General features: G+C 57.9%; 52 protein-coding genes (2 of these 52 cut by a window edge). 34 read left to right on the forward strand and 18 right to left on the reverse strand.

All coding sequences use genetic code 11. The annotated features are described in order from the left end of the window. Nucleotides 1-884, reverse strand: the 5' portion of a protein-coding gene (locus SIC19_RS10750; protein ID WP_127401981.1) for an ATP-binding protein. Its footprint begins 2497 nt before the window's first position; only the first 884 of its 3381 coding nucleotides appear in the window; the start codon lies at nt 882-884; its stop codon lies off the left edge, out of view. Nucleotides 885-1266: 382 nt separating this feature from the next. Between SIC19_RS10750 and urtA the strand changes: the two genes are divergently transcribed. From urtA to SIC19_RS10815, 13 genes are all read left to right on the forward strand, one after another. Continuing rightward, nucleotides 1267-2466: an urea ABC transporter substrate-binding protein gene (urtA, locus tag SIC19_RS10755; protein WP_007153045.1), complete on the forward strand. Its 1200-nt coding sequence runs from the start codon at nt 1267-1269 to the stop codon at nt 2464-2466. Nucleotides 2467-2548: 82 nt separating this feature from the next. Next, nucleotides 2549-3475: an urea ABC transporter permease subunit UrtB gene (gene urtB / locus SIC19_RS10760; protein ID WP_007153046.1), complete on the forward strand. Its 927-nt coding sequence runs from the start codon at nt 2549-2551 to the stop codon at nt 3473-3475. A 9-nt stretch (nt 3476-3484) separates the two neighbouring features. Beyond that, nucleotides 3485-4684, forward strand: coding sequence for an urea ABC transporter permease subunit UrtC (gene urtC, locus SIC19_RS10765; protein WP_127401980.1), 1200 nt, complete (start codon nt 3485-3487; stop codon nt 4682-4684). Beyond that, the gene (gene urtD / locus SIC19_RS10770) at nt 4684-5442 is read left to right on the forward strand and encodes an urea ABC transporter ATP-binding protein UrtD (protein WP_007153048.1); all 759 of its coding nucleotides are present in this window, start codon (nt 4684-4686) and stop codon (nt 5440-5442) included. Before urtC ends, urtD begins: the two co-directional genes overlap by 1 nt. Nucleotides 5443-5444: 2 nt before the next feature. Next, nucleotides 5445-6134, forward strand: coding sequence for an urea ABC transporter ATP-binding subunit UrtE (urtE, locus tag SIC19_RS10775; RefSeq protein WP_127401979.1), 690 nt, complete (start codon nt 5445-5447; stop codon nt 6132-6134). A 14-nt stretch (nt 6135-6148) separates the two neighbouring features. Next, nucleotides 6149-7195, forward strand: a complete 1047-nt coding sequence (locus tag SIC19_RS10780) for an aliphatic amidase (RefSeq protein ID WP_127401978.1) — start codon at nt 6149-6151, stop codon at nt 7193-7195. Between the two features lie 15 nt (nt 7196-7210). After that, nucleotides 7211-8254, forward strand: a complete 1044-nt coding sequence (locus SIC19_RS10785; protein WP_127401977.1) for an AAA family ATPase — start codon at nt 7211-7213, stop codon at nt 8252-8254. 101 nt (nt 8255-8355) lie between these two features. Beyond that, nucleotides 8356-9588, forward strand: a complete 1233-nt coding sequence (gene fmdA / locus SIC19_RS10790; RefSeq protein WP_127401976.1) for a formamidase — start codon at nt 8356-8358, stop codon at nt 9586-9588. Nucleotides 9589-9593: 5 nt separating this feature from the next. Then, on the forward strand, nt 9594-9947 hold the full coding sequence (locus tag SIC19_RS10795; RefSeq protein ID WP_127401975.1) for a zinc ribbon domain-containing protein: 354 nt from the start codon (nt 9594-9596) through the stop codon (nt 9945-9947). Nucleotides 9948-10314: 367 nt separating this feature from the next. Next, nucleotides 10315-12462, forward strand: a complete 2148-nt coding sequence (locus SIC19_RS10800) for a methyl-accepting chemotaxis protein (RefSeq protein WP_127401974.1) — start codon at nt 10315-10317, stop codon at nt 12460-12462. Nucleotides 12463-12731: 269 nt separating this feature from the next. Further along, nucleotides 12732-13349: a flavin reductase family protein gene (locus SIC19_RS10805; RefSeq protein WP_127401973.1), complete on the forward strand. Its 618-nt coding sequence runs from the start codon at nt 12732-12734 to the stop codon at nt 13347-13349. Between the two features lie 169 nt (nt 13350-13518). Continuing rightward, nucleotides 13519-15045: a flavin-containing monooxygenase gene (locus SIC19_RS10810; protein WP_091644023.1), complete on the forward strand. Its 1527-nt coding sequence runs from the start codon at nt 13519-13521 to the stop codon at nt 15043-15045. A gap of 94 nt (nt 15046-15139) precedes the next feature. Continuing rightward, entirely contained in the window at nt 15140-16060 is a 921-nt protein-coding gene (locus SIC19_RS10815) for a lysophospholipid acyltransferase family protein (RefSeq protein WP_127401972.1), read from the forward strand. Between the two features lie 21 nt (nt 16061-16081). Here SIC19_RS10815 and SIC19_RS10820 read toward each other — a convergent pair whose 3' ends face one another. After that, complete coding sequence (locus SIC19_RS10820) at nt 16082-17149, reverse strand: transporter substrate-binding domain-containing protein (RefSeq protein WP_127401971.1); 1068 nt, start codon at nt 17147-17149, stop codon at nt 16082-16084. 24 nt (nt 17150-17173) lie between these two features. Next, on the reverse strand, nt 17174-18550 hold the full coding sequence (gene mltF / locus SIC19_RS10825) for a membrane-bound lytic murein transglycosylase MltF (protein ID WP_127401970.1): 1377 nt from the start codon (nt 18548-18550) through the stop codon (nt 17174-17176). A 146-nt stretch (nt 18551-18696) separates the two neighbouring features. On the opposite strand from mltF, the gene SIC19_RS10830 reads away from it, so the two are divergent. Continuing rightward, nucleotides 18697-19152: a DUF302 domain-containing protein gene (locus SIC19_RS10830; RefSeq protein WP_127401969.1), complete on the forward strand. Its 456-nt coding sequence runs from the start codon at nt 18697-18699 to the stop codon at nt 19150-19152. Between the two features lie 43 nt (nt 19153-19195). On the opposite strand, the gene SIC19_RS10835 is transcribed toward SIC19_RS10830, so the two are convergent. The 4 genes from SIC19_RS10835 to SIC19_RS10850 form a co-directional block, all read right to left on the reverse strand. After that, complete coding sequence (locus SIC19_RS10835) at nt 19196-20512, reverse strand: tetratricopeptide repeat protein (RefSeq protein ID WP_127401968.1); 1317 nt, start codon at nt 20510-20512, stop codon at nt 19196-19198. Nucleotides 20513-20614: 102 nt separating this feature from the next. Then, nucleotides 20615-21079: a hypothetical protein gene (locus SIC19_RS10840; protein ID WP_127401967.1), complete on the reverse strand. Its 465-nt coding sequence runs from the start codon at nt 21077-21079 to the stop codon at nt 20615-20617. Beyond that, nucleotides 21076-21762, reverse strand: a complete 687-nt coding sequence (locus SIC19_RS10845) for an anti-sigma factor family protein (RefSeq protein WP_127401966.1) — start codon at nt 21760-21762, stop codon at nt 21076-21078. Before SIC19_RS10845 ends, SIC19_RS10840 begins: the two co-directional genes overlap by 4 nt. 13 nt (nt 21763-21775) lie before the next feature. Further along, entirely contained in the window at nt 21776-22354 is a 579-nt protein-coding gene (locus SIC19_RS10850; protein ID WP_075194718.1) for an RNA polymerase sigma factor, read from the reverse strand. A 283-nt stretch (nt 22355-22637) separates the two neighbouring features. Here SIC19_RS10850 and SIC19_RS10855 point away from each other — a divergent pair, with 283 nt between their 5' ends. The 4 genes from SIC19_RS10855 (at nt 22638) to SIC19_RS10870 (ending at nt 30673) form a co-directional block, all read left to right on the forward strand. Then, nucleotides 22638-25613: a hypothetical protein gene (locus tag SIC19_RS10855; protein WP_127401965.1), complete on the forward strand. Its 2976-nt coding sequence runs from the start codon at nt 22638-22640 to the stop codon at nt 25611-25613. A 130-nt stretch (nt 25614-25743) separates the two neighbouring features. Further along, nucleotides 25744-27633 (forward strand): DUF1302 domain-containing protein, encoded by a 1890-nt coding sequence (locus SIC19_RS10860; protein ID WP_127401964.1) that lies wholly within the window; start codon nt 25744-25746, stop codon nt 27631-27633. Between the two features lie 29 nt (nt 27634-27662). Beyond that, a complete protein-coding gene (locus tag SIC19_RS10865; RefSeq protein ID WP_127401963.1) occupies nt 27663-29024 on the forward strand; it encodes a DUF1329 domain-containing protein in 1362 nt (453 codons plus the stop codon). Between the two features lie 323 nt (nt 29025-29347). Continuing rightward, the gene (locus tag SIC19_RS10870) at nt 29348-30673 is read left to right on the forward strand and encodes a DEAD/DEAH box helicase (protein WP_036211594.1); all 1326 of its coding nucleotides are present in this window, start codon (nt 29348-29350) and stop codon (nt 30671-30673) included. A 53-nt stretch (nt 30674-30726) separates the two neighbouring features. On the opposite strand, the gene SIC19_RS10875 is transcribed toward SIC19_RS10870, so the two are convergent. Beyond that, complete coding sequence (locus tag SIC19_RS10875; RefSeq protein ID WP_127401962.1) at nt 30727-31215, reverse strand: winged helix-turn-helix transcriptional regulator; 489 nt, start codon at nt 31213-31215, stop codon at nt 30727-30729. 62 nt (nt 31216-31277) lie between these two features. Between SIC19_RS10875 and SIC19_RS10880 the strand changes: the two genes are divergently transcribed. The 5 genes from SIC19_RS10880 to SIC19_RS10900 all read left to right on the forward strand — a co-directional run bounded on the left by SIC19_RS10880 (nt 31278) and on the right by SIC19_RS10900 (nt 35264). Continuing rightward, a complete protein-coding gene (locus SIC19_RS10880; protein WP_127401961.1) occupies nt 31278-32390 on the forward strand; it encodes an NADH:flavin oxidoreductase in 1113 nt (370 codons plus the stop codon). A gap of 129 nt (nt 32391-32519) precedes the next feature. Next, nucleotides 32520-32831, forward strand: a complete 312-nt coding sequence (gene bamE / locus SIC19_RS10885) for an outer membrane protein assembly factor BamE (RefSeq protein WP_041332932.1) — start codon at nt 32520-32522, stop codon at nt 32829-32831. A gap of 25 nt (nt 32832-32856) precedes the next feature. Then, nucleotides 32857-33450 (forward strand): exopolysaccharide biosynthesis protein, encoded by a 594-nt coding sequence (locus SIC19_RS10890; RefSeq protein WP_075194639.1) that lies wholly within the window; start codon nt 32857-32859, stop codon nt 33448-33450. A gap of 88 nt (nt 33451-33538) precedes the next feature. After that, nucleotides 33539-34081, forward strand: a complete 543-nt coding sequence (locus SIC19_RS10895; RefSeq protein ID WP_075194640.1) for a hypothetical protein — start codon at nt 33539-33541, stop codon at nt 34079-34081. Between the two features lie 31 nt (nt 34082-34112). After that, nucleotides 34113-35264 (forward strand): patatin-like phospholipase family protein, encoded by a 1152-nt coding sequence (locus tag SIC19_RS10900; protein ID WP_036211581.1) that lies wholly within the window; start codon nt 34113-34115, stop codon nt 35262-35264. Here SIC19_RS10900 and pntB read toward each other — a convergent pair. The 3 genes from pntB to SIC19_RS10915 all read right to left on the reverse strand — a co-directional run bounded on the left by pntB (nt 35253) and on the right by SIC19_RS10915 (nt 39011). Beyond that, nucleotides 35253-36644, reverse strand: a complete 1392-nt coding sequence (pntB, locus tag SIC19_RS10905) for a Re/Si-specific NAD(P)(+) transhydrogenase subunit beta (RefSeq protein ID WP_075194641.1) — start codon at nt 36642-36644, stop codon at nt 35253-35255. The two genes, SIC19_RS10900 and pntB, sit on opposite strands and share 12 nt — an antisense overlap. Nucleotides 36645-36656: 12 nt before the next feature. Beyond that, the gene (locus SIC19_RS10910) at nt 36657-38234 is read right to left on the reverse strand and encodes a Re/Si-specific NAD(P)(+) transhydrogenase subunit alpha (RefSeq protein WP_075194642.1); all 1578 of its coding nucleotides are present in this window, start codon (nt 38232-38234) and stop codon (nt 36657-36659) included. Between the two features lie 144 nt (nt 38235-38378). Next, on the reverse strand, nt 38379-39011 hold the full coding sequence (locus SIC19_RS10915; RefSeq protein WP_041332933.1) for a TetR family transcriptional regulator: 633 nt from the start codon (nt 39009-39011) through the stop codon (nt 38379-38381). Between the two features lie 319 nt (nt 39012-39330). Between SIC19_RS10915 and SIC19_RS10920 the strand changes: the two genes are divergently transcribed. After that, nucleotides 39331-40905: a flavin-containing monooxygenase gene (locus SIC19_RS10920; protein ID WP_075194719.1), complete on the forward strand. Its 1575-nt coding sequence runs from the start codon at nt 39331-39333 to the stop codon at nt 40903-40905. Between the two features lie 55 nt (nt 40906-40960). Continuing rightward, nucleotides 40961-41926 (forward strand): threonine/serine dehydratase, encoded by a 966-nt coding sequence (locus SIC19_RS10925; RefSeq protein WP_127401960.1) that lies wholly within the window; start codon nt 40961-40963, stop codon nt 41924-41926. 18 nt (nt 41927-41944) lie between these two features. Here the strand turns inward: SIC19_RS10925 and SIC19_RS10930 are convergent, their stop codons facing one another. The 5 genes from SIC19_RS10930 to SIC19_RS10950 form a co-directional block, all read right to left on the reverse strand. Beyond that, nucleotides 41945-42718, reverse strand: a complete 774-nt coding sequence (locus SIC19_RS10930; protein ID WP_075194645.1) for an SDR family oxidoreductase — start codon at nt 42716-42718, stop codon at nt 41945-41947. 29 nt (nt 42719-42747) lie between these two features. Continuing rightward, nucleotides 42748-43896, reverse strand: coding sequence for an acyl-CoA dehydrogenase family protein (locus SIC19_RS10935; RefSeq protein WP_075194646.1), 1149 nt, complete (start codon nt 43894-43896; stop codon nt 42748-42750). Between the two features lie 13 nt (nt 43897-43909). After that, nucleotides 43910-45097 (reverse strand): acyl-CoA dehydrogenase family protein, encoded by a 1188-nt coding sequence (locus tag SIC19_RS10940; protein ID WP_075194647.1) that lies wholly within the window; start codon nt 45095-45097, stop codon nt 43910-43912. 462 nt (nt 45098-45559) lie between these two features. Continuing rightward, complete coding sequence (locus SIC19_RS10945) at nt 45560-46741, reverse strand: acetyl-CoA C-acyltransferase (RefSeq protein WP_127401959.1); 1182 nt, start codon at nt 46739-46741, stop codon at nt 45560-45562. Between the two features lie 72 nt (nt 46742-46813). Then, nucleotides 46814-48910: a 3-hydroxyacyl-CoA dehydrogenase NAD-binding domain-containing protein gene (locus SIC19_RS10950; RefSeq protein ID WP_127401958.1), complete on the reverse strand. Its 2097-nt coding sequence runs from the start codon at nt 48908-48910 to the stop codon at nt 46814-46816. Nucleotides 48911-49100: 190 nt separating this feature from the next. Between SIC19_RS10950 and SIC19_RS10955 the strand changes: the two genes are divergently transcribed. Both SIC19_RS10955 and SIC19_RS10960 read left to right on the forward strand, forming a co-directional pair. Beyond that, complete coding sequence (locus SIC19_RS10955) at nt 49101-49721, forward strand: TetR/AcrR family transcriptional regulator (protein ID WP_075194650.1); 621 nt, start codon at nt 49101-49103, stop codon at nt 49719-49721. Next, a complete protein-coding gene (locus SIC19_RS10960) occupies nt 49711-50529 on the forward strand; it encodes a hypothetical protein (RefSeq protein WP_226909990.1) in 819 nt (272 codons plus the stop codon). Before SIC19_RS10955 ends, SIC19_RS10960 begins: the two co-directional genes overlap by 11 nt. Nucleotides 50530-50533: 4 nt before the next feature. On the opposite strand, the gene SIC19_RS10965 is transcribed toward SIC19_RS10960, so the two are convergent. Next, nucleotides 50534-51406: an alpha/beta fold hydrolase gene (locus tag SIC19_RS10965; protein WP_075194651.1), complete on the reverse strand. Its 873-nt coding sequence runs from the start codon at nt 51404-51406 to the stop codon at nt 50534-50536. 66 nt (nt 51407-51472) lie between these two features. Beyond that, nucleotides 51473-52381 (reverse strand): alpha/beta hydrolase, encoded by a 909-nt coding sequence (locus SIC19_RS10970; protein WP_075194652.1) that lies wholly within the window; start codon nt 52379-52381, stop codon nt 51473-51475. A gap of 110 nt (nt 52382-52491) precedes the next feature. Between SIC19_RS10970 and SIC19_RS10975 the strand changes: the two genes are divergently transcribed. The 7 genes from SIC19_RS10975 to SIC19_RS11005 all read left to right on the forward strand — a co-directional run. Beyond that, complete coding sequence (locus tag SIC19_RS10975) at nt 52492-53496, forward strand: GlxA family transcriptional regulator (RefSeq protein ID WP_075194653.1); 1005 nt, start codon at nt 52492-52494, stop codon at nt 53494-53496. A 35-nt stretch (nt 53497-53531) separates the two neighbouring features. After that, entirely contained in the window at nt 53532-54488 is a 957-nt protein-coding gene (rluF, locus tag SIC19_RS10980; protein WP_075194654.1) for a 23S rRNA pseudouridine(2604) synthase RluF, read from the forward strand. A 79-nt stretch (nt 54489-54567) separates the two neighbouring features. After that, nucleotides 54568-55200, forward strand: coding sequence for a MarC family protein (locus SIC19_RS10985; protein WP_036211528.1), 633 nt, complete (start codon nt 54568-54570; stop codon nt 55198-55200). Further along, the gene (locus tag SIC19_RS10990; RefSeq protein ID WP_036211525.1) at nt 55200-55754 is read left to right on the forward strand and encodes a gamma-glutamylcyclotransferase; all 555 of its coding nucleotides are present in this window, start codon (nt 55200-55202) and stop codon (nt 55752-55754) included. Before SIC19_RS10985 ends, SIC19_RS10990 begins: the two co-directional genes overlap by 1 nt. 183 nt (nt 55755-55937) lie before the next feature. Beyond that, nucleotides 55938-56372, forward strand: coding sequence for a hypothetical protein (locus SIC19_RS10995; RefSeq protein ID WP_075194655.1), 435 nt, complete (start codon nt 55938-55940; stop codon nt 56370-56372). 602 nt (nt 56373-56974) lie between these two features. Beyond that, nucleotides 56975-57325 carry a hypothetical protein gene (locus SIC19_RS11000; protein ID WP_075194656.1) on the forward strand — a complete coding sequence of 117 codons (351 nt, stop codon included), beginning with the start codon at nt 56975-56977 and terminating at the stop codon, nt 57323-57325. Nucleotides 57326-57428: 103 nt separating this feature from the next. Next, nucleotides 57429-57671, forward strand: the 5' portion of a protein-coding gene (locus tag SIC19_RS11005) for a hypothetical protein (protein ID WP_075194657.1). The gene runs 231 nt beyond the window's last position; the window shows 243 of its 474 coding nt (coding positions 1-243); the start codon lies at nt 57429-57431; its stop codon lies beyond the right edge, outside the window.

Consider the following 57671-nt stretch of genomic DNA (forward strand, 5'->3'; position numbering starts at 1 on the left):
AGTGCCGACACGCCATGGTTCAGGGCCAGTACAGCCAGGAACGAGCCCGCCAGGATTTTCAACGCACCAATGACGATCCATCCAGGCCCACCGGCCATCACCGCCGTCCACCACCGCAAACGCTGCCCTTGCTCAGACTCAGGCACAAAACGCAGGAAATCGACCTGTTCGCCAATCTGTGCAATCAACGAGAACACCACGGCCGACGCTGCCCCAAAAAGCAGCAGGTTGAACTCGCCGCCCTGATTGGGGGCAGTGCCCTCAAACTGCGTCCAGTCTGACACCGAGCCGGCGTCCATGTAGATGATGAAAACAAACGGCAGCAGCTGCAGCACAATCCACGCCGGTTGGGTCCAGAGCTGGAACTTGCTGATGGCGGTTATGCCGTGGGTGACCAGGGGGATAATCACCACCGAACAAATGAGATAACCGATTACCAACGGTATATCCAGCAGCAGCTCCAGCGCCATGGCCATGATCGCCGCTTCGATTGCGAAAAAGATAAACGTAAATGAGGCGTAGATCAGCGAGGTGATGGTGGAGCCGATGTAGCCGAAGCCGGCGCCTCGAGTAAGCAGGTCTATATCAACACCATAGCGAGCGGCGTAGTAGCTGATGGGTATAGCGGTCAGAAAGATGATCAGCGCTACGGCGCAGATGGCCGCGACTGCGTTGTTGAATCCGTAGTGGATAGTGATGGCCCCACCGATGGCTTCCAGCGCCAGAAAGGAAATCGCTCCCAGAGCCGTATTAGTAACGCGGGCGGCGGACCAGCGCCGGGCACTCTTTGCGGTAAACCGCAAGGCGTAGTCTTCGAGCGTCTGGTTAGCCACCCACTGATTGTAATTGCGCCTTACACGGAAAATGCTTTGTCGTGCGGCCATCGTTGTGTTGCCTGTGTCGCTGGATAAGGAGTGCCCGAAAATAAGTGCGGTTGCGTGGCGCGGTGCACCGGACCTGAAAACACCAACAATTTTCGTGCCATGGACAGGAACGCAAGAAAAAGCGGACACATTTAAATCGTGTACCCGCGTTTTAGCCTGTATTGCCGGAATCAGGAATGCGTCAAATGACGTAGTGTGCTGGGGTGATTGCCGAATGGGCTCCCTTAAAGGGCGCAAGCAGAATGTTTGATGTGGACGCTGTGCTTTCGATGAAAAGCGCGGTACCGGATTTCAAACACTGCGAGGAATCACCATGGGTACGACAGATAAAAACGCCAGCATACGATCGCCTGGCAAGAGGCCAGGGTTTAGAAAAAGTCTGATGACACTGGCGGCGTCCGTTATGCTGGCTACCTCCGCGCAAGCGGCGACACCCAGTACGGCAGAAGTCAATACAACCGATCTGGCGGTGACGGATGACACCGTTACGGTTGGCATACTGCACTCTATCACCGGCACCATGGCAATCAGTGAGATTGGCTCGGTGCAGGCGGAAAAGCTGGCGATTGAACAGATAAATGCGTCTGGTGGTGTTCTGGGTCGCCAGATAGAGTTTGTTCAGGAAGACGGCGCCAGCGACTGGCCAACGTTTGCCGAAAAGTCCCGCAAGCTTCTGCGTCAGGATAATGTGGCCGCGATCTTTGGCGCGTGGACCTCCGCGTCACGCAAGGCCATCCTGCCGGTGATCGAACAGTACAACGGCATGCTGTATTACCCTACCTTCTATGAAGGTCTTGAGCAGTCCCCGAACGTGGTTTACACCGGCCAGGAAGCTACCCAGCAGATTCTTGCGGGTATCGACTGGGCGGTAAAGGAAAAGGGCGCCAAGAGCTTTTACCTGCTCGGATCCGACTACATCTGGCCGCGAACCTCCAACAAGATCGCCCGCAAGCACATCGATAAGCTGGGCCTGAAAGTTGTGGGTGAAGAGTATTACCCTCTGGGCCACACCCAGTTCAACTCGGTGATCAACAAGATCAAGCTCAAGAAGCCCGACGTGATTTTCGCTTCCGTGGTGGGCGGTTCCAACGTGGCCTTCTACAAGCAGATGAAAGCCGCCGGTGTTGATTTCACCGACGAGAAACCGCTGCTGCTGACGATCTCCGTAACCGAGGACGAAATCCGCGGTATCGGCGGCGACAACGTGGAAGGTATCTACGCCTCCATGAAGTACTTCCAGAGCCTGGACAACCCCAACAACAAGGAGTTTGTTGCGGCCTTCAAGGAAACCTACGGCGATGACATGGTGATCGGCGACGTTACCCAGGCCGCGTATCTCGGTCCCTGGTTGTGGAAAGCGGCGGTTGAAAAGGCCGGCTCTTTCGACATCGACAAGATTCGCGAAGAGTTCGCAGGCATCGAATTCACCAAGGCGCCGGAAGGTTACGTACGCATCCACGAAAACCATCACCTGTGGTCCAAGACCCGGATTGGCCAGGCCCAGCTTGATGGTCAGTACAAGGTGGTTCACGAAACAGAAGAGCTGATGGAGCCAGACCCGTTCCCGGAAGGTTACCAGTAAAACGGAATGGCCGGCGCCACCGCGCGCCGGCCTTCATCGCCTCCGCAACGCAAAGCATGTTGGTTTGAAGGGGAGAAGGGTCATGTTCGATGGCTACACCAGCAGTGAATTGATGTCGATATTTGCCATGCAGGGGTTTGCCGGGCTCTCCCTGTTTTCAGTGTTCGTACTGATGGCAATGGGCCTGGCCATCATTTTTGGTCAGATGGGCGTGATCAACATGGCCCATGGGGAATTCATGATCCTCGGTGCCTACACCACCTACCTGACGTCGAGTTTTTTCCAGTCCTACCTGCCCGGACTGTTTGGCGGTTACTTCTTCTTCGCCATCATCCTGGCCTTTTTGATATGCGCTGCCTTGGGAGCACTCGTTGAGTGGCTGATGATACGGCATCTCTACCACCGGCCACTCGATACCTTGCTGGCCACCTGGGGGTTGAGCCTGATCATGCAGCAGGCCTACCGCTCCATCTTTGGTGCCCGCGAAGTGGGCGTTGATCTTCCTGAATGGATGATGGGCGCCTTCCAGGTGACCGATTTGGTGGAACTGCCGATCAACGGCTTGTTCGTGATGATCATCGCGCTCTCCATTGCAGTCGCCGTTTACCTGCTCATGTACCGCTCCGGCTGGGGCAAGAACGTGCGGGCTGTGGTTCAGAACCGTCCTATGGCTGAGGCTGTTGGTATCAACAGTGCTGGTATCGACCGCGCAACCTTTGCCCTCGGCTGCGGTATCGCCGGGATTGCTGGCGCCGCGTTCACCATGATCGGTTCCACCGGGCCGTCGTCCGGGCAGGCCTACATTGTCGATACCTTCCTGGTGGTGGTCTTCGGCGGCGCCCAAAGCCTGATTGGCACCATTATTTCCGCCTTCGGCATTTCCCAGGCCCAGTCCACCATGGAGTTTTTCCTGAGTGGTTCCATGGCCAAGGTTCTCACCCTGCTGGTTGTCGTCGGCATTCTGATGCTGCGTCCAGAAGGACTCATGGCCCTCAAGGTCCGTCGCTAGGAGATTGTCATGAAGAGTTCATCCCCCCTGAAATGGTTCGGCTCCCGCGAGGGCCTGTATTACCTGGCGCTGGCGTGTCTGCTGGTTGTCATCCTGCCGCTGGCTCTGGACCCGTTCCGGCTGAACATGGTGGGTAAGTACCTGACATACGCCTTCGTGGCGATCGGACTGGTGATGTGCTGGGGTAAAGCCGGCATCCTCAGCCTGGGCCAGGGCGTGTTCTTCGGCCTGGGCGGATACTGCATGGCGATGTTCCTGAAGCTGGAAGCCTCCACGCCAGAGGCGACGGCGATCCAGTCCACCCCGGGCATTCCGGATTTCATGGACTGGAACCAGCTCACCGAGCTGCCGTGGTTCTGGGAACCGTTCCATAGCTTCTCGTTCACGTTGATCGCGGTTATTGGCGTGCCCGTTCTGCTGGCTTTCGTGATCGGTTTTGCAATGTTCACCCGCCGTGTAGGTGGCGTGTACTTTGCCATCATCACCCAGGCCATTGCCGCAATCCTGACCATCCTGATTATCGGACAACAGGGGTACACCGGTGGCGTAAACGGCATTACCGATCTGCAGACCCTGAAGGACTGGGATATCCGCACCGATGAGGCACGGACCGCCCTGTACTTCGTCTGTGTCGGAATGCTGTTCCTTTGCCTGTTCGTGGCACGGCTTGTCCAGAACCGGAAACTGGGCCGCATTCTCGTGGCGATGAATGCCCAGGAAATGCGGGTGCGCTTTTCAGGCTATGACGTGGCTGCCTTCAAGATTTTCGTGTTCTGCCTGGCGGCGGCCTTCGCTGGTATCGGCGGCGCAATGTTCACCCTGATTGTTGGCTTCATGTCGCCGTCCTTCATCGGCATTGTTGCCTCCATCGAGATGGTCATCTTCTGTGCGCTTGGAGGCCGGTTGTCCATTCTCGGAGCGGTTTACGGTGCCTTGTTGGTGAATGCCGCCAAAAGTGGCTTTTCCGAATCCTTCCCGGAACTCTGGCCTTTTGCCATGGGGGCTCTGTTTATTGGTGTGGTGCTGGCATTCCCGAACGGCCTGGCAGGACTTTACCGCAGCTATGTCATGCCCCTGGAAGAGCGCTTGTTCAAACGCAAAGCGCCTGTGGCTAACGCCACCGCCGAGCCTTCGGCCACCAAGCCTGGTGCTGAAAAGGCTGACGATTATGATCCGATGATCAATACCTACAGCCCGGAGAAATCCTGATGAGTGCAGCCAAAAGCAAAGGCACGGATTTTCTGCTGGCGGTTGAGGGCCTGACCGTATCATTCGACGGCTTCAAGGCCGTGGATGACCTGTCTTTCTACCTCGACCCCAAGGAAATCCGGGTCATTATCGGCCCCAATGGTGCTGGCAAAACCACCGTTCTCGATCTGATCTGCGGCAAAACCAAGGCGACTGCCGGTTCGATCAAGTTTGCCGGCAAGGAGCTGACCAAACTCAAGGAACACCAGATCGTTCATTCCGGTGTGGGCCGGAAGTTTCAGACACCATCGGTGTTTGAAGATCTGACTGTGTTTGAAAACCTCGAGGTGTCCTACCCGCAGGGCCACAGCGTGATGGGGGCGCTGGCCTTCAAGCGGGACCGGGCGGTAGTTGAGGCTGTGGAAGAGGTGGCAGAAACCATCTTCCTGACGGACGCCCTGAACGAACCGGCGGCCTCGCTCAGCCACGGTCAGAAACAGTGGCTGGAGATCGGCATGCTGCTGATCCAGAAGCCGGATCTGCTGATGCTGGATGAGCCGGTGGCCGGAATGTCGGTGGCCGAGCGCAAGAAAACCGCCGAACTGCTCCGGGTGATCACCCGGGACCATACGGTACTGGTGATCGAGCATGACATGCAGTTCGTTGGTGACATCGCCGACCGGGTGACCGTGATGCACCAGGGCAAGGTTCTTTCGGAAGGGTCCATTGAGCACGTGAAGTCGGACCCGAAAGTCATCGAAGTCTATCTGGGGCACTGAGCATGCTGAGCGTCAAACATCATTCGGTGGCCTATGGCCAAAGCACCATCATCGGGGACCTGAACCTTGAGGTGGGAAAAAACGAGATTGTGGCCGTGGTGGGCCGCAACGGCATGGGCAAGACCACGCTGATGAAATCCCTGGTAGGCATGACCCCCACCAAAGGCGGTGAGGTCAGCCTGGATGGTTCCAACATTTCCAACCTGAAGAGCTTCCAGCGGGTAAGGGCTGGCATTGGTTTTGTGCCTCAGGGCCGGATGATTTTTCCAACCCTTACGGTAAGGGAAAACATTGAAACGGCCCTGTCCGCCGTGGGTGAAAAGAAGGTACCGGAGGATCTGTACGAGATGTTTCCGGTACTGAAGGAAATGCAGAACAGGCGCGGCGGTAATCTGTCTGGTGGTCAGCAGCAACAGCTCGCCATTGCCCGCGCACTGGCCACGCGGCCCAAGGTGCTGCTGCTTGACGAACCCACCGAAGGCATTCAGCCCAATATCATCAAAGAGATCGCTCAGACACTACGGCGTATCCGCGATGAGCGCGGTTTGTCGATAGTTGTCTCTGAGCAGGTCCTGAGCTTTGTGATGGACGCGGCGGACCGGATTCTGGTGATCGAGAAGGGAGCCATTGTGCACGAAGAGAACAGGGCTGAAGCAGACCAGGAAAAGATTGCCAGTTATCTGGCGGTTTAACGAGGAGCGAATTAATGAGACACGGTGATATTTCCAGCAGTAACGACACCGTCGGTGTGGCGGTGGTGAACTACAAGATGCCCCGGTTGCATACCAAAGCCGAGGTATTGGACAACGCCCGCCAGATTGCCGACATGATCAAGGGTATGAAAGTGGGCCTGCCCGGCATGGACCTCGTGGTGTTTCCGGAATACAGCACCATGGGCATCATGTACGACAATGACGAGATGATGGAGACGGCTGCCACGATTCCCGGCGACGAAACCGCCATCTTCTCTGCCGCCTGCCGTGAGGCTAATACCTGGGGTATCTTCTCACTAACCGGCGAACGGCATGAGGATCACCCCAATAAGGCACCCTATAACACCCTGATTCTCATCAACAATGAAGGTGAGATCGTCCAGAAATACCGCAAATGTATTCCCTGGTGCCCGATTGAAGGCTGGTATCCGGGGGACACCACTTACGTCAGCGAAGGCCCCAAGGGTATGAAGATCAGCCTGATCATCTGCGATGACGGCAACTACCCGGAAATATGGCGGGACTGTGCAATGAAAGGTGCCGAGCTGATCGTTCGCTGCCAGGGCTATATGTATCCGGCCAAGGAGCAGCAGGTGATGATGTCCAAGAGCATGGCGTGGGCCAACAACTGTTATGTGGCCGTGGCCAACGCCTCCGGTTTTGATGGGGTGTATTCCTACTTCGGCCACTCCGCCATTATCGGCTTTGATGGCCGCACTCTCGGAGAGTGTGGCGAGGAAGATATGGGAATTCAGTATGCCCAGCTTTCGATCAGTCAGATCCGCGACGCACGCCAGAATGACCAGTCACAAAACCACCTGTTCAAACTGCTGCACCGGGGCTACACCGGTGTTCACAACTCCGGCGATGGCGACAAAGGCGTAGCCGACTGCCCGTTTGAGTTCTATCGCACCTGGGTGATGGACGCTCAAAAGGCACAGGAAAACGTTGAAGCAATGACTCGCAAAACCTTGGGCACCGCTGAATGTCCGGTGGGTGAGCTGCCATTCGACGGTAAAGAAAAATCTGCAGGCGCTTAATGCCGGGAGTTGCTGATGCCGTTTATCAACGAACGGCTGGAAGCCAACCGGGAGTCCATAGAACAAAACCGGGCTGCCTCAGGCCCGGTTCGTGCTTCCCGGTTTCGCTTTGAGCCAGATGCCGTCATGTCCCGCCTGCGGGAGAGCATCGTTGGCCAGGACGATGCCCTGACAGCCATGGAATCCATGCTGGTGCGAGTGAAAGCCGACATCGGCGAAGAAAACCGGCCACTCGCGGTGCATCTGTTCCTTGGGCCCACAGGTGTGGGTAAAACCGAAACCGTTCGGCTGATTGCAGAAGCCATTCATGGCAGCCGGGATGGCCTGTGCCGCATCGATATGAACACCCTGGCTCAGGAGCACTATACCGCCGCTCTTACCGGCGCGCCGCCGGGCTACGTGGGCAGTAAGGAAGGCCACAGCCTGTTTGATCTAGACAAAGTACAGGGCTCGTTCAGCAAGCCCGGCATTGTGTTGTTTGATGAAATCGAGAAAGCCAGCCGGGAAGTCGTCCGCGCCCTGTTGAACGTTCTGGACACCGGCCGGCTGATGTTTCCCTCCGGTAACCGGGAAATCGATTTCAGCAACACTCTGATATTCATGACCAGTAATGCCGGAGCTCTGGATGCTGAGGCGCACCAACAGCGTTATCAGAGAGGTTGGCGCCGCTGGCTCGGGTTATCGGCCGGTGAGGGCGGATACTTGCTAGATGTTGCTCTGCGTCGGCATTTCGACCCTGAATTTCTGAACCGAATTGATCAGATCCTTACCTTCAACAGCCTTGCTGATAACTGGCTCGAAGCACTGTTGGACATCGAGTTAGTGGGGCTCAACCGGCGGCTGGTCAAAAAACATGCAGTGCTGTCACTGTCAACTAAGCTTAGGGGCGAACTGTGCTGTGGCTACGATGCCCGTTATGGAGCCCGGGAGATGTTGCGGGCTTTTCGCCAGCGTCTGGAGCCCGCGGTAGCCAGAGCACTGTTGGCGCATCCTGACTGTCAGCGGTTTGAGGCCGATGCGCAGAATGGGGCGGTCACCGTGCACCAATACGTCGAATGACGTAGGTGTGGGGGGCATTTCGCGAATACCTCCGGGGCGCGGGATCTCGGATAGTAAAACCGTTACCTAATTGTACAAGCCAACACCAAGGAGCGCCCGTTATGGCTGAAACCATTATCAAGATTGATCTGAACAAGTCGGCTTACGAGAACGACAAAATCCACAACCGCTGGCACCCGGATATTCCGCTGGTGGCCACCGTTAAACCCGGTGACGACTTCATCGTGGAATGCTATGACTGGACCGGTGGCCAGATCAAAAATGACGACAGCGCAGACGATGTGCGCGATGTAGACCTCAGCCAGGTGCACTTCCTGTCTGGCCCGATCGGGGTGGAAGGCGCCGAGCCGGGTGACCTGCTGGAAGTGGATATTCTCGACATCGGCACCTTTGAAGAAAGCCAGTGGGGGTTCAACGGCTTCTTCTCCAAGCAGAACGGCGGAGGCTTCCTGACCGAACACTTTCCGGACGCCCAGAAGAGCATCTGGGATTTCAATGGAATGTTCACCAAATCGCGCCATATTCCCAACGTGGAATTTGCCGGCCTGATTCACCCGGGGCTGATAGGTTGCCTGCCCTCTAAAGACCTGCTGGATACCTGGAACAAACGTGAAGCAGGACTGGTAGCGACAGACCCGGAGCGGGTGCCGGAACTGGCCACCTTGCCCAACGGCGATACCGCCCACATGGGCCAGCTGAAAGGAGACGCCGCCAAAGCGGCCGGCGCTGAGGGCGCTCGCACCGTACCGCCCCGGGAACATGGCGGTAACTGCGATATCAAAGATCTCTCCCGCGGCTCCAAGGTTTACTTCCCGGTCTACGTGGATGGTGCGGGCCTGTCGGTTGGCGACCTGCACTTCAGCCAGGGCGATGGTGAAATCACCTTCTGTGGTGCCATCGAAATGGCTGGATGGATTCACCTGCGGGTGAACCTGATCAAGGATGGCGTTAAGAAATACGGCATCAAGAACCCGGTGTTCAAACCCAGCCCGATCAAGCCCCGTTACGACGATTACGTGATCTTTGAAGGGATCTCGGTTGATGAAGACGGTGGCCAGCATTACCTGGACGTGCATGTGGCCTATCGCCAGGCCTGCCTGAATGCCATCGAATACATGACCAAGTTCGGCTACACCAAGGCCCAGGCCTACGCGATTCTTGGTTGCGCACCGGTAGAGGGCCACATCAGTGGCGTGGTGGATATTCCAAACGCCTGCGCCACACTCTGGCTGCCCACAGGTATCTTTGATTTCGACATCAATCCATCCGCAGAGGGTCCGAAGAAAATGACCAGTGGCGGAATGGACGTACCTCTGTCGAAAGACAAGGAGTAGTCACCATGCCCGTATACGACTACAAATGCCGGGAACACGGTTTGTTCCACACTCTGGCAACGATGGAAGACAGCGCAAAACCGATGGCATGTCCCACTTGCCAGGTGCTTTCGCCACGAGTGATTGTGCTACCCCCGGAAATCGCAAACATGGACCCTGCCAGGCGCACTGCCCAGGACCGAAACGAAAAGTCCCGCCACGAACCGGTGTTCTCCACCGCCGATCGCCGGGAGCAGGACCCTGAGCACGGCCGCAGTTGCGGCTGTGGCTTGCCAAAACCCGGAAAGTCGATGCTGTTCTATACCGCTGACGGGAAGAAAATGTTCCCCTCCATGCGGCCTTGGATGATCAGCCACTAAGGCTGTGCCAAACCGACAGTCACTGTCACGTGTTTGCCCCCACTTCGGGGGCTTTTTTATAGCCGTTCAACCCAGCGGACTACGAACGCCGGCGACCCCTTGGCCTAGAATGTGTGGCCGCCGTTCAGCGCCCCAAAACGGTGCATGCCTTGTCCTGTGATTGATCGTCGTGCGTTCGCAGGGCGCAATTCTGTGATTTTCCCATTTCCAACTCTATCTTCCGAGTCCAGGCATTCAGCGGAATAATTGGTTTCCTAGCGCCATCAGGTTGATTCGGCCTGAACCTTGCTACAAGCCCTTGTGTTCCGGATTGGCTGCACCGGCATTGTGCCTTGCGGTCCTGGTGTACGGATTGGAGGAGGCGTAAATGACCCTGAAAAGCGAAACTATGAAACTGACCGGTGCAGAGCGAAGCTGGTTACCGGTTTGGGGCGCAACGGGCAAGCTTGCCATGGGCTGGTCCTGTTTTCTGAACAGGAATATGTATGACACCAATGAACAGATTTTCGAGAGTATCGCCCGAACACGGCGTGATGCTCTGATTGCCTGGGCGGATAACAAGTGGTCCTTTCTAGAAACACTGGCAGCCCGGCTTGACGGGCAGGCTGATGAGGGCGTCAGGGAGTTGCTCCAGGCCTCGTCCGGCAGACTCCGGGAGATCTCTGAACTCTTCGTGGTGAACGCGGACGGTGCCGTGCTGGAGTCCTCCGCAACGGGGCGCCGCGGAAAACGGGACCTTCCCCAGAAAGCGGTTGAGGCCGGGGTCCGGTCGCGTTTTCTCCATGGCCCCCACAAGGACCCTGTTACCCTGGCTCTCGGGGCTACGACCTCTCGCTTCCATGATGCCGTGACTCTGATGTTCTACCAGCCCGTGACGTTGAAAGAGGGGCGTCAGGCGGCCATCTGTGCACGTATTCCCAATGACGTGATGAGCGACCTTATTCAGCGCGAAGCAGGGCACGTGTTTGAGGAATCGGGTGACAACTACCTGTTCATGATTGACAGCAAGTTCGACAACACCATCCTGACCGGGACTGCGCTTTCACGGTCCCGCTTCGAAGACGCCACGTTCAGCCACGGTGACAACCTGAAAGATGGCATTCGCACGGGGTTCGGCACGGTGGGTGTACGTGAACACACCGAATTCGAAATTCGCTTCACCGACCCCGCCACGGGGCAACTGCATCCCGGTGTTCGGGAAACCATCGCCAGGGGCGAGAATCTCTACGTGAAGTACCCGGGCTACTCGGATTATCGCCATATTCCAGTAATCGGCAAGGGCGTGACGGTTCAGATGCCTGGCTCACCGGATCGGTGGGGCATGATGTGCGAGGGAGATCTCGAAGAGGTCTACCGTCGGCGTTCTATCTCCTGGAGCCTGACAGCGCGCCTGACCATCTTCATGGGGCTGCTCTGGTCTATCAATTTTGGGCTCGCCTGGAGTGGCGTTCCCCTATGGTTGGAAGGCACCGTGAATGCATTGGCCGCCTTGGTCACGGTGATGCTGTTTCGGGCATCTTCGGCTAAACCTCTCTCGGAAAAGTTGGGCACTATGGCGGATGTGATCAGAAACATTGCAGAAGGGGGAGGCAACCTGCGCCAGCGTATGGACCTGTCCCGTATGCGTCGGGACGAGACCGGGGATCTGGCCCGCTGGATTAACAGTTTCATCGACAGCCTTGATGGCATGGTTGGTCAGGTGCTTTCCCTGGCTGCGGACTCCCGCCAGGCCAGCGATCAATTGATGAACCAGAACCAACTGGCCGACGAGCGGATTCGTGAAGTACTGACGCACATCGAAGATATGGTGCGTGGTGCCACTGAACAGGAGAACGAGATCAAAAATGCTTCTACCACGGCGCAGGAAATGCGCTCGGGAATGGAGGATGTGGTGGAGCGGGCGCGGGAGCAGTTTGCCCTGGTTAGCAAGGAAACCCAGAGTATTCGGGACGTTATCAATCGTTCGGCGGAATGTATTCGGGCGGCCAACGATCGCACAGAGGAAATCAGCAAGACAGCGCTGGTGATCAATGACATCGCGGCTCAGACCAATCTTCTGGCGCTGAACGCCGCCATCGAGGCCGCCCGTGCGGGAGAATCTGGCAGGGGCTTTGCTGTGGTTGCCGATGAGGTCCGACAGCTGGCGAGCCGAACCGCCCAGGCCACCAAAGACATTGGCGAGCGGTTGGACAATGTGCAGGAGGAAACCCGTCGGGCTGTGGTGACGATGGAGGGTGGCATGTCGGAGATGGAGGAGCGACTTCGCAAGGTTGAGGCCGCAGCGGACGATAACTCGGCGCTGCACGACATGGTGGAAAAGCTGTTCCGAGCCATTTCGGGCATTGAGGACACCAATCATCAACAAAGTAGCCAAACGGCGGGTGTGGCTGAAAGTGCAGCCATCATGAATGGGGTTGTCGAGCAGTTGATGCTCAGCTCCGAGCGCACCCAAGCCTCAGCCACCAAGCTGCAAAGACTGACTGGGCAATTTCAGGTGTCGGCCGAGGTGGCCTGACGGGTCAGTTGATGGCCGCGACAAATAATTCTAAGAACCAGGCGCTGGGAAGGGCTTGAGATCTCTCGCATCCTTTTATAGGCTTCCCAAGTGCTGCCCTCAAATACCAGTGATCTCATTCATCTGCGCATCATTGGTGTGTATTCTTGGCCACGGCTGTGAGTTTCGCGCTATCCAGCGCGGCGTGTCACTTTGAGAGGCTCATGCCTAATACATTGCTCATTCGGTAGGCCCCTTTCCCTGCTTTTCACTGCATGAAGGAAACACGAATGCTTATAGACCTTGAGTCGATCGAGGCACAGCACATCCACCCAATCCTGACCCAGACCGTCATCCCGCGGCCGGTGGCGTGGGTGTTGTCGCAGAATCCGGGGGATGACTACAACCTGGCGCCGTATTCGTTCTTTACCGTGGTCACCGGTAAGCCGCCAATCCTGATGGTGTCTGTGGGCAAGAAGCCCAGCGATGGTAGCTTCAAGGACACGCGGGTGAATATTGAGGCTCGTAAGCAGTTTGTGGTGCACATTGGGAGCCGCAGCCAGGCTCAGGCCATGACGGAGTCGTCCCGCCATCTGGACCACGGCCAGTCTGAACTGGACCGACTGGATATGAAGTTGGTGCAGGAAGAAGGCTGGCCGATGCCCCGGGTCGAGGGGTGCCTGGTGGCGTTTTACTGCGAGTTGCGAGAGGTCATTGAAATGGGTGACACGCCGCAGTCGCTGGTGTTTGGCAATATCAAGAAGGTGTTTGTGGACGATCAGGTTGCCAGCATTAACGATCAGGGGCGTTACGTTATTGATGCCAAAGGCATCGACCCGATCTCACGGCTGGGTGGCAGCGAATACGGCACCCTGGGCGATATTCTCAACGTGCCGCGCCCGGACTGAGGCAGACTGCAACAGGCTCAAACGAGCTGACAGAACTGACCGAAACGGCGCCGAATTCATCGCATGGGGCCAATTTCGGCGTTTTCCCTCCTGGGCTATTCTCATCCTGTTGGCGTGTGATCCGCGCTGAAATGTTGATAAAACAACGGCAGATGCCGACAGGGTGGTTATGAGCGAACAACATGTAGACGTACTGATTGTCGGCGCCGGCGTTTCCGGCATTGGCATGGCCTGTCACCTCAAACGAGAGTGCCCGGGTAAGTCTTTCACCATCATTGAGCGCCGTGAGTCCCTTGGAGGCACCTGGGATCTGTTCCGCTACCCGGGTATCCGTTCCGATTCCGACATGTACACCTTTGGCTACAACTTCCGCCCCTGGACCGGGGGCAAGGTGTTGGCGGATGGCCCGTCGATCAAGCAGTACGTTCACGATACAGCCAGGGAAAACAACGTTGAACAGCATATCCAGTATGGCCTGGCGGTTGTTTCCGCTGAGTGGTCAGGCGCAGACAAGTGCTGGACACTGACGGCCCGCAAGGAAGCCACCGGCGAAACCGTTACCTTTACCGCCAGCTTTCTGGTGGGCTGTACAGGGTATTACAACTACGATGCCGGCTATAAGCCTGACTTCCCTGGCGAGGCCGATTTTGGCGGCCAGATTGTGCATCCGCAGCACTGGCCTGAGGACCTGGACTATACCGGCAAACGTGTGGTGGTGATTGGCAGTGGTGCCACGGCCATCACCCTGGTGCCAACGATGGCGGAGAAAACCGCACACATTACCATGTTGCAGCGTTCGCCCACCTATCTGATGCCGCTGCCATCCCGGGATGCGGTGGCGCAGGGCTTTCAGAAAGTCCTGCCCGCCAATGTCGCCTATCGGTTGACCCGTGCCCGTAACGTCAGCATTGCACGGCTACTGTTCAATCGTTCCCGCAAGAACCCCAAGGCCATGCGACGACTGTTCCTGGCCATGGTGCGCCGGCAACTGGATGGCAAGGTCGATATGCGCCATTTCTCACCCAGCTACAACCCCTGGGATCAGCGCCTGTGTGTGGTGAAGGACGGTGATCTGTTTGAGTCTATCAAGGCGGGCAAGGCATCGGTGGAGACGGACCATATCGAACGCTTTACCAAGAACGGTATTCTGCTGAAATCCGGCAAGGAACTGGAGGCCGACATCATCATTCCGGCGACTGGGCTGGATATCCAGATGCTGGGTGGCATGGACCTGGTGGTGGATGGTCATTCGGTCACGTTGCGGGACAAGGTGATCTACAAGAACGTAATGGTGGAGGGTGTCCCCAACGCCGGTATGATTTTCGGGTACACCAACATCTCCTGGACCCTGAAAGCCGATATCGCGGCTGAATACCTGTGCCGCCTGTTCAATCATATGGACAGCAAGGGGCAGAGCGTCTGTATACCCCGTGACACCGGCGACAGTCGCGCCGGAGACACCATGATGGGCGGCCTGGATTCCGGTTATATCCGCCGGGCTGACGACAAGTTGCCAAGGCAGGGAACCCATGGCCCCTGGAAGGTCAGCCAGAACTATCTGGAGGATGTGAAAACTCTCAGGTTTGAGCCTATCGAGGATGGTTACCTGGAGTTCGATGGTCGCCGGCCGGTTCAGCAATCCAAACCGAAACGCGGTTTCATGAGGCCGTTGCGTTCAGCGCTGTTTGGCTCTTGAAGGTGTGACACAGCTCGATCATTGATGAATGCAACTACAAATCTGCCGCAAAATATGGCAGTCTCATTGCCCGTTTTTGAACAGGCAATGATGTATGTCCGGCCGTAAAAATAAGAAGAATATGCCGTTGTGGCATCCGGTTCTCTGGCCTTCGTGGCTTCTGGTCTTCACGTTTTATCTGCTTGCCCTGCTGCCAATGTCGGCCAAACAGCGTTTTGGCCGGCGGCTGGGCTGTTTTCTGGAAGGCAAGCTGACGTCACGGGCCAAGGTGGCCAATACCAATATTGCGACCTGTTTTCCGGAGCTTGATGACGCCGCTCGTGAGCGATTGGTGCGGGATAACTTTGTGGCCTGTACCCGTGGTTTCCTGGAAAGTATTCACGCCTGGTGGCGGGATATGTCGGGTTTTTGCGAGGGCGCCGAGGTTCAGGGGCTGGAGCACCTGCGAGAAGCCCAGGCCAGAGGTAAAGGTGTGCTGTTAATCGGCGGGCACTACAGTATTTTCGACTTTGCGCTTCCTCTGATTGCCTGTCACCTGAAGAAACCGGGGTATATGTACCGCCCCAACAATAATCCGGTGATTGACCGGATGATTGAAAACGGTCGCCGGCGTCACTTCGGTATCCGCCCGTTCACCAAGCGTGAGTTGAGGCCGTTGGTGTCGTTCCTCAAAAAAGGCGGGGAAGTCTGGTTTGCCTGCGATCAGGACTTTGGCAAGAAAACCGAGCTGTTTGTGCCGTTTTTTGGCACCGAGGCCGGGTGTATTACCTCACCCAGCTACATTGCTCTAGTGTCCGGTGCCTCAGTCATCTGTGTGAGCCATCTGCGGATGCCTGATGGTCGTTACCGGGTGATATTCTCGCCAATCCAGGAGGGATTTGGTGTCTGCAAACAGAGTGATACGGAAACCTGGAGTCGCTACATCGAAGACACCGTTCGTGAACAGCCAGACCAGTACCTATGGCTGCACAAGCGCTTCAAAACCCGGCCCGAGGGGTGTGCCAAGGTCTATTGATGCCTCGGGCTGTTTTCAGGATTACTCGCGGCCCAGGTAGCGCCGGACAATGTCCTTCCAGCCTGATGATTCCGTGACCTCAAGAATCTGCTCGGACACCGGCCCACGCAATGGACTTTCGGACGGCAGGGCCAACCCATAGAGTTGCTGCTGGAAAATACCGGGCAGCAGGGTCAACCTCTTGTCCCCCAGTTGCAGGTTGCGGTATTGCAGCAGGGCCCTGTCGTAGACCACGGCATCGGTTTCACCATTGGCGACTGAGAGCATGGCGCTGGTCAGGTCTGGATAGAGTTGGTGCCGAATGCGCTGATCTTGCAGATACTGCTCGCTGGCGGTGTTAGCGATGGTGGCTACGTTGGCGCGGTTGAGGTCGTCGGGGCCCTGAATCTGATATTGCAGGTTGCTGACGGTGAGCGATGAGGTAATCGCTGCGGTAAAACTCGCCACCATGATCAACCCGGCAAACATCCACACTAACGCAACCATTCGGCCCGCCAGCGACACCGGAGCCTTGTCACCATAACCAACAGTGGTCATTGTCACAGCCGCCCACCAGAAGCTCGCTCCTATTCCCTGTACCGCGGTGCCACCAAACTGCTCCGGATTGCGCCGACGCTCAAACAGCCACAGCACAAATCCCACAGCCAGAAGCAAGCCACCCAGGGCGATAACCACGCTCATAAATTGCCAACTGATCAGCGCGCGAAGGCTGGCGAGCAGCCCCTGCTCCGGCGCCGGAGGTACGGCGATGGACAGGCCTGTCTGGTAGAAGGGGTGGGTGAAGTCGAATGCCGCTTCCCGTTCGGCGGTCATGGTGAGAGCGCCCACCGCCACGTCGACTTGTCCGCTTTCGACCTGCGTCAGTAGATCACTGAAGGAGAGAGGAACGAATGTGTATTCCCGGTTCAGGCCATCGGCAACCTGGCGCCACAGATCGATACTGATGCCTTCCCATTCGCCGCTGTCGGTTTCCATGACAAAGGGCGGGACAGTGGTGATGCCGACTTTGATCGGCTCCGGTTGCCCCGCCGCCTGACTGGTAAACAGCAGCAGGAGGGGCAGGGCAAGCCGTGAGATCCATCGTTTCATGGGTAAGTCCGTGTTGTCAGGAAGTTAGTCAAACGCTGAGCTGATCACATCACGGTAGTTCCGGATGCGCTGTACATAGTGTACCGGTTCGTAGCCACGGGCGTAGCCGTAGCGGGTGCTCGGGTAGTAGCGCTTGTCGGCTTTCAGCGGCAGGACTTCTTTCATATCGTCCCAGGAGTCGGGGTTTTTGCCCAGTTCGCGCGCAAGCTGGCGGGCATCCAACAGGTGACCACGGCCAATGTTGTAACTGGCCAGGGCAAGGAAGGTGCGGTCTGGCTCGGGAATGGTTTCGGGTAACCGGCGATGGCGATCCGCCAGGTAGCGGGCACCGCCATCAATGGCCGCCACGGGGTCCAGACGGTCCATTACGCCAAGGGATTCGGCGGTGTTCCGGGTCAGCATCATAATGCCGCGAACGCCGGTGGGTGATACGGCAGCCGGGTCCCAGTGGGACTCCTGATAGGACAGCGCCGCCAGCAAGTCAGCCGGCATGCCGGTTGTGGTTTCTGCTTCGGCGAAGCGATCAATAAAGTTGGGAAGTCGCTCATCTATCCGGCGGTTGAGGGCGCGCAGGTCGACGAAATCGAATTCGCCGATGTACGCGTAATAGCGGCTCTCGATATAGCCGATGGCTTCGTCACCGTCAGTGCTGTTCATCCATTCCCGGGTGGTTCCCGCCAGATCGTCGGAACCGGCTGGTAGGTACCAGCCCAGGTTATTGCCCTGGGTGAGGTTCATGGCCACTTCCAGGTGGGGGAAGTGGCGGCGCATGACCTGAACGATGTTGGAGTCAGCGACGGTGCAGTCGATGTCCTGCTCAGCGACTTCAGAAAGCAGAACTTCGGTCGTTCTGCTGTCATCTTCGGCGAACGTGATACCTTCGTGTTCGCTGGCGAGCTTGTTCAGAGTTTCTACGTAGCTGGAATCGGCGGTGACCGCAATGCTGACCTCAGGCATGCTTTCCGGTTTTCTGGGCATGGGGCGCATGTCGCGATGACACACCAGTTGCTCGGTGATTTCGGTGTGCGCGGGCCCGCGTGTGAACCGTTCTGTCCGTGATGGCAGGTGGGTCAGCCCGGCGGCCGCCAGATGCGTGTTGCCAGCCTCCAGCGCCTGCAAGACCTCGGCGGTTGAATCGTGCATGGTCCAGTTGACGGTCCAGCCTTTGCTCTCGGCGAAGCGTGACACCAGGCTGAACTCTGGGCCAATGGGGTTCTGGTGGCGGTCGAGATAGTAGGTGGTGGCGCCGTTGCGAGTTGCCACCTCCAGTACGCCGGTCTCTTGCGGCGGCGCGAGTTGTTCGGCCGGTTTATGGGTGGATGCGGTTTCAGATTCGCCCTGGCTACAACCAGCCATGATGGCAATGAGCGGAAGCAGGGCTCCCTTCAGCGCATGAGTCATAAAGACCTCGTTTTTTGGATTTATAAAATTATAAGGGTTTCTACGTACTCTGTATGGAAACGTATCACTTTGATTTTGAGCGGCCTGTGCAGGCCGGAGTCAACTGGCCTATGCTGGAGTGGTTCGATATTCCAAGGAGATGCGTAATGAAAGTCTGGACCAGAATCCCGATTCTTGCAGCTTTGCTGATTCTGCCACTGGCCGCGATCGGTGCCGATGGAATGGTAACGACGCAAAGTAATCACAGCGTTGCGATGACGGCAGACAAGTTGGTCTCGACCCTTAAGAGCAAGGGTATGACGGTGATGAACCGCATTAACCACACGGAGGGGGCCAGCAAGGCGGGGCTGGAACTACGCCCAACCGAGGTGGTGATTTTTGGCAACCCGAAGGTAGGGACGCCCCTGATGCAATGTGCCCAGAGTGTGGCGATTGATTTGCCGCAGAAAGCGCTGATCTGGGAAGACAGTGAGGGAACGGTCTGGTTAGGCTATAACGACCCGGAGTATCTGAAACAGCGTCACGACATTGAAGGCTGTGATCAGGTCATCAAAAAGATAGAGGGAGCACTGGCCGGTTTCGCAAAAGCGGCAACGGAATAACGTTTACTGATGCCCGGCAGTCACGTGTGCACGTGGGTTGGTATCAGAATCCGACGGCCAGGCTGGCGGTGACGGTGTGGCGATCGTAGCTGTAGCGATCGATGTTGCTGTTGTTGTCGATACGGTCCAGATCCAGACTGAGAGATGTTCGACGAGAGAAACGATATGTGGTGCCAACGGACAGTGTATGACGCTTGTCTTCACGGCGTATCGTTTGTCGGCCCTCGGGAACAATCAGTTGGTGTGGCGTACGATAGTAACTGAAGCGAAAGCCCGCCCCCGCTTCAACACTCAGTTGGTCAGTCAGGTCGTACTCAATGCCTGCATCAAGGCCATGTCGCTCGGGCGACACACTGAAGAACTCCTCTCCGGTATCCAGATTGTCCCGGTCATTGTAGTCAGCCCGGTATTTGAGTTCCGCTGTCCAGTTCCCGGGCCGGAGACGGTAATGGGCATCAAGCCGGTACATCTGGCCCCGATAGGCATCGAATCCAGGTAACGGAAAAATCTGGGTGGCCTCTGCTCTAACCAGGCATCGCGCGCCGGGGCCTGGGCAGTCGAGGGTGGTTATGCCGGTCATCAGGCGAGCGCGACGTTCCCTTGATCGCCGATCCCGCCATATATAGTCGCCGCCAAGGCCTACGCTGATCACTCCCGGTGCGGTTTTCTGAACCCATTTTGCACCCGCCTGAATCACCTGCAGGTCAAACGTGTGCTCGGAAGGGTACTGACGCGAATAGAACTTGATGTCCGAACGCAGTCCCGCCGAAGAGTCGCCATAGAAGTAATAGGAGGCAGCCGCCAGAGTTTCCACAAAGCCGCTGTCGAGCTTTCGGGGGGCGGTATCCGGGAACAGCGCAACGTTGTCTTCATAGCCACCCCCGATGGAAACCAGGCCAGCCCAACGTTTTCTGGGTGAGGCAGCATGCATCGTTGGATCGAGGCGTTCAAGTTGACGGGTGGCGAGCGATATCAGGTTGTCGTCAGGATCGGACGCAAGCACGTTCTGGAACGCTTTTGTTGCGGCGTTCTGATTTTCACGGGCCAGGGCGGTCAACCCGATGTTGTAGTAGGCAAGCGCTTTCTGACGGGTGGGGATAAGGGTCCGGAAGGTTTGCTCCGCCTCCTCGTAAAGCCCGAGTTTGTAATAGACAACGCCCAGGTTGTAATTGAGTGAGCGGGAGCTCAACCCCTTCGAGACGGCGGACTCAAGTAAGCGGCGAGCTTCATCCAGGTCACCGGCGTTAAACGCCTGGATACCCTCACGGAAGAGCGTCTTAGCCTCGGTCGTATGCTCCTGAGCATGGGCGGTTGACAGCGCGAGACACAACACCAGTGCGATGGTCAGAAGACGGCGCAAATACTCTCTCCGGAATAGTCTGAACTCGGACTCAGAGTATAACAGCCATTGGACGGGCGAGCGCCAGTCCTGAAGGGATCAGGTGTGACGTCTGTATCTAATCTACTGCTGTCCGGTTTCCTCCAGATTCAGGCCACTGTCGTTTAACAGGTCCAGATCGGTATCGCCGGTGCCTGGCAGGTCCAGTCCAGGGTCTTCGATGCCCGGCAGGTCCAGTTCTGGCTCGTCTTGGATGATCTCGCCAGGCAGTTCGATGCCGAGCGCGTCACGAGACTCCCGTGACTGTTCGGAGAGAGTGCTCTCGATATCCAGCATGTCTTCCCGGGTATCGGAAGCGAAGTCGCCGGAATCCGTCTGCATATCACCGAACCCGTTTGCGCCGGCGGGCGCGTCCACGGACTCCGGAAGCTCAAGTTGTTGCACAAAGGAATCGTCCAGCTCCTGATCGTCCGCGACCATTCTCATGGTCACATCAAGATCGTCCTGAGCCCAGGACAGAGCCGGTGTAGCAAGCAGAAGGCCGAGCATGGCCGGAGCAAGCCAGCGCATATGGATATGTCTTTTCATGATGAAGGCTCCGTGTTTCCTGGAATGGCGGTGCTGAACGTTTTGCGCCGGGTTCCATCGTCCAGGTGCGCAACCAGTTTGCCGGAACCAGGGAACAGTACGTTGATGGGCAACGCCAGTACGTTATCGCCTTGCTTGAGATCCACCGTCCAGCTGATGGTCTGGCGCCCCGGGAAGGGTGCCAGTTCTGCGTTGGGCGGCAGTTCCAGGGTCAGGGTGACGTTGTCCATCGCCTTGCGGGAATTGAACGCCAGCCTGACGGTTTTCAGTTCCGCTCCACTTTCGGGTTCAGCAACGGTTTCTGTTGCTGTCTGCCCGGTAGCATCTGCATCTGCGATGTCTTCGGGCAATCCCGTATCTGCCGGGCCGACCTGCATACCGATGAAGATACCGAGTGCCAGCACGGCGGCAATTGATGAAGCCCAGAGTGACGTTTTGCGTAACGTGGAATTCCGAGGTGTCTCGCCAGCGAGTGCCATTGCACGAACGCGGGATTCGAAATCGTCGTCGGGCTCTGGAACGGTCTGGGCCATGATGCCTTTTTGCAGGCGTTGTTCATCCTCCCAAAGTTCTGAGCAACTGGCACACGTCGATGCGTGAGCTTGGAGGGCTTCCTGTTCATGCAGCGGAAGATCGCCGCGAACCAGGCTGTCGACCTCCTGATGGAACTGACGACACGTCATGGCATTCACCTCTTCACCCTTCACGTTGTTGCTTTTCGAAAGGTTCCATTTGTTTTTTCAACCGTTCCCGCATAAACGCTCTGCTGCGATGCAGGCGTGATTTTATCGTACCGACAGGCACATCCAGAACCGTTGCAATGTCCTCCTGGCGCCAGCCATCCGCGTCGTGAAGCAGTAACAGGGTTCGTTGGTCTGGTGGCAGGGTATTCAGTAACCGCTTGACGGTTTCGCCAATGCGCGTTTGGTCGATACCGGCGGACGCATCCGGGCTTGCCTCGCCGAGGGATTCTATGAAGGCGGTCTGGCTCTCCGCAGCGACCAGTGTACTGACGCTGATTTCTCTTTGGCTGGATTGTTTTCGGGTGAGGTCAACAAAGTGCCGGTACAACACACGGTTGAGCCATGGCTGGGGTTGCTGCACGTTTTCCAGTTCGTCCAGCCGGGGGTACATCTTGACCACGACATCCTGCACCAGATCCTCTGCGTCCTGTTTCTGGCCAGTCAGGCGGTAGGCGAAAATATACATGCCTTTCATGTAAGGCAGAATCAGCCGGTCAAATCGCTTTGACGACGACGAACGAAATGGGAGCAAAGCCAATCTGATTCCCTCGGTCTGTGGTTGGCACGGTTTGGCGGGTGCCCCGTCCTCAGGCCATTCTTGTAGGTGTTCGGATGTCAGATTCTGAACATACCATCATTATTGCCTTTTGTTCGAGACAAATTTCTCGCTACAAGAACCAGTTAGCCCTTCCTTTTGCGATTTTTCGTCTATTCGGGAAAATTTTTTTGGAACCACCGCAATTAGACTTCCGTGTTAGGCCGAAAGACACAGGACGAGTCTCGAACTACAAAAAAACGTACAGAGGTAAACAAGTATGTTCATGCGCCAAACGCGACTGATGTCGATGGTCATTTTGTCGGTCAGCCTGACGGGTTGTTTTGAAAGCAGCAGCCAGACTACAAAGAATGCGGACCCAGACTACGACATTACCAATCCGGCCGTGGAGCGGGGAACTCACCCATTATTTGACCCGTTGACCACCCAATTCCCGATTCCAAGCGATTCCCTTTTCTATCTCAGTGAGGTTGACGACGGCACCATGCTGAACGGCAGCGATCCTGCCAACCCAGTGACCACGGGCATTGGATTTCTCGATGGAAATTCAGTACTGGCACCCATTGATATCAAGATCAGTGGCAGCCTGGACAGCCAGCAGACCCTTGATGCACGTGACTTTATCTCCGTGGAGGGCGAAGTTGTCCCCAACCCGGATCAGAATGTGTTCCTGATTCCCCTGGAATATGCCGGTGGCGATAGCCTCCGTCAAACCTCCGGAGAGGTCGCCGGAATTTCATCGGCGATTCAGTACCGGCGGGCACTGGCACTTGAGGAAAGCGGTAATACCGCCGAAGCCGATGCGATTTTCGATGCCCTGGTTGAGGACAGACTTCGGGTTGAGCTGCTGGATATCGATGGTGGCCAGAACAATATGATCCGGATTCTGCCGGTCAAGCCACTGGCTGAGAAAACCCGGTACGCCCTGGCCATCACCGACGACATTGTAGACACCAACGGCGACCCGCTCGTTGGCGCTCCGACCTACCAGTCGGTGGCGGACCCGGAAGCGGTGCTTTCCAATGTTGCGTTCGAGCCATTCCGCGAGGCGTTGTTACCTGCCCGCCGACTCGCTTCCGACTATTTTGAGTTCAAGCAGGCGTTTTCCATCGCTGGATTCTCAAAGACGTTCGATGACGTTGTGTTTTCCACAACGATCACCACAACGGCGGTAGACGACGTGCTGCTGGCAAATACAGCCCCGGTGACGTTCTTCCGCAACAGCCTGGGTATAGCTGCCCGACAGGAAGGGCTCCAGCAGTTGATCTCCGGATTCTACAACCTGACTCAACAGCCGCTGGAGGGGGCCGCGACGGCGGAACAGCAGAACATCAACGATGAAATCCATGCAACGCTGACGGACACAGATTTCCGCCTCTACGACGCCGAGCTCGCCGGCCTGCTCAGTGAGGCCCGGGACGCTGGCATGGTCGTTCAATATCAGGACCTTGTCAGCAATGATCAGGCGGACCGCAGAGTCGCCTATGCTTTGCAGGCCGCAACAGCGATGGCCGTCGATACTGTCGCTGACAACGAGGGTGAAGCGCAGGCGCTTGCAACCGCCGCTGACAACCTTATTGATGCCCCGAAGCCGCGAACAGTAAGAATGTTCAACCAGCGCGACGGTGGTGAGATAAATCCGGCGTTGGCTCAGGAAGTTCAGGGCACCCCTCTTAATATCCATGTCTATGAGGGCGAGATTACCCTGCCGTATTTTCAGGGCGTGCCGGAGGCGACGGATGGGTCAGACCTGCGCTCGGCCAGTTGGCTCCCGGCGGACTTCAGTGCCGAGGAGTCACTCGATCAGGCGCCCTCGGATCGCGTGACCTACCGCTTCCCGTTTGCTGAAAAGTCCAGTGAAACAACGGTTCCCATTTTGGTTGCCGCGCCCGACACCAACCAGGCCTTGATTGCCCCGCAGACCCCGGCAAATGGTTTTCCGGTGATCATCTATCAGCATGCCGTGACCACCGACCGTTCGGCGATCCTCCCTCTGGCGACAGCCGCTGGGTTGTCCTGCGCAGACCCTGGCAATACCTTTGACTGCTTCGTCACCATCGGTATCGATCAGCCGCTGCACGGTATTTTCGGAGAGGGCGTGGTTGGTCTTAATCCCATCACCACTCAGGATGGTGCTTCGGCGGACGCCGTCGAGCGTCACTTTGGCTTCGCCGCTGACGCGGATCTTAATCCGGTACCGGCGGGTGAACTGCAGGAGCCCGAATCGGGAAGTCTGTACCTGAATTTCACTAACTACGCCAACACCCGTGACAACATGCGCCAGGGCACCCTCGACCTGCTTAACGTGAACGCCTCGTTGCAGGCGATCGAGGACGCCATCAACGCGTGTCAGGCCGCCGGCGATTGTGCCCAGGGCCTGAGCATTGATCCGAGCCGGGTCTATTTCATGAGCCATTCGCTCAGTGGTATGGGTGGCGTGGCCTTCCCACCGGTTAACAATGCAGCGAGTGCTGCGGGCAACTCCAATCTCAGCCCGGTTCTGGCCTCGAATCTGCTGAACACCGGCGGTCAGTTCACACGTCTGTTCGAAAACTCGCAGTCACTGGCACCACAGCTTCTTCCCGTGCTGGACGCCGCCTCTGACGGCGTGCTGGCGCAGGGACGTACGGAACTCAACATCTACTTCAATGTGTTCCAGTCGCAGCTGGATTCGGCAGACCCTGTCGCCTATGCCGGCTTTTATCAGAACACCAACACGTTGCTGACTGAAATCGTTGGTGTTGATGATGACCCTGAGCGCCCAACTGACGACACGATTCCCAATGCCGCGGATGATCAGCTTTACGCCATGGGGCCCCTTGAAACCACGGTTCCGGAAACCGGATTTGTGATCAGTAGTGAGCGCGCACCTCTGGCGGGTACGGATCCCCTGGCTGCGGGTATGGGCGCTGAGTCAACGCCGCTGGCAAGTGGCCTCCCAGCCATAACCCGCTATCTGGAAGGGTCGCATGGCAACCCCGTGTCTGCCGGTCAGAAAGCGGCGGATGCCTTTTCTTCACGTGCGGTCTTCGACGAGCTGATCGCGCAGATGCTGGAGCTGTTCAGTGATGGCACCGTTTCTATCAGCAACCCCTGTGTCGTAGAGGATGCCGATACCTCAGGTGCGGACTGCTCCGCCGAGGGCAACACCGACCCAGGCAGTGAGCCAGACGGCGGCGGAGATGGTGGGGGTGATGGAGGTGATGGTGGCCTGATTGGTGGCGGCCTGATCTAGAAACCCAACGGCCAGACAACCAGCGCTTCGGAGATCCCGGAGCGCCCGTTCCCGATAAACACGTGTATGTCGATGGCGATTCTCTCCATCAATGGGGAAGCTTTGCCTGAAAAACTGGAGCTACAGACCAATGACAACAAAAAACCGAGACCGTAAACGCCTGGCGCTGGCTATCGGCGCAATCGTATCCACAGCCCCGGCGATGGCATTCGATTTTGACATCTACGAGATCGACGCCTCGCTCTCAACGACCCTGACGGCGGGGATTGCCTATCGGTTGGAAGATCAGGACAAAGATCTGATCTCCCAGGGCAACCTGGGCCCGGAATTCGCATTCAGTAACACGGGCGCCTCGTCCAACAACTTCGACGACGGCAACCTGAACTTTGAAAAGAACGAGCCGTATTCCCAGATCCTGCGTGGCCGTAGTGAACTGTTCCTGGACTACACCCCCGACAGTGACACGCTGACACGGGTCGGGGCGCTGGTGCGAGGCACCTATTATTACGACCATGAACTGAAGGATAACCGTCGCGCCAAGGACCCGGTCGGCCAGCGACGTGAACTGAACGATGAGGCCAAAGATAACGCCTCCGGTGTGGATCTTCTCGACGCCTACGTGTTTACGGACTGGTACTTCGGCGATACGCCGGTGTCGATCCGTTACGGCCGTCAGGTGGTGAACTGGGGCGAAAGCACGTTCATCCTGGGCGGTATCAACGCGGTCAATCCGATCGACGTTCCCGCGTTTCGTGCTCCCGGCGCGGAGCTCAAAGACGTATTGTTACCGGTGGAGATGTTGTATACGTCAGTTGGCCTGACGCCTGAAATCACCATGGAGGCGTTTGTTCAGACCGACTGGGAAAGCTTCAGGATTGACGACTGTGGCACCTATTTTTCCTCCGCCGACGTGGCGGCCGATGGCTGTGGCCCGGTATTACTGGCGGGCCAGGTGCCAGACTCCCAGGCGCTGGAAGAGGGATTCGTGTCTCCGCGCCTGGGCGATCGCGAGCCCGGGGACAAGGATCAGTTCGGTGCCGCGTTGCGTTGGTATCTGACCGACCTGGGGGCCGAGCTGGGGTTCTACTACACCCGTTATCACAGCCGTCTTCCGTACATCAGTGGTGTGGTCAACAACCCCTCGGACCCATCGGCAAACCAGAAAAGCGACCCCAACCTGCCCAACTCCAGGTTTCCCAGCTATTTCATCGAGTATCCGGAAGACATTGATCTCTATGGCATCAGTATCAACACCACCCTGCCAACGGGCACTTCGCTGGGGGCGGAATACAGCTTCCGGCCAAACCTTCCCATCCAGTGGAACACGTTTGAGCTGATCTACGGAGGCTTGCAACAGCGTGGTCCGGATGGACAGGTAGTGAGCAATCTGGAGCAACGCCAGCGTGAGAAGGATCCCAATTTCAACTATGCCGGTAAGGCTGTTGATGGCTACGACCGTTACAACGTTTCCCAGGCCCAGGCCACATTCATTCACTTCATTGACCGGGTAATGGGCGCCGCCCGTTTCATCATTGTTGGTGAGGTTGGTGCCACCTATATCCACGATCTGCCCAGCACCTCGGAAGCCCGCTACGGGCGATCGGGCATCTACGGTGTGGGGCCGGTGCCGCTGGAGGGTGACAACTTTACCGGTGACTACTGCAGCCAGGGCACAGACAGTGACCCGCGTTTGAACATCAACCCCAGCAACTGTGGAGGTGGTGGGTTTACCACGTCCTTCTCCTGGGGCTATCGCACGCTGTTTGTCTGGGACTATCCGGATGCCGTCGCTGGCGTCAACTTGCGCCCCCGGCTCTTTTTCTCTCACGACGTGAAGGGCTACGCACCAGATCCTGGTGGCAACTTCCAGGAAGGCAACAAGTCACTGGGCCTGGCCGTCGAAGCCACCTATCAAAACGCCTACAAAGCCAATCTGAGCTACACCAACTATTTCGGGGGTGATTACAACGTCATCAATGACCGGGATTTCGTGTCGGCCTCAGTGTCCTATTCATTTTGAACCATTGTCTGAAAACCGAGGAGTAATCCATGATTAACCGAAAAAACCTGCTTTACAGTGCATTAGCGTGCTCGATGCTGTATTCCGCATCAGCCGGCGCAGCAGTGTCGGCCCAGGAGGCCGCCAAACTGGGAGATACGCTCACGCCGATGGGCGCCGAGAAGTCCGGTAATGGCGATGAAATTCCTGCCTGGGACGGGGGGCTGCTTCAGGCACCGGGTGCCTACCAGGGCGACGGCCGATACGTGGATCCGTTTCCCAATGACAAAGAGCTGTTTCGTATTGACCAGAGCAACGTTGACCAGTACGCGGACAACCTGACGCCCGGCCAGATTGCGATGATCAGGACGTACGACGACTATTTTATGCCGGTCTACCAGACCCGGAGAACGGCGACCTATCCTGCCGACGTGCTGGAGAAAACCAAAGCCAATGCCACCGAAGTGGAGTTGGTGGAAAGCGGGAACGGTCTCAAGAACTACAAAACAGCGACCCCGTTTCCGATCCCCCAAAATGGCCTTGAGGTGATTTTCAACCATATCACCCGCTACCGCGGCGGTTCCTTTACCCGCAATGTGGCACAGGTAACACCACAGCCAAACGGCGATTTCAGCCCGGTCAGGTTCACCGAATCGTTTACCGAGCGGGTGGCGCTGGAGGATTTCGATCCAAGCGAAGATCCCAACGTGATGTTCTATTTCAAGCAGGCCATCACCGCTCCGTCTCGCCTCGCCGGTAACGTACTGCTGGTGCATGAGACCATCAACCAGGTTAAGGAGCCCCGCCGCGCATGGTTGTACAACTCCGGGCAGCGTCGTGTTCGCCGTGCTCCCAATGTGGCCTACGATGGGCCGGGTACCGCCGCAGATGGTCAGCGCACGTCTGACAACCTGGACCTCTACAATGGCGCGCCAGACCGTTACAACTGGGAACTCAAGGGCAAGAAAGAGCTGTACATTCCGTACAATTCCTATCGCCTGACCGACGAGAGCCTGAGCTATGACGACATCATAAAGCCCGGCCATGTCGACCAGGGCCTCACGCGTTATGAGCTGCACCGGGTATGGCATGTAACAGCGACACTCAAGGATGGTGAGCGGCATGTCTACGGCAAACGGGACTTCTACATTGATGAGGATACCTGGCAGATTGCAGCGGTGGATCACTACGACGGCCGTGGCAACCTGTGGCGTGTTGCCGAAGCGCACGCGATGCAGATATACGATGCCAACATTCCGGCCTATGCCTTTGAAACCCTGTATGACCTGTTGTCAGGGCGCTATCTGGTGATGGGGCTGACCAACGAGGAAGACGAGCCTTACCAGTATGGTACCGAGCGTCGCTCCCGTGAATACACGCCGGCTGCGTTACGCCGGGACGGCGTGCGTTAATCGTTAATGGCGGACCGATAACCCTGCCTGGCCTGGCAGGGTTATCCCCGACGGGGGACCACATCAAAGATCCCTGCCCGGTAAAGTTCCTTATAGCTATTCCCGAATCACTCTGTTAGTGTGCCCAGCATCCTGCCTCTAGGGATTTCCGCAATTCAAGGCTTCAAGCCCGTGCGAACCATCCATACGACCTGTCAGAGGACGTCACCCCGTTAACGGTGTGTGGCCGTAGTCGTCTTTTATTCCATGAATCTTCATGGCATCTGCCCGCATTCGCCGAGATCGGTGTTCGTGGAGGCAGACTAATCAAGAGTTGATCCACTATGAGTTTTTCTTCACTCGGTTTGTCCGAGCAACTGGTCCGTGCCACTGCCGACCAGGGTTACGAAACCCCATCACCCATCCAGGCCAAGGCCATCCCCGCCGTTTTATCCGGCAGGGATGTGATGGCGGCTGCCCAGACGGGTACCGGTAAAACCGCAGGGTTCACCCTGCCATTGCTGCAGCGCCTGGCGGAAAACCCCCGCACTGGCAAAGGCCCGCGTGTACTGATCCTGGCGCCTACCCGCGAGCTGGCGGCCCAGGTACATGACAGTGTGGCCCTTTACAGCCGATACATGCCGACCAAGTCCGCCGTGGTGTTTGGTGGCGTAAAAATCAATCCGCAGATGATGAAGCTGCGTAAGGGCCTGGACGTGCTGGTGGCCACACCCGGCCGTCTGATGGACCTGTATCAGCAGAATGCAGTTCGCTTCAACGAAGTGGAAATCCTGGTGCTGGACGAAGCCGACCGCATGCTGGACATGGGCTTTATCCGTGACATCCGCAAGATTCTTGCGCTGTTGCCCGCCAAGCGCCAGAACCTGTTGTTCTCCGCCACCTTCTCCAATGAAATCCGCACCCTGGCCGAAGGCCTTCTGGATAACCCGGTGCAGGTGGAAGTGGCAGCCCGAAACACCGCTGCGGAAAGCATCAAGCAGTCTGTCTATCCGGTTGATCAGAGCCAGAAAACCGCCTTGCTGAGCAAGCTCGTGCGAGACAATGGCTGGGAGCAGGTGCTGGTGTTCACCCGTACCAAACACGGTGCCAACCGCCTGACCCAGAAGCTGGAGCGTGACGGTATTACCGCTGCTGCGATCCATGGCAACAAGTCACAGGGTGCTCGTACCCGCGCCCTGGCTGATTTCAAACAGGGTGAAGTGCGTGTACTGGTCGCAACCGACATCGCAGCCCGTGGCCTGGACATCAAACAGCTGCCCCAGGTGGTGAACTTCGAATTGCCGAACGTGCCGGAAGACTACGTTCACCGCATTGGCCGTACTGGTCGTGCCGGTGAAAGCGGCCATGCACTGTCGCTGGTCAGCGCCGATGAGGGCAAGATGCTTGCCGGGATTGAGAGGCTGATCAAGAAGCAGTTGCCGCGCAAATCTGTTGAGGGCTTCGAGCCCCAGAACAACCTGCCATTGAAGCCAAAAGCCAAGGCAGACCCCAGCCGGGCCCGTGGTCGCGGCGGTAACGGTGGTGGCAATGGTAAGCCCGGCGGAAATGGCCGTAGTTTTGGCGGCAAGCCGGGTGGTCGCAGTGGCGGCCGTAGCCAGAATGGCAACGGTGGTCAGGCAAGGCGCTCACCCCAGCGCGAAAACGCGTAGTCCTGCCTACTCCACAGAAAACGGGGCCCCAGGGCCCCGTTTTGGGTATTGGCTCAGGCTGACTTTTTGCCGTCCGGTGTCTTTTCCTCGAGGCCGGTGTCGGCGCCTTCCGGCACAAACACATCACGTACGGTCAGCGGCTTGCCGTCGGCATCCTGAACTTCAACCGGTAAAATGGCACGCCCGGTTTCGCGGTCCCTCAGGTCCAGCGGTGTTTGATCTGGCGCCGGATTCCATTTGTCGCCCCACTGGCGAAGGGCGATCACAATCGGAAACAGGTCCCGGCCTTTTTCGGTCAGTCGGTACTCGAATCGTGAGCCGTGTTCGCCCACATCCACCTTCTTCAATACCTCGTTGTCCACCAGCCTCGCTAACCGGTCGCAGAGAATGTTGCGGGCAATACCCAGCTCTTGCTGGAAGTCCACAAAGCGGCGGGTGCCATACATTGCGTGCAGCACTACCAGCAGGGACCACCAGTCACCCACCTCGTCAAGGGCGCGGGCGACGGAGCAATTGGAGTCATCAAAACGTTTTCTGGCCATGTTTCGGAGTGTACCTAATAGGGTTGCATTTTAAAACCAGATTAGTAAGGTTGCGATCTACCATGAGCATGAATCTTGGCCCTTTGTTTGAACCCTTTGAACTCCACAACCTGACCCTGCGCAATCGCGTGGCGATGGCTCCGATGACCCGCAATTTCTCGCCGGGCAACGCCCCGAGCCAGGATGTGGTGGACTATTATCGCCGCCGCGCTGAAGGCGGTGTTGGTTTGCTGATTACCGAAGGCACGACAGTGAATCATCCTGGCGCCAACGGTTATCCGAATGTGCCGTTCTTTCATGGCGACACAGCTCTCGCCGGCTGGAAGGATGTGGTTGATGCGGTCCACGAGGCTGGCGGGGCCATTTTCCCGCAGTTGTGGCACGTGGGTGCCGTACGCAAGGAAGGCACCGAGCCGGACCCATCCGTACCCGGTTACAGCCCGTCCGGTCTGTTTTCACCGGGCAAACCCAACGGCAAGGCGATGAGCAAGGACGACATTGACGAGGTCATCACGGCGTTTGCCGACGGTGCTCAGGATGCCAAAGCGTTGGGCTTTGACGGTGTGGAGATTCACGGCGCCCACGGTTATTTGCTGGATCAGTTCCTGTGGGAAGGCACCAACCAGCGTGATGACGAATACGGCGGCAGTATGGAGAACCGTCTGCGCTTCGTGGTTGAGATCGTTGAAGCTGTCCGCCATCGGGTAGGCCCGGACTTCCCCATCATGCTGCGTTTTTCCCAGTGGAAACAGCAGGATTATGAGGCGAAGCTGGTGAACACACCCGAGGAACTGGAGCAGTTTCTGAAACCGTTGGTGGATGCCGGTGTGGATATCTTTCACGCCTCCACGCGCCGCTTCTGGGAGCCCGAATTCGAAGGCTCTGACCTGAACCTGGCAGGGTGGACCCAGAAACTGTCTGGCAAGCCGACCATGTCCGTTGGCAGTGTGGGCCTGACGGAGGACTTCATCAGCGGTACTTTCGCCAGTAAGAAGGAAGCGGTGGAGCAGTCCGGCATCGACGAACTGGTTGAGCGCATGAACAACAGCGAGTTCGAATTGATCGCCGTTGGCCGCGCATTGCTGCAGGACCCCGAGTGGCTGGTGAAAGTGAAGGACGGCCGTATTGGCGAGGTCGAGCCGTTCGCGAAAAAGTCGCTGGCAAAGCTCTACTGATCAGACAAGGCGTTGACAACAGGCCCCGGCGAGACACCGGGGCTTTTTTGTGTCTGTCCGGGCTGTAATTTAACCTGTTGTCGAAACCCGTATGATTAATGCTCTTGTTTTCAACTAAAGGGATACACCATGAAGTCTGTAACTTCTCTTTCAGCCATTGTCCTGCTTGCGTTGACTCTGGTTATGGCCGGCTGCGCCACGGTCGGCCAGGACTTTGCCACCCATAACGTTGACCAGATCGAGATCGGCGATACCACCCGCGCCGATATCCAGGAGATGTTTGGTGAGCCCTGGCGCACCGGTATCGAGGACGGCAAGCGCACCTGGACCTACGGCAAGTATCGCTGGTCTGCTTTCGGTGACGCCGAGACAACGGACCTGGTGGTGCGATTCAACGAAGATGGCACAGTGTCTTCCTACGTCTACAACACCACCAAGTAACGATCAGATTTCCGGAGGCTGGTGAATGGATGACCAGGGTGATCCGGCGGATATCGAACAGTTACTGGACCGTATAGAAGCAGGGGCCGCTGGTCGTTCTCACGTTTCCATCGGTGAAATGATGGATGCAGTCGGGCGCCGGACCTTTGGGCCGCTGGTGCTTCTGGTTGGCCTTATTCTGGTGACGCCCCTCAGTGGCGTGCCGGGAATGCCGACCCTGTTGGGCCTGCTCACACTGCTGACGTTGGGGCAGGTTCTGTTGGGTCGGACCCAGTTCTGGCTGCCCAGCTTGTTGCTCCGGCGTCAGGTTCCCCGCCAGAAGCTTGTACAGGGGCTCCATTTACTGCGCCCGGCCGCACGGCGGATCGACCGCCTGATACGCCCGAGATTCACTTTCCTCGTCAAGGGTCCTGGCCTCTACGCCATGGCGCTTGCGTGCATGGTGATTGCGATCGTGATGCCGGCGACGGAGCTCGTGCCATTCAGTGCCAGTATTGCTGGCGTGGCGCTGATGACATTCGGCCTTGCGATGATTTCGAAAGATGGTCTCCTTGCCGTGCTTGCCTGGGGTGTTTCGCTGGCGGGGCCGGTGATGTTGGTGCGAACCATCGGCAGCTGAATAAGGCCAGATTACGTAAAGTCGGGGGTTATGAACTAAATTGTCAGTAGAAGAACGCCTCATTCACAGGCGAAAGAGGAGAAACACCATGATACGTTTATTCTATCTGGTATCTTCGATTGACAGTGCAAAAGAAATCTCCGACGACCTTCACGAGCACGACGTCACTGACTGGCGCTTCCACATTGTCAGCAAGGACGAGGCCGGCCTCTACACTCACCAGTTACACACCGCGTCCATCCTGGACCGAACGGATCTGCCCAGGTACGTGGAGCGCGGCGCCATAGCCGGCTTTGTGCTGGCGCTGGCCTTCCTTGTACCGTTGGCCTTGCTGGAAGTTCTGAACATGCCGGCGGCGGCCTGGATAGCCCTGTTTATCTTTGTGGTGGTAGCGGGCGCCTGGATTGGTGGCTTTGGTGGTATCCAGAGTGAAAACTACCGTATCGAGCCGTTCCATCATGATATTGAGGCAGGGAAGTACTTGATCATGGTGGATGCCCCGAAGGACCACATTCCCAAGGTCAAGGAACTGATGGCGAAGAACCACCCCGAGGCCAAGTTGCAGGGCAAGGATTCCAGCATTAACAATCCGTTTGCCGGCCGGCGTCGGCATAAGATCAAACAGGCCTGATGCGAGGCACTGTTCAAAACGGAATGGCTTCATGACAAAGAACGGTGTCATTCTCACCGGCGGTGGCGCGCGGGCGGCGTATCAGGTCGGCGTGCTTCGCGCTATCGCTGACATGTATCCGGACTGGAACCACCCGTTCAATGTCATTATCGGTACCTCGGCCGGGGCGATCAATGCCATGGCCCTTGCCGGTAACCGGGGGCTGTTTCGCCACAGTATTGATCATCTCGATAAAGTCTGGTCGGAACTGACTATGGACCGGGTATTCCGGGCGGATACCTTTAGCCTGATGCGCAGCTTCAGCGCCATCGCCCGCAAGATGATCAGTCGCCCCATTGAAAGCGGGCCGGTTTCCTTTCTGGATAATTCGCCACTGCGGGAATTGCTGGAGCGGGAGATCGACCTGCAGAGCATTCGGCAAACCATTCAGGAGGGCCACATCGACGCTGTGGGCCTGAATGCCTGCGGTTACGCGACTGGCCAGAATGTGTGTTTCTTTGAAGGGGCTGAAGGGCTGCAAGGCTGGTCGGTCGGACAGCGTGGCGGCACCCGCACAGAGCTGGCAGTGGACCACATCATGGCGTCTGCGGCTATTCCCACTCTGTTTGCGCCGGTGAAGATCAACCGCGAGTACTTTGGTGATGGCGTGACCCGCCAGATGGCCCACATCAGTCCGGCATTGCGACTGGGTGCGCGCAAGGTGCTGGTGATCGGGGTTAGTGCCAACGCGATGTGCCCGTCCAGGCGCCCGGAAAAGCCCGGTATGCCAACGCTGACCCAGGTACTGGCCCACGTGTTCAACGGCATGTTCCTGGATACGCTGGATTACGACATCGATCGCTCACGGCTGATCAACCAGTTGCTGGAACTGATCCCAGAGAAGAAACTGAAGGAGTCCGGGCTGGACCTGAACCCGGTGGATATTCTGGAAATTTCCCCTTCCGAGCCCATCAACGAAATCGCCATGAAATACATTGACGCCATGCCGCTGGTGTTGCGACGGTTGACCGGTGCTTCGGACAACGCGCCTTTTTCCAGCGCCAATCTCGCCAGCTTCCTGCTGTTCGACAAACGCTTCTGTCGCGATTTGATTGAGCTGGGCTACCGGGACGGCCAGAGCCAGTCCCGGCAGATTGAGCGGTTTTTTGAGAAGGAATCCGGGGCTGAAGAATCAGCCCCTTAACCCACCAACCAGCTTGTCGATGCTTTCCTTGGCATCGCCAAACAGCATGCGGGTGTTGTCTTTGAAGAACAGCGGGTTTTCCACGCCTGAATAACCCGTGGCCATGCCCCGCTTGAGGACAACCACCTGGCGCGCTTTCCACACCTCAAGCACCGGCATACCGGCAATCGGGCTGCCCGGGTCTTCGGCGGCGGCCGGGTTTACGGTGTCGTTGGCACCGATAACCAGCACCACATCGGTGCTTGGGAAATCGTCGTTGATTTCGTCCATTTCCAGCACGATGTCATAGGGCACATGGGCCTCGGCGAGCAACACGTTCATGTGTCCGGGCAGGCGACCCGCCACAGGGTGAATGCCGAAACGCACGTTGACGCCACGGTCCCGCAGGATTTTCGTCATTTCGCTGACGCCGTTCTGGGCCTGCGCCACAGCCATTCCGTAACCCGGCACGATAATCACTGAATCGGCATTGCGCAGTTCCTCGCACACATCATCCGCGGAGGACTCATAGACAGACTGGTCAGTATCGGCCGCGCTTGAGCTGCTGCTGGTCTGGCCGAAGCCGCCCAGGATGACGCTGATAAACGACCGGTTCATAGCCTTGCACATGATGTAGCTGAGGATGGCACCGCTGCTGCCTACCAGGGCACCCACCACAATCAGCAGGTCATTACCCAGCATGAACCCGATAGAGGCCGCCGCCCAACCGGAGTAGCTGTTGAGCATGGACACCACCACCGGCATGTCGGCGCCGCCGATGGCCATGATCAGGTGAATGCCGAGCACCGAGGCGATGACCGTCATGATGACAAGGGAAATCAGCCCCAGCGCCATGCTGTCGGTACCGAGGAACCAGGCACCCAGCAATACGCAGGCAATGATGGCCACCAGGTTCATCAGGTGTCGGCCCGGCAGGGTCAGGGCTTTGCTGTCGATGCGGCCATCCAGTTTGCCGCAGGCCACCAGCGACCCGGTGAAGGTCACGGCGCCGATAAAGATACCGACAAACACTTCCACCAGCTTGATGGTGTGTTCGGCACCCGTGGTGGCTACCAGGGGCTCGATATAGCCTGAGAAACCGACCAATACCGCCGCCAGGCCCACAAAACTGTGCAGCAAGGCAACCAGTTGCGGCATCTGGGTCATTTCCACCTTGTTGGCGATGGGGATACCAATACCGGCGCCCAGCAGCACCGCAATCACGATCGCGATAACACCACCGTCCACGCTCGCCAGGGTGGCGCCAACAGCGATGATGATGCCGGCGACACCATAAAGGTTCCCGCGCCGGGCGGATTCCTGATGGCTAAGGCCACCCAGGCTGAGGATAAAACAGATACTTGCGACCACGTAGGCCACGCTCACCAATCCTGTGCTCATATCGGGCGCCTCCTACTTGCGAAACATTTTGAGCATGCGATGGGTGACCCGGAAGCCGCCCCCCACGTTGATGCTGGCAATCAGCACCGCGAAAAAGGCCATGATGCCAACGGCCAGATTCTCCGCCTGGGCCAGGTGGAGAATGGCACCGATCACAATGATGCCGCTGATGGCGTTGGTCACGCTCATCAGAGGCGTATGCAGGGACGGCGTCACGTTCCAGATAACCTGCCAGCCGATAAAGCAGGACAGGACAAACACCGTGAAGTGCTGCAGGAAGCTTTCCGGCGCATGGGCACCAACCCCGTAGAGCGCCAGGGCCGTGACCAGCAGCAGCGCACCCTTGCCAAACTGGCTGCGGCGTTTGGCGTCTTGCCTCGCGGCCTCCTTGTCGGCAGCCGTGGGTTCTTCAGTGCCGGGCGCCGGCTTGGGGCTGACCGGCGCTTCCGGTTGAGGTGGTGGCCAGGTAACGTCGTTCTCTCGCACCACCGTCAGGCCACGGATCACATCGTCTTCCATGTTGACCTGGGGCTGGCCGTCTTTCTCTGGTGTCAGTTCAGTGATCAGGTGTACCAGGTTAGTGGCATAGAGATCGCTGGCCACCTTGGCCATACGGCTGGGCAGATCGGTGTAGCCAATCAGCGTTACGCCATGATGGTGAGCGACCTTGCCGGGCTCCGTCAGCTCGCAGTTGCCCCCGCGTTCCGACGCCAGATCGACAATCACACTGCCGGGTTTCATGGATTTCACCATATCGGCGGTGATCAGCTTGGGCGCAGGCTTGCCGGGAATCAGGGCAGTGGTGATGATGATATCCACCTCTTCGGCCTGTTCCGCGAACAGCGCCATCTCCGCCTTGATGAACTCGTCGCTCATCTGCTTGGCGTAGCCGCCGCCACCGCTGCCGTCCTCGTCGTCGAAATCCAGCACCAGGAACTCGGCTCCCATGCTTTCAACCTGTTCTTTCACTTCCAGACGGGTATCAAACGCCCGCACAATGGCGCCCATGCTGTTCGCGGCGCCGATCGCGGCAAGGCCTGCGACGCCGGCCCCGATTACCATGATTTTCGCCGGTGGTACCTTGCCAGCCGCCGTCACCTGGCCGGTAAAGAACCGCCCGAAGTTATTGGCCGCCTCAATCACCGCGCGGTAGCCGGCAATATTGGCCATGGCGCTCAAGGCGTCCATCTTCTGGGCACGACTGATGCGGGGCAGGCTATCGATGGCGAAGGAAGTAATCTTTTTGGCCGCCAGCTTCTCCAGAAGCTCGGGATTCTGCGCTGGCCACAGGTAGCTGACCAGGAACGCCCCTTCCTTCATCAGATCCACTTCGTGTTTCTTGAGCGAAGGGTTTTTCATCGGCGCGCGAACCTTGAGGATAAAATCCGCGTCCTGCCAAAGCGATTTGGTGTCCGCCGCAATGGTAGCGCCCACTTTTTCGTAGGCGTCGTCCGTGTAATTCGCGGCCTCACCCGCACCGGCTTCGACCATCACCTCATAGCCAAGGCCTATCAGCTTATGCACCGAGGGCGGCGTTGCCGCTACCCGTCGTTCATCCTCGAAAATCTCCCTGGGGATACCGATCTTCATTGTAAGTACGTCCTCCGGAATGACCGATTCACTGAAAATCTCGGTTTTTACTTATAGGTAGACGCTAACAGATTTACAAAGGTTTTCCTAAAAACGAACAAAGCGAAAAAACGGAAAGGTAAAACGAAAAAAATAATAAGCCCGTTAGAGGTCCTTCTCTAACAGTGCCTGTACCTCACTTTCGGCCAGCCCATCCAGCATTGCCCCCCGAAACTGGCGGTTGATAAACCGCTCGGTTTCATGTTGGATCATTGCCCGCTGCGCCGGTTTCTCGATGTAATCCATTGCCCTGAAAAGGATATAGCGAATGGTCATGCGGGAGATCTCATGAATCGTCTCCGTCGGCACAGCACTGACCAGCCGCCGCTCGATAATATCCTCCGCCATCTCGCGCGCGCTGGCATCCAACTGCGCCTCAAGCGCCCTGCGCAACAAAGCCGACGGCCCGTGAAGCTCCCGCACCGCCACGGTCGTCGCTGCCGGGTTGGCCAGGAAGTAGTGGTAAACAAACGTCACCGTATCGTGGGACGCCTGCTCCGACGACTCCGCCATCCGCCGCAACTCCCGCACGCCGGCTTTCATGTCTTCGGCAATGTACCCAAGTACCTGCAGACCGAACTCGTCCAGATTCTTGAAGTGCCGATAAAAAGTATTGGGATTCAGTCCGGCCTCACGGGCCAGTTCCCGGAGACCGAGAGATGTCAGGCTGCGGCTCTGGGTAATCAACCTGAGCGCCGCCTGAATCAGCTTCAGTTTTCCACCGGTAATCATGTTCATTGAGCATGCACCTAAAGTATGCGGACGAGTTGGGGGAGGGGGTTCCCGAAACTGTGCGGAGCCATGGATGGCGGAGCTCAAGCCGCACATGGATGTCTTGAGGCGTGTTTCGGGAACCCCCTCCCCCAACTTGTCCTTCTCCAAAGTTTGGTATGAGGGACAGTTGCTTATCAAACCAGGCCAAACGGTCAAATTCTGCAGATCAAAAGTATACAGCTGTCTACTTCGTTGGGTATACATGTGTCTACCGCCAATCATCATGGCGAAACAGAGAACAACAGGCAAGGCCAGAAGGCCAGCGAACAACGAGGTGGAATACATGAGTCAGACAGCAAAAATTGCCATCATCGGCACCGGATTCTCCGGCCTGGGCATGGGGATCAAACTCAAGGAAGCCGGATACGACAACTTCGTCATCCTCGAACAAAGCGACGACGTCGGCGGCACCTGGCACGAAAACCACTACCCCGGCTGTGCCTGCGACGTCCAATCCGCCCTCTACTCCTTCTCGTTCGAACAAAACCCCAACTGGACCCGCATGTTCGCCCAGCAGAAAGAAATCCAGGCCTACCTGCGAAGCTGCGCCGAAAAATACGACCTCATGAAACACGTGCGCCTGAACACCCACGTGGCGGGTGCCCGCTTTGACGAAAAAACCCAAAGCTGGACCATCGAAACCTGCGACAGCCCCAAACTCTGGGCCTACATGCAGGACAAGGGCCTGAACCCCGGCGACAAACTCAACCGCAAAGACAAGGGCCTGCCCAAATTCAGCACCTTCAAGGCGGATGTTGTGGTTTCCGGCATGGGCGGCCTTAGCACCCCGGCATACCCCAACATCAAAGGCATCGACACCTTCACCGGCAAAAGCTTCCACTCCCAGGACTGGGACCATGACTACGACTTCAAGGGCAAGCGCGTAGCAGTGATTGGCACCGGCGCCTCAGCCATTCAGTTCGTACCGGAAGTGGCCAAAGACGCAGCTCACCTCGACCTCTACCAGCGGACTCCACCGTGGATCGTGCCCAAGCCTGATCGCGAGATCCGCCCGCTGGAAAGGATGATGTTCCGCAAGTTCCCGCAGACCCTGAACGCCTTTCGCCAGAGCATCTACTGGATGCTGGAAGCACGGGTACTGGGCTTTGTAGGCAATCCGCGAATCCTCAAAATCGGCGAATTACAGGCACGCCGCCATATCCGCAACCAGATCAAGGACAAGGAACTGCGCAGGAAAGTTACCCCGGACTTTCACTTCGGCTGCAAGCGGGTGCTCATCTCAAACAACTATTACCCGGCGCTGGCCCAGGATAACGTCGACGTGCTGACCGACGGCATCCGCGAAGTGCGTGGCAATATGATCGTGGATAACAACGGCCATGAGAGGGAAGTGGACTGCATCATTTATGGCACCGGCTTCAAGGCCCAGGACCCGATACCCGCAGGCATGGTACATGGCCGTGGCGGCCAGGACCTGCTGGACGCATGGAAAGGCGGTGCCGAAGCCTACAAGGGTAGCGCCATTGCCGGCTTCCCCAACTTCTTCATGCTCATGGGCCCCAATACCGGCCTCGGCCACAGCTCCATGGTCTATATGATTGAAAGCCAGATCCAGTATGTGCTGGGTGCCCTGAAGAAAATGGACAAGCACGGCTGGAAGAGCGTGGAAGTGAAGGAAGACGCCCAAAGCCAATACAACGCCTCTATTCACGCCAAGCTCGGCGACTCCGTGTGGCAGACCGGCTGCAAGAGCTGGTATGTAAACGAGAACGGCAAGAACACCACGCTGTGGCCGGGCTTCACCTGGCAATTCCGCCAGCAGACGAAGCGGTTTGACGCGGGGCAGTATGTGTGTGAGCCAGAGGCTGTTGAAGCGGGTGAGGCTGTTGTGACTTGATCGCTGGCCCCAATGGGGCCATGGTTTGGTAATGGGAGCAAATGGAGCACGCACCATGACCAAACCAACCCTTCCTGACCTATCCCAAATACAGGCAGCAGAGCAGCGCATTCGACCGAAACTGGGCGAAACACCGCTCCTGACTGTGCCTGATCTGGATGCCACCATGGGCCAGCCGCTGGGTTTGAAGTGTGAGAGCTTTCAGCGCACCGGCAGTTTCAAGGCTCGGGGTGCACTGAACTGGCTGCTGACCGCCAGTGCTGACGAACTCGAGGCTGGCCTGGTGACGGTGTCCGCCGGGAATCATGCAATCGGCCTGGCCTGGGCGGCGGCCATGCAGGATGTTCCGCTCACGGTGGTGATGCCGGAAGGTTCCAGCCCGTTGAAGATTCACCGCACCCGGGCGCTGGGCGCCGAAGTGATTGTGCACGGAAATATCCAGCAGGCGGTGGCGCTGTGCCATCAATTGCGGGATGACAAGGGGCGGACGCTGGTTCACCCTTACAATGATGTCCGCATCATGGCTGGACAGGGCACCGTTGGCCTGGAATTGCTGCGCCAGCAGTCGGATGTGGATCGGATACTGTGCCCCATCGGAGGCGGCGGTTTGATTTCCGGGCTGGGGCTGGCCATCAAGGCACAGCGGCCGGAAGTGGAGCTGATCGGCGTGGAGCCGGAGGGTGCGGCGACCATGTTTAACGCCTGGCACAAGCAGGATGCCAGCGCCAGCCTCGACTCGGTGGATACCTGGGCTGCCAGCCTGGCACCGGCAGTGGTCGGTGACTGCACCTATGCCGCGTCCCGTCAGGTGGTGGACCAGATCGTGACGGTTACCGAGTCGGCTATCCGGGAAACCACACGTCGCCTGCTGACTGAAGCCAGGCTCTATGTAGAGCCTGGTGCCAGTGTCGGGCTGGCGGCGTTATTGGAAAACCAGGTTGCGCCTGATCCGGACAGGGCCACGGTTCTGATTATTACTGGTGGTAACCTGGACCCGGAGCAGGTTAGTCAGTGCCTTTAACAGACGAGAGGGGCATGCTTAACTAACCAGCGTGCCGCCATCCACTGCCAGGCATTGCCCGGTAATGTGTCGTCCGGCTTCAGACGCCAGCAACACCGCTGCACCTTTCAGATCTTCTTCGCCACCAAAGCGCTTGAGCGGAATACGCTCAAGCATTTTGTCGCCTTGTGCATCCAACAGTCCCTGAGACATCTTGGACGGGAAGAAGCCTGGACAAAGCGCGTTCACATTGATGTTGTAATGACCCCATTCGGACGCCAGGGCGCGGGTGAAGTTCACCATGGCGCCCTTGCTGGTGTTGTAGGCGATGGTCTGCATGCCCTCCGGGTTGCCAGATAGCCCGGCAATGGAGGCGATATTGATCACCTTGCCGGTCTTGCGCGGGATCATGCAGCGCTTGCCGACGGTCTGGGTGAGGAAAAAGCTGGCGTTCACATTCAGGTTCATTACCTTCATCCAACCCTCGGGCGGATAGTCCTCCGCTGGGGCTCCCCAGGTGGCGCCGGCGTTGTTCACCAGAATATCGATGTCGCCGAGCTGCTCGATCACCTGATCCACCACCTTGGGAATACCTTCCAGATCGCCCAGGTCGGCGGCGATGGTCACCACCGTCACGCCCTGGCTTTCCAGGTGTTCTTTCGCCGCGTCCAGCTCGTGCTGTTTGCGGGCGCTGATGGCGATCTTCGCGCCCAGTTCACCCAGCGCCTCGGCCATTTGCAGGCCCAGACCACGGGAGCCGCCAGTGATAAAGGCGACTTTGCCGGACAGGTCCAGTAGTTGTTTTACGCTCATAGTCGATTCCTTGTTATCAGTCCGAAGGTTCAGGCGCTGGCGGCCAACAGGCCGTCGCTGACCTGGGCCAGATGATGATCCGCGTCGCCGAACAGCAGGTTGATGGTGGTCAGCCGCTTGAACAGGTGCGCCGCGAACATTTCGTCTGTCACGCCCATGCCGCCGTGCAACTGAACACCTTCCTGTGCGACATAGCGGGAACCCTGACCGACCAGGGTTTTTGCCATGGACAGGGCATTGCGGCGCTCGGCCCGGTCGTCGGAATCGGCGGTGCTAGCGGCCAGAATGGCCATGGATTTTGACTGCTCTGCCTGAATAAACATGTCCGCCATGCGGTGCTGAAGCACCTGGAATTTGCCGATAGGTACACCGAATTGCTTGCGGGTTTTGATGTAGTCCAGCGTGGTTTCGTTCATGGCTTCCATGGCCCCCACGGCTTCGGCACAGACCGCCGCAATGCCCAGATCGGTGGCTTTCTCAATGTGCGGGAACGCCTGGTCCAGCTCACCCAGAAGATTGTCGGCGCTGACGGCGACATTGGAGAAACTGATGTCTGCGATGCGGTAGCCGTCATGGGCGGCGTAGTCGTCAATTTTCACGCCTTTGGCATTGGCATCGACGATGAACAGGGACAGTCCGGTCTCATCATTGGTGTTGCCGCTGGTGCGCGCAGAGACGACCAGTTGGTCCGCCTGGCCGCCATGGATGACTGCGGTTTTCTGGCCGCTGACCATGAAGTGGTCGCCGTCCTTGCGGGCAGTGGTCTGTACCTGGCTCAGGTTGTAGCGCGCGCCGGGTTCGTAATGTGCAAAGGCCATCTTGCGCTCGCCGGAAGCGATCGCCGTCAGGTACTCGTCTTTTTGGGAGTCGTTGCCCACATCACGAATCAGCCCGCCGGCCAGAACGACCGTAGCCAGATAGGGCTCAACCACCAGGCCGCGACCGAAGTTTTCCATCACCACCATGGTGTCGACGGCGTTGCCATCCAGACCGCCAAAGGCTTCGGGGAAGGTGAACGCCAGCAGGCCCATATCCGCCAGGGCGGCCCAGGTGTTCGGGTCGGTGCCATTGCCGGATTCGATGAAGGTGCTGCGCTTTTCAAAGCTGTACTCGTTGGTCACAAAGCGGCGCAACGAGTCGTTCAGCATTTGCTGTTCGTCGGTAAGATCGAAATTCATAAGATCGCCTCCTTTAAAGACCAAGCACGAGCTGGGCGATGATGTTGCGCTGGATCTCGTTGGACCCGCCAAAGATCGACAGCTTGCGCATGTTGAAGTAGTCACCGGCCGCCGGAGTGGCATCGATGGACCCGGCGCGCGGGCCGTTGTAGTCCAGTTCCAGGGCGTCCGGAATGTGCGCGATCGCATCCTGTCCGGCGGCTTCCATCAGCAGTTCAAACAGCTTCTGGCCGATCTCGGTACCACGGATTTTCAGGATGGATGCCTGCGGGCCGGGGCCGCGCTTGTCGGTCAGCACCCGAAGTACGGTCAGCTCCAGTGCACGCAGCTCGATATCCAGTTGCGCCAGACGATCGCGGAAGCGGGTGTTCTCGATCAGCGGGCGCTGGCCGTCCTGTTCCTCGTTGGCGACAACTTTTAGACGCTTCATCAAGGCTTTCCACTGGCCCACATTGGCCAGACCAGTGCGCTCATGGCCCAGCAGAAACTTGGCGTAGGTCCAGCCCTGATTCTCTTCGCCGATCAGGTTCTCGGCGGGCACTTTCACGTTATCGAAATAGACTTCGTTAATCTCGTGCTCGCCATCCAGCATGATGATGGGCTTCACATCGATGCCGGGATCGTTCATGTCGATCAGCAGGAAGGAAATGCCCTGTTGCGGCTTGCCTTCGTTGCTGGTGCGCACCAGACAGAAGATCCAGTCGGCGTGCTGGCCAAGGGTGGTCCAGGTTTTCTGGCCGTTGACGATGTAGTGATCGCCTTCGCGTTTGGCGGAGCAGCGTAGTGACGCGAGGTCGGAGCCGGAGCCCGGCTCGGAATAGCCCTGACACCACCAGTCTTCGCCGCTGAGAATGCCCGGCAGAAAGCGTTGTTTCTGCTCGTCGTTGCCAAAGGTCATGATCACCGGGGCGACCATGCGCAGGCCGAAATCGAGCTGGCGTGGCGCACCGGCGAGGGCACACTCTTCTTCAAAGATGATCTGTTCAATCGGGTTCCAGCCCGGGCCGCCGAATTCTTCCGGCCAGGTGGAGGCGCCCCAGCCTTTTTCATACAGAATTTTCTGCCAGCGCTGGGTCATGTCTTTATCGTGGCGCAGGCGTTTCTGAACGCGCTCGCGGATGTCGTCCGGGAGGTTGTCTTCCAGGAACTGGCGAACTTCGGCGCGGAAGGCCTCTTGTTCCGGGGTGTAATTCAGGTCCATGTTTTACCTCTTTGTCTATTGGCTGAGGTTGATGGTTCTTTTGGCGTTTGGAGTTGCCTGGTAGTTCTTAATGCCCGGGCCTGTTAGCTCGGGGCGGCGTCGGTCGGTAACGGCCTTTCAAAAAACGCTGTGAACACGTCCGTGTGCGCTTGGGCTCCGCCATCCCTGGCTCCGCACATTTTTGAAAGGCCGTTACCGACCAACGCTTCAAGTCTGTTCTTGCCTGCTTAAAAAATGTCTTGCCGAACGTTCGCAATGCGCTTACCGGTTGCACCTGTTTGCCTCTGCACAAAGTTCTGGGTGGCCGTTGGGAGTGGGTGTCCAAAACCGTGCGGAGCCATGGATGGCGGAGCCCGAGCGTCACATGGACGTGCCGTAAGGAGCGTGTTTTGGACACCCACTCCCAACGGGCACTTTCACCCAAGCCAAGGGCAACCGAGGCTTCAGGCAGCAACCAAAGCCTTAGGCAACCTCAAACAATCCAGCAGCACCCATACCGGTGCCCACGCACATGGTGACGACCACGTATTTGACGCCACGGCGTTTACCTTCGATCAGAGCATGGCCGACCAGGCGGGAGCCGGTGGTGCCGTAGGGGTGGCCCACGGCGATGGCGCCGCCGTTGACGTTCAGGCGGTCCATGGGGATGCCAAGTTTGCGCTGGCAGTACAGAACCTGCACGGCGAAGGCTTCGTTGAGTTCCCACAGACCGATGTCGTCGACGGTCAGGCCGGCGCGTTTGAGCAGTTTGGGCACCGCGAAGACCGGGCCGATGCCCATTTCGTCTGGCTCACAGCCGGCGACGGCGAAACCACGGAAGATACCGAGTGGCGTTGCGCCTCGCTGTTCGGCGATTTTGCTGTCCATCAGTACGCAGGCAGAGGCGCCGTCGGAGAACTGGCTGGCGTTACCCGCAGTAACCACGCCGCCTTCCATCGCGGAGCGGATTTTGCTGACGCCTTCCAGGTTGGTTCCCGGACGGATGCCTTCGTCCTGGCTGACGGTCACTTCCTGGCTGCTGAGCTGGCCGGTGGCTTTGTCAGCGACGCCCATGGTGGTGGTGATGGGCACGATTTCGTCATCGAACTTGCCGTCCTGGCGAGCCTGATCGGCCAGGTTCTGGCTGCGGACGCCGTATTCGTCCATGTCTTCTTTTTTGATGTCGTAGCGCTTGGCGACGGTTTCGGCGGTGTCCAGCATGGACCAGTAGAGCTCAGGCTTATTCTTCGCCAGCCAGGGTTCCATGAAGTAGTTCTGGTTCACGTTGGCCTGCACGGTGGAGATGGATTCCACGCCGCCGGCGACCATCACCGGGACTTTATCCACAGCAATGTGGTGCGCGGCCATGGCGATGGCCTGAAGGCCAGATGAACAGAAACGGTTGATGGTGGCGCCGCCAACGGTAACGGGCAGGCCGGCACGGATTGCGCCCATGCGAGCGACATCGTTACCGGTGGAGCCTTCGGGCAGGGCGCAGCCCATCAGCACGTCTTCGATTTCGTTCGGGTCGACTTTGGAACGCTCAACCGCGTGCTGGATGGCGTGACCCGCAAGGGTGGCACCGTGGGTCATATTCAGGCCGCCGCGCCAGGATTTGGCCAGGGGCGTGCGGGCGGTGGATACGATGACAACATCATTAGACATAACAATTCTCCTTCGTTCGAAGCGCCTGTTTATCGGTGAAGGGCAGGCGCCCCGAGGGTATTGGTGGACCGGTTATTTGGCGTCGAAACCTTTGCCTTCTTCGGCACGCTTGGCCAGCAGGGCCGCCGGTTCCCAGAAACCAGGCTGGGTGTGGCGGTCTTCGGTGAAGGCCTGCATGGCGCGCACCACGTTGGGCAGTCCCACTTCTTCGGCGTAATGCATCGGGCCGCCGCGGAACACGGGGAAGCCGTAGCCGGTCAGGTACACCATGTCGATGTCGGAGGCGCGCTGGGCAATGCCTTCGTCCAGAATCTGGGCGCCTTCGTTCACCAGCGCATACACGCAACGCTCGACGATTTCCTGGTTGCTGATCTTGCGCGGTTTGATGCCCAGTTCGGCGCGAACCTCGTCCACCACCTTGTCCACTTCCGGGTCGTGCAGGGCGTTGCGGTTGCCCGGCTCGTAGCGGTAGAAACCAGCGCCGGTCTTCTGGCCGTAACGGCCCATTTCACAGATGCGGTCGGCCAGCACCATCTTCACCATGTCCGGGTTTTCTTCGTACTGGCGCTTGCGGATGGCCCAGCCGATATCGCCGCCGGCCAGGTCGGCCATGCGCAGCGGGCCCATGGCAAAGCCGAACTTCTCGATGGCCTTGTCGATCTGCTGAACGCTGGCGCCTTCTTCCAGCATCAGCAGGGCTTCGCGCTGGTACTGGTTGATCATGCGGTTGCCGATGAAGCCGTCGCACACGCCGGAGACCACGGCGGTCTTCTTGATGGTCTTGGCGAGTTTCATGGCGGTGGCCAGTACGTCCTTGGCGGTTTTGTCGCCACGTACCACTTCCAGCAGCTTCATGATGTTGGCCGGGCTGAAGAAGTGCAGGCCGATGACGTCTTCCGGGCGCTTGGTGAAGCTGGCGATCCTGTTCAGGTCCAGGGTGGAAGTGTTGGAGGCCAGGATCGCGCCCTGTTTGCACACTTCGTCCAGCTTTTCGAACACGGACTGTTTGACGCCCATTTCCTCGAACACGGCTTCGATCACCAGGTCAACACTGCTCAGATCGTCATAGGTGAGGGATGGGGTCAACAGAGCCATCTTGGCTTTGGCGTCGTCCTCGCTCATGCGGCCTTTCTTCACGCGGCCTTCGTAGACCTTGCGGATGGCTTCAACGCCACGGTCCAGGCCTTCCTGTTTCATCTCTACAATCGTTACCGGGATACCGGCGTTCAGGAAGTTGATGCTGATGCCGGTGCCCATGGTGCCGCCGCCAATCACGCCGACAGACTTGATGTCACGGGTCGGGGTGTCGGACGGCACGTCGGCAATCTTGCTGGTCAGGCGCTCGGAGAAGAACGCGTGACGCAGGGCGCGGGATTCGGGGGTCTGCATCAGATTAACGAAGGCTTCGCGCTCAACCTCCATGCCCTTGTCGAACGGCATGGTGACGGCGGCTTTCACAGCTTCGACACACTTCAGCGGGGCCGGGTAGTTCTTGGCCATGGCGCCGACGGTGTTCTGGGTGAACATGAAGAAGCCTTCCGGGTTCGGGTGCTTGGCTTTCAGGTCGCGCACTTTTTTCAGCGGCAGGTTCTCGCTGACCACCTTGGTGGCGTAGGCAATGGCCGCGTCCAGCAATTCGCCGTCGATAATCTCATCGAACAGGGCGCTGCCCTTGAACTGTTTGGCAGGTACGACGCTGCCGGAGACGATCATATTTACAGCGTGCTCAGCTCCGATGACTCGTGGCAGGCGTTGAGTACCGCCGGCGCCTGGCAGCAGGCCCAATTTTACTTCCGGCAGGGCGATTTGCGCGTCCGGCTTGGCGATGCGGTAGTGGCAACCCAGGGCCAGTTCCAGTCCGCCGCCCATGCAGGCGCCGCTGATGGCCGCGATCACCGGCTTGCGGCTGCTTTCCACGTAGTTGACTACCGTGTTCAGGTTGGGTTCGGCAAAGGCTTTGGGAGAGCCGAACTCGCTGATGTCGGCGCCGCCGGAGAAGGCACGGTCGGAGCCGATCAGTACCACGGCTTTCACTGCATCATCGGCTTCTGCCTGCTGGATACCGTTAACAATACCCCGGCGGAGTTCAAGGCCCAGGCCATTGACGGGCGGGTTGTCGAGTCGGATGACGGCGATGTTGCCGTTCACATCGTAATGGGCAGTACTCATGTAGCAGCTCCCTGATACTGGCATTGGATAGTAGGCGGTGTACGGAAGACCTGTTGAATTATCCATACACTGGTGTATTGTTTGTCCATACACTAATGTATGTTTTGGGCGGGGTCAACGCTTTCAAACATGGCTCCGCTGTTGATGTAGAATTCACACCCAACAGCCAGTAGCAGGACCAGATTCCACCATGACGGATGCCAAACCTCAGAAACGCCGCAGCCGCAAGACGCCGGAAAAAGCGCAGTTGACCCGCGACGCCTGGCTGGATGCGGCCGCCGGCGAGGTTGCAGCCGGTGGTTTCAGCAACCTGAGGGTGCTGACCCTGGCAAAAAAGCTCGGTGTGACCCGTGGCAGTTTTTACTGGCACTTCAAGGACCACGAAGACCTGGTGGTGCGTTTCCTCAACCGCTGGCGGGACCGGCGTCTGCACGAGCTTCAGTACTGGAAACCCAAGGGTGGGGATGTCGAAACCGAATTGCGGCAAATTCTGGAACTGTTGCTCACCGATGCGTCCCGTAATATCCGTCGCCTGCAGGTGGAGCTGGCGGTGCGGGATTTTGCCCGCAGAAATGACTACGCGGCTGATCTGGTCACGCAGGTGGACGAAGCGCGCATCAACCAGAACTGCGAGCTGTACGAACGGCTGAGCAGCGATCCCCAGCGCATTCGCGATCTGTCGCTGCTGATGTACGTGGCCACCATCGGCTCCCAAGTGGTGCTTACGGGGAAGAAGGGCGATGCTGAAACCATACGCCGGGTGGAAGACCTGATGGCGCGCGTGGCTTTGGGGCAGCGGGATGACAGCTAGATGGCCGGCCCTGGTCCTGCTTGCTCTCTGTGCCGGCACCCTCCATGCTGCCGAAGATGAATGTATGGCCGGCGCTACAACCGAACTGGAACAGATGTATTGCCGCGTAGTGAGCGAAGGGCTCGGAGGGGGCTTGCCATCACCTACGGATTTCAAGCGCAACGATCCGCAGGTGCAGGCATTGCTTCTGCGGCGCCCTGCCGGGCGGCTGGGCCTGGAAGTGCCTGAGCCGGGTGCTCCCGCGCAAGCCGACCCCAGCCCCGAACCGTCTGGCGCGGAACCGGAACCCGCTCGGTCCGGGCCTGAAGGAAGCCCGCCGCAAAGCGGGTTGCTTTCGGACTGCCAACTGGAAGGCCAGCGCATTGCCTGTCCCCGGCAGCGCTATGATCTGGTCTCAAATCAGCCTAACAGCCAGCTGGCGGAAGGTGCCCTGGCGGAGAATAATCGCCTTGGGCTGCGTCCGTTCGAGGGCAATCGCGATGACTCAGAGGCCGTACGCCGATACCTCTCCAAGGCGTACGACCGCTACATTCCCAAGATGGTGGACATAGGCCTGGGCGCCAATACCATGAGCTTCACGGCGTTCCACAACGCCTTTCACACTATTGAGGATGGCGGCGTCGACTTTGCCCGGCGTATGGAGCGGACTTTCACCCTGCTCAAACAGGATAAGAAGAATCTGGCGGTCAAGGCCCGTTACCACGACGAGCTTCCGCAGGACCTTTCCCTGTGCACGGTGATCAACCGCGAAATCGTGGTGTGCGACAACGTCGGTACCAACTGGGTCTACGTCAGCCCATCCAGGTAATAGCTCAGGCTGTGTCCAGGAAATCGTTGAGATACCCGGCGACGGCTTCGGGTTGCTCTTCCTGCAGGAAGTGGCCAGCCTCCACCTCCTTCACTCGCAAGTCTGCGAAGCATTCCTCAATATGATTGAGGTACTCCGGAATGATCACCTTGTCCTTGTTGCCGTAGATGTACAGGGCGGGCATGGGCCACGTATGGCCTGCCGTGGTGGCCCAGCGTTTGGCGTCTTCGTGGAAGGTGCGGTAGTAATTGGAGCTGGTACCCGGCGTTCCCGGAATCTGGAAGGTGCGCACGTATTCGTCGAATGCGTCCCGTGGAAACGGTTCGCGGTTCCAGGTGCGCAGGAAATGCCCCAGCCAGGTCTCTTCGGCGCCGGGAATCATCGCTTCAGGCAGGCCTGGCGTCTGCATGAAGTGCTGATACCAGTAGGCTGCACCGCTGCTGGCGCGGACCTTCTCGATCACTTCCTGGTTGCCCTTGAGGTTGTTGATGATGGCGATGTTCATGATCACCAACCTTTGCACCCGGTCGGGAATGGCCAGTGCGACTTCCTGGGCGACGATGCCGCCCCAGTCGTGGCCCACCAGTTGAAATTCATCAATACCAAGTTGGTCCAGCAGGCTGATCACATCCTGTGCCATTTCCTGCTTGCGGTAGTGTTCGATGTCCGGACTGCGTTCACTGTCGCCCAACCCTCGCAGGTCGGGGGCGATGATGTGAAAACCCGCCTTCAGATACGCTGCCACGTGCTCCCAGCAGTAGGAGCTCTCCGGCCAGCCGTGGATCATCACCAGCGCCTTGCCACCGGGTGCCCCGCCTTCTCGCCAGGCGAAGCGTCCCCGGGGCGTTTGTCGCTGTTTAGGTTCAGACAGGTGCATGGCTGGGCTCCGTGAATGCGAATGGTACTGCTGCCAGACCATAAACGGACTGACGCAATCGCGCAATCAGAGGGTGTCCACCGGCCGGCCCAGATCCCGAAGCACCGTGTCCACAACCATGGGGCTCCAGAGCAGGCGGTGATGGCCCAGGCCACGGGTGCGGAGCACGTTGGCGTTTTCCCAGTTGTTGAAAACCCGTTCGCTTTCGTCTGGCGAGATGGAGGTGTCATCGTCATCAATGACCGTCAGGCCCCGCTGGGTGAGGGTCCGTGACAGGACTTCCAGGTCGAGTTGCTCCCAGACGGATTTGCCGAAACGCTCCTCCATCAATTGCAGATGCACCGCCAGAACGTTCTGACTCAGGCCGAGTTGACGGCCCAGGTTATCCATCACCGCCGTGAGGCTGACGGGCGGCGCCAGCATGACCAGATAATCAGGCTGAAGGCCGTCCGCGATCGCGCGGGCAGCGGCAATGCAGCCAATGGAATGGGCCAGCACCCCGTGGACCCGGCCGACGCTGGCCGCCACCCTGGTAACGACTTCGGCCATTTCGAACAGGTTGGTGCTCTCGCCCTGGGCACGGCCGTGGGCGGGGGCGTCGAACAGCACCACGCGATAGCCGGCTTCCACCAGCGGGTTGACCCAGGCGCCGAACTGGATGCCGGCACCGGCCCAGCCGTGAACGCCCAGAATCACAGGCCCCTGGCCCCAGGAATATACCGGAATGGTCCGGGCACCATGCTGCAGCTGGGTATAGCTGTCAGCATTGTCCAGCAGGTATTCATAGCGGGATGGCATGGGCAGGCGCGAGGGCCTGAACGCCATGCGGTTAACCAGCCGGCCGGCTTTCTCAGGGGCTATTCGACCGTAGAGTTGAAGTGCCAGGCGGATGGGCGAAAACCCCTTCGGGCCTTCAACCTTGTGGGTTGTCGGTCGCTCGAAGATCACTGATTGAGTGTTCAGTTGTGAGGTCATGGTGAAAGTCCTTCTTCCAGTGGTAGTGGATGACAGCTTCAGGTTAGGACTTGCGGGTTGCCAGCAGGAGTGTCATATTTGACATATAAAGTGCTGAAAGGGCCATTTCCATGTTCAACGTTGCCATTGTCGCCTTCCCCAACTGCCACGCCTCCGGTGTGCACGGCATCATGGATTTCTTCACCGTTGCCAACTTCTGCGGCCGCGCCCCGGCTGGCCACAGCGAGCCCCTGTTTAATTGCCAGGTGGTGACGGTGGACGACCAGCCAGTCCGCGGGTACAGCGGTGCGGTGGTGACGCCAACCTGCAAGCGTGGGGATTTTGAGCCGGACCTGATCGTGGTGGGCTCCTCGGTGGAAGCCGCCGTGGGCGCGGAACGGCTGGAGAAAACGCTCGCACCCTCAAGACCGCTTTATGGCTGGTTGCGGGAAGGCCTGGAGAGGGGCGCCGTGCTGGCGAGCGTCTGCACCGGCAGTTTCGTACTGGCGGAGGCGGGTTTGCTGGACGACCAGGTGGCCACCACCCACTGGCGGGCAGCGCCGCTGTTCCGTGCCCGCTATCCGCACCTGCGCCTGGAGGAAGACCAGTTGCTGGTGGATAACGGCCGCATCATCTGTGCCGGCGGCGCCACGGCGTTTGTGGATCTGTGTAGTTACCTGGTGGAGCGCTTCTCGTCACCGGCGGTTGCCCTGGCCTGCAGCAAGATGCTGGTGCTGGACGGCCGCCGGGCGGAGCAAACGCCCTACATGGCCTTCTACAGCCAGAAAGCCCATCAGGATGACGCTATCCGCAAGGCACAGTCCTGGCTTGAACAGCACTACGCCGATGCACTGACCATCGACGAAGTGGCTGCCGTAGCGGGCCTTGGCACCCGCACCTTCAAGCGTCGTTTCAAGGAAGCCACTGGCGAAACCCCGATCGGCTACCTGCAGCATCTGCGGATCGAGGCGGCCAAGCACCTGCTGGAATCCAGCCGCGAACAGACTGCACGCATCATCTGGAGTGTGGGTTACGAAGATGCCAGTTCGTTCCGGAGGCTGTTTAAACGCACGGTAGGCTGTACCATGGAGCAATACCGCAAGCGTTTCAGCTATGTATCCCCAAAAGTGGCCTGATGCCCCGACGATCCCCGACCGAAGACAGGACTCCCATGCCCGGCAAAAACTCCACCCGCCTCAACAAATACATCAGCGAGAGTGGCATGTGTTCCCGGCGGGAGGCCGACCGCTATATCGAGAACGGCAACGTTGCCATTAATGGCAAGGCGGCCCAGGTGGGCGATCAGGTGCTGCCCGGCGACAAGGTCACGGTGAACGGCCAGTTGATCGAGCCGCGAGACGAAGAGGACCTGATCTTTATCGCCCTCAACAAGCCCGTGGGCGTGGTCAGCACCACCGACCCGGCGGAGCGCCGTAACATCGTCAACCATGTGGGCCATGGTGAGCGGATCTTCCCCATTGGCCGACTGGACAAGGACTCCCAGGGGCTGATTTTCCTCACCAGCAATGGCGATCTGGTGAACAAAATCCTGCGCGCGGGCAACAACCACGAGAAGGAATACCTGGTCACCGTCAACAAGCCGGTGACCGCAGAATTCGTGCAGGGTATGAGCGCCGGGGTACCGATACTGGGCACGGTCACCAAACGCTGCCAGGTCGAAAAGGTGTCCCGTTTCGTGTTCCGTATTACCCTGGTTCAGGGCCTGAACCGACAGATTCGTCGCATGTGCGAGTTCTTTGATTACGAGGTCACGAAGCTCGAACGTGTGCGCATCATGAATATCAGCCTCAAAGGACTAGCAGTCGGAGAGTGGCGGGATCTGGGGCCGAAGGAGCTGGCCGGGTTGTTTGACATGATCCGCGATTCGTCCTCGGAAGTGAGCCCCGAAACCCGTAGCGAAACGAAAAAGCCGGCGAGCAAGCGGCCTGGCAAAAAGCCCGGGACATCGCCGTCAGGACCGCGTGGAAAGGGCGCAAAGGCAGGACAGCCCGGTCGGCCAGGAAAGCCCGCTGGAAAAACCGGCAAACCCCCGCGCCCGGGCAAAGCCAGCAAGCCGGGAAAGCCGGGAAAGTCACGCAAACCCAGGCAAAGCAGCGTTAAGCGCTAGGATACGTTCACTTCCGTACGGCACGAAGGCGCCACTGTCGCTATGCTATACCGTTTTTACCCCTGACCGGATATTCTGAATGTTTGAAGCGTTTATCAGTACCTACATCAGCAGCACGATCCGCTTTATGTTCCTGCTGGCGCCGTTTTTCGTGGTCACCATGTTTCTGGCGTTAACCCGGGGGCTGCCGGCGTCTGAGAAGCGTTCGATTATCCGCCGTTCCACCGTATCCGCAATGATTCTGGGGTTGGTACTGTTCTTTGCCGGCCCACTGTTGTTCAGTGCCATTGGCATTACCCTGAATTCGTTCCGGATCGGTGCTGGCAGCCTGCTGTTCCTGACCGCCATCAGCCTGGTCACCAGTGGTACCCGCAACCACGCCACGGGGTTGCCGGATGAAGACCGCGATGACATTGCCGTGGTGCCACTGGCGATTCCGGTGATGATAGGCCCTGCGACCATCGGTGCCATCCTGGTTTACGGGGCCGAGCTGAACGCTGTGCCGGAAGTGGCCGGAGGGCTTCTGGGGCTGGTGTCGGGGCTGGTTATCCTGGCGGTTCTACTGCACTTGTCCGGATACCTGGAAAAGGCGCTGGGTAAGACCGGGCTGAACATTCTCTCCAAGATCAGCGGCCTGATTCTGTCTGCCATGGCGGCGGAAATTGTATTAACGGGCATCGCTGGATTTATTGCTTCCACGTCGGCCTCCTGATGTCTTTCGATACCGTAGCGCACAATCGCAGTCGCCAGCAGTTTGACGGAGTGTCCTCCGTGTGGCTGTTCGGCTATGGCTCGCTGATCTACAAGGTGGACTTCCCCTTCCTTGAGCAGCAGCCGGCGACGATTGAAGGCTGGGCCCGACGTTTCTGGCAGGGCTCCCATGATCATCGCGGTACTCCGGAGGCTCCCGGGCGTGTGGTCACGCTGGTTAGCCAGCCTGGTGCGACATGCAAGGGCATGGCCTATCGGGTATCACCGGACGTGTTTGAGCACCTGGATGTACGTGAGAAGAACGGCTACCTGCGCTTCAGCACGACCATGACATTTGATGACGGTAGCAATGCGGAAGGCCTTGTTTATATTGCCACCGAGGACAACGCCGCTTTTCTGGGGCCCGCTTCGACGCTCGACATCGCCAGCCAGATTGCGCGTTCGTCCGGGCCGAGTGGCCCTAACAGCGAGTATCTGCTGAAGCTGGCGGACGCTTTGCGTACGCTGGGTGATCATGATCCCCACGTGTTTGAGCTGGAATCCCACCTGCGTTGATTCTGTCGTGACGGTCAGCCGGCCACGGCAACTGTAAAGACTGTCCGCGCCTGCGTAAAAGAAGTGCAAAGCCGCCGCCGATCGCCTGACTTTCCCCGGAAGTTCCGTACTCTGAAATTAGGGAGCAGCCACAGAGTGTTCGTGGATGCTAATCCGGGATCTGAAAAGATCGGGAGAAGAACGATGAAAGCATTTCTGATTGGCAGTTGTCTTGTTGGCCTGATAATGGCCACCAGCCCGGCTGTGGCAGACTCTGACAGGCGGGAGAACCACAGGGCAGGGTTCCACCAGAAAGTGGACCACGACAGGGGCATACCCCACCACAAGAAGCTTCTGTCATCCCGGCACCGCGATGCGGATGCACACCACGGCCACCGGGATCGCAAGCATGGCTGGAAAAACAAGGCTCACAACCGACACAAACACGGCTGGAAGCATAAGAAGTACCATCAGAAAAGGCATAGTTACCATGGCCACAAACGCCAGTGGAACAAACACCGTCACCATTACCGGGATGACCGTGGCACCCGTTTCCGGTTCCACTACAACAACAGTACCTACCCCATGGAGTATCAGGTGCTGCAGGGTGCTCAGCTACTGATTGATGTCACCCGTTGATTGTTTGGGGTTGAAGCCTCTCGCCGGCGCCTGTGAACGGCGCCGGCTCTTTAGTCCAATCATTATCAGCGGGGATTCTGCCTCAAAAAAAGACCGCTTCTAAACAAAAGCGGACATTCGAGAACCACCCATCTCCGCCCATTTTTTTCTCAAGCGTCTCTCTGATACCCACGATTTCCAATACTCAGAAACGTTCGATCGACCCGGTTGCGACCGGTGAATCTCGATGGCGAAACGGCCTGTTGCTAAAGTGGGGGTATAATGGAAAACACTCAAAAACGCCAAAATTCCTGCGGTTTAATGTGCACGGCTCTGCACACACACTTTTCACAAAGCATTTCTGTAGGTATCTGTTTCGGCGTGGGAAAAGTTCGTCCCTCTGGATTTAACTTGCAAAAACGTGCATAAATATCCCGCGTGCAGACTTTTCACAAGATCAGGATCTCAAAAGTCCTCTGGGATAGAAAGGTAATGCTCTGAAAAATCGAGCTTATTCGGGTTGTGAAGCAGTTTTGGACGGGGCGATGGTGCTGCGGTTTAATAAGAATGCAAACTAATAAGCTGTTATGTGTAAGCAGTCGATAAGCAATTTGGGGAGTCGAATGGAAGAGGAAGAAAAGGAAGTAAAGAAGGCATTGCTGGGCTGCGTTCCCCTGATAGTTTTGGGAGTGCTGGCTCCAGTCGCAGCTTATTTTTCTTTCCTTCGACCTGAGGGCGAGGCGGCAGACATTTGGTTCCAACGTAGCGGAGCTATCAGTGTCCTTTTCGGTGTTTGGGCGGAGTACAACCTTTCCAAAGTAAATGAGCACGTCAACCTTTCAGGAATTGTCATCAGTTCTCAGACAGAGCTTAGTCAGCGTTACAAGTTGCGATACCGTATAGCACAGTATCTCGGCGTGGTGCTGGCTATTTCCGGCACTGTCATCTGGGGGTATGGTGATCTTCTCCGGTAGCCCACATAACCAAACGCTTAAGTTCGTTACCGGCCTGGCGGCCGTCCACCGGACGCCCTTGTCAGGGCGCCGCTTAGCTTTGCGTTATGCATAAGGGAGTTTCATGTCTGATTTTTGGATCGAAACGCTAAACCCACGCGTTTTCTGGACGGCTTTGGCAGCCATCGGGACATTGATGGCGGTGTTAGTGGCTTTGCTTTATCCACTTTCAACTAAATATTTCCGCAATAATCGAATAGAGATGCTGATAGAGGCGGAAATAAAAGGCAATTTCGACAAAATTCGGCATATGACCTCGAAAGAAGATCACCAGCTCCCGCGGGGTCAAAAAATTGGTGCTATGCAA

The organism is Marinobacter sp. MIT930201 (genome assembly GCF_047122665.1).
GTDB lineage: Bacteria > Pseudomonadota > Gammaproteobacteria > Pseudomonadales > Oleiphilaceae > Marinobacter > Marinobacter salarius.

What these genes read in the sequence shown, in the direction of transcription:
- SIC19_RS10800 (WP_127401974.1), top strand. Translation starts at nt 10,315, where the DNA reads ATGACCCTGAAAAGCGAAACTATGAAACTGACCGGTGCAGAGCGAAGC.
- SIC19_RS10950 (WP_127401958.1), bottom strand. Translation starts at nt 48,910, where the DNA reads ATGAGTACTGCCCATTACGATGTGAACGGCAACATCGCCGTCATCCGA.
- SIC19_RS10830 (WP_127401969.1), top strand. Translation starts at nt 18,697, where the DNA reads ATGAAAGTCTGGACCAGAATCCCGATTCTTGCAGCTTTGCTGATTCTG.
- SIC19_RS10795 (WP_127401975.1), top strand. Translation starts at nt 9,594, where the DNA reads ATGCCCGTATACGACTACAAATGCCGGGAACACGGTTTGTTCCACACT.
- SIC19_RS10985 (WP_036211528.1), top strand. Translation starts at nt 54,568, where the DNA reads ATGTTTGAAGCGTTTATCAGTACCTACATCAGCAGCACGATCCGCTTT.
- SIC19_RS10910 (WP_075194642.1), bottom strand. Translation starts at nt 38,234, where the DNA reads ATGAAGATCGGTATCCCCAGGGAGATTTTCGAGGATGAACGACGGGTA.
- SIC19_RS10860 (WP_127401964.1), top strand. Translation starts at nt 25,744, where the DNA reads ATGACAACAAAAAACCGAGACCGTAAACGCCTGGCGCTGGCTATCGGC.
- SIC19_RS10960 (WP_226909990.1), top strand. Translation starts at nt 49,711, where the DNA reads ATGACAGCTAGATGGCCGGCCCTGGTCCTGCTTGCTCTCTGTGCCGGC.
- SIC19_RS10895 (WP_075194640.1), top strand. Translation starts at nt 33,539, where the DNA reads ATGATACGTTTATTCTATCTGGTATCTTCGATTGACAGTGCAAAAGAA.
- SIC19_RS10855 (WP_127401965.1), top strand. Translation starts at nt 22,638, where the DNA reads ATGTTCATGCGCCAAACGCGACTGATGTCGATGGTCATTTTGTCGGTC.
- SIC19_RS10845 (WP_127401966.1), bottom strand. Translation starts at nt 21,762, where the DNA reads ATGACGTGTCGTCAGTTCCATCAGGAGGTCGACAGCCTGGTTCGCGGC.
- SIC19_RS10810 (WP_091644023.1), top strand. Translation starts at nt 13,519, where the DNA reads ATGAGCGAACAACATGTAGACGTACTGATTGTCGGCGCCGGCGTTTCC.
- SIC19_RS10920 (WP_075194719.1), top strand. Translation starts at nt 39,331, where the DNA reads ATGAGTCAGACAGCAAAAATTGCCATCATCGGCACCGGATTCTCCGGC.
- SIC19_RS10990 (WP_036211525.1), top strand. Translation starts at nt 55,200, where the DNA reads ATGTCTTTCGATACCGTAGCGCACAATCGCAGTCGCCAGCAGTTTGAC.
- SIC19_RS10815 (WP_127401972.1), top strand. Translation starts at nt 15,140, where the DNA reads ATGTCCGGCCGTAAAAATAAGAAGAATATGCCGTTGTGGCATCCGGTT.
- fmdA (WP_127401976.1), top strand. Translation starts at nt 8,356, where the DNA reads ATGGCTGAAACCATTATCAAGATTGATCTGAACAAGTCGGCTTACGAG.
- rluF (WP_075194654.1), top strand. Translation starts at nt 53,532, where the DNA reads ATGCCCGGCAAAAACTCCACCCGCCTCAACAAATACATCAGCGAGAGT.
- SIC19_RS10940 (WP_075194647.1), bottom strand. Translation starts at nt 45,097, where the DNA reads ATGGACCTGAATTACACCCCGGAACAAGAGGCCTTCCGCGCCGAAGTT.
- SIC19_RS10875 (WP_127401962.1), bottom strand. Translation starts at nt 31,215, where the DNA reads ATGGCCAGAAAACGTTTTGATGACTCCAATTGCTCCGTCGCCCGCGCC.
- SIC19_RS10930 (WP_075194645.1), bottom strand. Translation starts at nt 42,718, where the DNA reads ATGAGCGTAAAACAACTACTGGACCTGTCCGGCAAAGTCGCCTTTATC.
- urtB (WP_007153046.1), top strand. Translation starts at nt 2,549, where the DNA reads ATGTTCGATGGCTACACCAGCAGTGAATTGATGTCGATATTTGCCATG.
- urtE (WP_127401979.1), top strand. Translation starts at nt 5,445, where the DNA reads ATGCTGAGCGTCAAACATCATTCGGTGGCCTATGGCCAAAGCACCATC.
- bamE (WP_041332932.1), top strand. Translation starts at nt 32,520, where the DNA reads ATGAAGTCTGTAACTTCTCTTTCAGCCATTGTCCTGCTTGCGTTGACT.
- pntB (WP_075194641.1), bottom strand. Translation starts at nt 36,644, where the DNA reads ATGAGCACAGGATTGGTGAGCGTGGCCTACGTGGTCGCAAGTATCTGT.
- SIC19_RS10935 (WP_075194646.1), bottom strand. Translation starts at nt 43,896, where the DNA reads ATGAATTTCGATCTTACCGACGAACAGCAAATGCTGAACGACTCGTTG.
- SIC19_RS10780 (WP_127401978.1), top strand. Translation starts at nt 6,149, where the DNA reads ATGAGACACGGTGATATTTCCAGCAGTAACGACACCGTCGGTGTGGCG.
- urtC (WP_127401980.1), top strand. Translation starts at nt 3,485, where the DNA reads ATGAAGAGTTCATCCCCCCTGAAATGGTTCGGCTCCCGCGAGGGCCTG.
- SIC19_RS10805 (WP_127401973.1), top strand. Translation starts at nt 12,732, where the DNA reads ATGCTTATAGACCTTGAGTCGATCGAGGCACAGCACATCCACCCAATC.
- SIC19_RS10945 (WP_127401959.1), bottom strand. Translation starts at nt 46,741, where the DNA reads ATGTCTAATGATGTTGTCATCGTATCCACCGCCCGCACGCCCCTGGCC.
- SIC19_RS10955 (WP_075194650.1), top strand. Translation starts at nt 49,101, where the DNA reads ATGACGGATGCCAAACCTCAGAAACGCCGCAGCCGCAAGACGCCGGAA.
- SIC19_RS10995 (WP_075194655.1), top strand. Translation starts at nt 55,938, where the DNA reads ATGAAAGCATTTCTGATTGGCAGTTGTCTTGTTGGCCTGATAATGGCC.
- SIC19_RS10840 (WP_127401967.1), bottom strand. Translation starts at nt 21,079, where the DNA reads ATGAAAAGACATATCCATATGCGCTGGCTTGCTCCGGCCATGCTCGGC.
- SIC19_RS10975 (WP_075194653.1), top strand. Translation starts at nt 52,492, where the DNA reads ATGTTCAACGTTGCCATTGTCGCCTTCCCCAACTGCCACGCCTCCGGT.
- SIC19_RS10890 (WP_075194639.1), top strand. Translation starts at nt 32,857, where the DNA reads ATGGATGACCAGGGTGATCCGGCGGATATCGAACAGTTACTGGACCGT.
- SIC19_RS10970 (WP_075194652.1), bottom strand. Translation starts at nt 52,381, where the DNA reads ATGACCTCACAACTGAACACTCAATCAGTGATCTTCGAGCGACCGACA.
- urtA (WP_007153045.1), top strand. Translation starts at nt 1,267, where the DNA reads ATGACACTGGCGGCGTCCGTTATGCTGGCTACCTCCGCGCAAGCGGCG.
- SIC19_RS10965 (WP_075194651.1), bottom strand. Translation starts at nt 51,406, where the DNA reads ATGCACCTGTCTGAACCTAAACAGCGACAAACGCCCCGGGGACGCTTC.
- SIC19_RS10870 (WP_036211594.1), top strand. Translation starts at nt 29,348, where the DNA reads ATGAGTTTTTCTTCACTCGGTTTGTCCGAGCAACTGGTCCGTGCCACT.
- urtD (WP_007153048.1), top strand. Translation starts at nt 4,684, where the DNA reads ATGAGTGCAGCCAAAAGCAAAGGCACGGATTTTCTGCTGGCGGTTGAG.
- SIC19_RS10900 (WP_036211581.1), top strand. Translation starts at nt 34,113, where the DNA reads ATGACAAAGAACGGTGTCATTCTCACCGGCGGTGGCGCGCGGGCGGCG.
- SIC19_RS10880 (WP_127401961.1), top strand. Translation starts at nt 31,278, where the DNA reads ATGAGCATGAATCTTGGCCCTTTGTTTGAACCCTTTGAACTCCACAAC.
- SIC19_RS10915 (WP_041332933.1), bottom strand. Translation starts at nt 39,011, where the DNA reads ATGAACATGATTACCGGTGGAAAACTGAAGCTGATTCAGGCGGCGCTC.
- SIC19_RS10865 (WP_127401963.1), top strand. Translation starts at nt 27,663, where the DNA reads ATGATTAACCGAAAAAACCTGCTTTACAGTGCATTAGCGTGCTCGATG.
- SIC19_RS10820 (WP_127401971.1), bottom strand. Translation starts at nt 17,149, where the DNA reads ATGAAACGATGGATCTCACGGCTTGCCCTGCCCCTCCTGCTGCTGTTT.
- SIC19_RS11000 (WP_075194656.1), top strand. Translation starts at nt 56,975, where the DNA reads ATGGAAGAGGAAGAAAAGGAAGTAAAGAAGGCATTGCTGGGCTGCGTT.
- SIC19_RS10785 (WP_127401977.1), top strand. Translation starts at nt 7,211, where the DNA reads ATGCCGTTTATCAACGAACGGCTGGAAGCCAACCGGGAGTCCATAGAA.
- SIC19_RS10925 (WP_127401960.1), top strand. Translation starts at nt 40,961, where the DNA reads ATGACCAAACCAACCCTTCCTGACCTATCCCAAATACAGGCAGCAGAG.
- mltF (WP_127401970.1), bottom strand. Translation starts at nt 18,550, where the DNA reads ATGACTCATGCGCTGAAGGGAGCCCTGCTTCCGCTCATTGCCATCATG.